54 protein-coding genes, 4 tRNA genes and 3 pseudogenes (2 of these 61 cut by a window edge) are annotated in these 56,160 nt (G+C 73.5%); 41 read left to right on the top strand and 20 right to left on the bottom strand.

Annotated features, from left to right (window positions below):
• The 4 genes and pseudogenes from ABEA53_RS07205 to ABEA53_RS07190 form a co-directional block, all read right to left on the bottom strand.
• A protein-coding gene (locus ABEA53_RS07205; RefSeq protein ID WP_345480368.1) for a 3-hydroxyacyl-CoA dehydrogenase NAD-binding domain-containing protein crosses the window boundary here: on the bottom strand, positions 1-1,500 show its 5' portion. It extends 663 nt beyond the left edge of the window; 1,500 of the gene's 2,163 nt are visible here — the first part of the coding sequence; it begins with the start codon at positions 1,498-1,500; its stop codon lies beyond the left edge, outside the window.
• Positions 1,497-2,738, bottom strand: coding sequence for a thiolase family protein (locus tag ABEA53_RS07200; RefSeq protein ID WP_345480589.1), 1,242 nt, complete (start codon positions 2,736-2,738; stop codon positions 1,497-1,499). Before ABEA53_RS07200 ends, ABEA53_RS07205 begins: the two co-directional genes overlap by 4 nt.
• A 237-nt stretch (positions 2,739-2,975) precedes the next feature.
• Positions 2,976-4,067 (bottom strand): annotated as a pseudogene (locus tag ABEA53_RS07195) (ribonuclease D); the annotation flags it as partial.
• On the bottom strand, positions 4,060-4,656 hold the full coding sequence (locus tag ABEA53_RS07190; protein ID WP_425550604.1) for a DUF3000 domain-containing protein: 597 nt from the start codon (positions 4,654-4,656) through the stop codon (positions 4,060-4,062). The gene ABEA53_RS07190 and the pseudogene ABEA53_RS07195, both read right to left, overlap by 8 nt.
• Before the next feature lie 101 nt (positions 4,657-4,757).
• On the opposite strand from ABEA53_RS07190, the gene ABEA53_RS07185 reads away from it, so the two are divergent.
• On the top strand, positions 4,758-5,993 hold the full coding sequence (locus ABEA53_RS07185; RefSeq protein ID WP_345480366.1) for an alpha/beta hydrolase: 1,236 nt from the start codon (positions 4,758-4,760) through the stop codon (positions 5,991-5,993).
• Here ABEA53_RS07185 and ABEA53_RS07180 read toward each other — a convergent pair.
• The 3 genes from ABEA53_RS07180 to ABEA53_RS07170 are packed head-to-tail and all read right to left on the bottom strand — an operon-like array spanning position 5,902 to position 7,930.
• Entirely contained in the window at positions 5,902-6,612 is a 711-nt protein-coding gene (locus ABEA53_RS07180; RefSeq protein ID WP_345480365.1) for a dihydrofolate reductase family protein, read from the bottom strand. The genes ABEA53_RS07185 and ABEA53_RS07180 overlap by 92 nt on opposite strands.
• A gap of 2 nt (positions 6,613-6,614) precedes the next feature.
• Entirely contained in the window at positions 6,615-7,034 is a 420-nt protein-coding gene (locus ABEA53_RS07175) for a SufE family protein (RefSeq protein WP_345480364.1), read from the bottom strand.
• Positions 7,031-7,930, bottom strand: coding sequence for a sulfurtransferase (locus ABEA53_RS07170; RefSeq protein ID WP_345480362.1), 900 nt, complete (start codon positions 7,928-7,930; stop codon positions 7,031-7,033). Before ABEA53_RS07170 ends, ABEA53_RS07175 begins: the two co-directional genes overlap by 4 nt.
• A gap of 199 nt (positions 7,931-8,129) precedes the next feature.
• Here ABEA53_RS07170 and zapE point away from each other — a divergent pair, with 199 nt between their 5' ends.
• Positions 8,130-9,086 (top strand): cell division protein ZapE, encoded by a 957-nt coding sequence (gene zapE, locus ABEA53_RS07165; protein ID WP_345480588.1) that lies wholly within the window; start codon positions 8,130-8,132, stop codon positions 9,084-9,086.
• Positions 9,087-9,305: 219 nt separating this feature from the next.
• Positions 9,306-10,601, top strand: coding sequence for an ammonium transporter (locus tag ABEA53_RS07160; protein ID WP_345480361.1), 1,296 nt, complete (start codon positions 9,306-9,308; stop codon positions 10,599-10,601).
• A 379-nt stretch (positions 10,602-10,980) separates the two neighbouring features.
• Here ABEA53_RS07160 and ABEA53_RS07155 read toward each other — a convergent pair.
• Positions 10,981-11,053, bottom strand: a tRNA-Val gene (locus ABEA53_RS07155).
• A gap of 130 nt (positions 11,054-11,183) precedes the next feature.
• Here ABEA53_RS07155 and ABEA53_RS07150 point away from each other — a divergent pair.
• The 11 genes from ABEA53_RS07150 (at position 11,184) to ruvC (ending at position 18,933) form a co-directional block, all read left to right on the top strand.
• Positions 11,184-11,255: transfer RNA gene (locus ABEA53_RS07150), tRNA-Gly, on the top strand.
• A 62-nt stretch (positions 11,256-11,317) separates the two neighbouring features.
• Positions 11,318-11,388: transfer RNA gene (locus ABEA53_RS07145), tRNA-Cys, on the top strand.
• Between the two features lie 37 nt (positions 11,389-11,425).
• Positions 11,426-11,500 (top strand) — tRNA-Val (locus tag ABEA53_RS07140).
• A gap of 284 nt (positions 11,501-11,784) precedes the next feature.
• Positions 11,785-12,441 (top strand): hypothetical protein, encoded by a 657-nt coding sequence (locus tag ABEA53_RS07135; protein ID WP_345480360.1) that lies wholly within the window; start codon positions 11,785-11,787, stop codon positions 12,439-12,441.
• An 80-nt stretch (positions 12,442-12,521) separates the two neighbouring features.
• Positions 12,522-14,594 (top strand): threonine--tRNA ligase, encoded by a 2,073-nt coding sequence (gene thrS, locus ABEA53_RS07130; RefSeq protein WP_425550603.1) that lies wholly within the window; start codon positions 12,522-12,524, stop codon positions 14,592-14,594.
• A complete protein-coding gene (locus tag ABEA53_RS07125; protein ID WP_345480359.1) occupies positions 14,591-15,142 on the top strand; it encodes an HIT family protein in 552 nt (183 codons plus the stop codon). The genes thrS and ABEA53_RS07125 overlap by 4 nt, the downstream gene beginning before the upstream one ends.
• 162 nt (positions 15,143-15,304) lie before the next feature.
• Entirely contained in the window at positions 15,305-16,231 is a 927-nt protein-coding gene (gene pdxS, locus ABEA53_RS07120) for a pyridoxal 5'-phosphate synthase lyase subunit PdxS (RefSeq protein WP_345480358.1), read from the top strand.
• The gene (gene pdxT, locus ABEA53_RS07115) at positions 16,228-16,809 is read left to right on the top strand and encodes a pyridoxal 5'-phosphate synthase glutaminase subunit PdxT (RefSeq protein WP_345480357.1); all 582 of its coding nucleotides are present in this window, start codon (positions 16,228-16,230) and stop codon (positions 16,807-16,809) included. The genes pdxS and pdxT overlap by 4 nt, the downstream gene beginning before the upstream one ends.
• 146 nt (positions 16,810-16,955) lie before the next feature.
• Positions 16,956-17,564 (top strand): hypothetical protein, encoded by a 609-nt coding sequence (locus ABEA53_RS07110; RefSeq protein WP_345480356.1) that lies wholly within the window; start codon positions 16,956-16,958, stop codon positions 17,562-17,564.
• 45 nt (positions 17,565-17,609) lie between these two features.
• A complete protein-coding gene (locus ABEA53_RS07105; RefSeq protein ID WP_345480355.1) occupies positions 17,610-18,374 on the top strand; it encodes a YebC/PmpR family DNA-binding transcriptional regulator in 765 nt (254 codons plus the stop codon).
• A gap of 7 nt (positions 18,375-18,381) precedes the next feature.
• A complete protein-coding gene (gene ruvC, locus ABEA53_RS07100; protein ID WP_345480354.1) occupies positions 18,382-18,933 on the top strand; it encodes a crossover junction endodeoxyribonuclease RuvC in 552 nt (183 codons plus the stop codon).
• Positions 18,934-18,957: 24 nt separating this feature from the next.
• Here the strand turns inward: ruvC and ABEA53_RS07095 are convergent, their stop codons facing one another.
• On the bottom strand, positions 18,958-20,055 hold the full coding sequence (locus ABEA53_RS07095; protein WP_345480353.1) for a hypothetical protein: 1,098 nt from the start codon (positions 20,053-20,055) through the stop codon (positions 18,958-18,960).
• Between the two features lie 85 nt (positions 20,056-20,140).
• On the opposite strand from ABEA53_RS07095, the gene ABEA53_RS07090 reads away from it, so the two are divergent.
• From ABEA53_RS07090 to ABEA53_RS07060, 7 genes and pseudogenes are all read left to right on the top strand, one after another.
• Positions 20,141-20,428 carry a hypothetical protein gene (locus ABEA53_RS07090; RefSeq protein ID WP_345480352.1) on the top strand — a complete coding sequence of 96 codons (288 nt, stop codon included), beginning with the start codon at positions 20,141-20,143 and terminating at the stop codon, positions 20,426-20,428.
• A 78-nt stretch (positions 20,429-20,506) separates the two neighbouring features.
• Complete coding sequence (ruvA, locus tag ABEA53_RS07085) at positions 20,507-21,097, top strand: Holliday junction branch migration protein RuvA (protein WP_345480351.1); 591 nt, start codon at positions 20,507-20,509, stop codon at positions 21,095-21,097.
• A complete protein-coding gene (gene ruvB / locus ABEA53_RS07080) occupies positions 21,094-22,128 on the top strand; it encodes a Holliday junction branch migration DNA helicase RuvB (RefSeq protein WP_345480350.1) in 1,035 nt (344 codons plus the stop codon). Before ruvA ends, ruvB begins: the two co-directional genes overlap by 4 nt.
• A 117-nt stretch (positions 22,129-22,245) precedes the next feature.
• Complete coding sequence (gene yajC / locus ABEA53_RS07075) at positions 22,246-22,656, top strand: preprotein translocase subunit YajC (protein WP_345480349.1); 411 nt, start codon at positions 22,246-22,248, stop codon at positions 22,654-22,656.
• Between the two features lie 114 nt (positions 22,657-22,770).
• The gene (secD, locus tag ABEA53_RS07070; RefSeq protein WP_345480348.1) at positions 22,771-24,486 is read left to right on the top strand and encodes a protein translocase subunit SecD; all 1,716 of its coding nucleotides are present in this window, start codon (positions 22,771-22,773) and stop codon (positions 24,484-24,486) included.
• Positions 24,486-25,520, top strand: coding sequence for a protein translocase subunit SecF (secF, locus tag ABEA53_RS07065; protein ID WP_345480347.1), 1,035 nt, complete (start codon positions 24,486-24,488; stop codon positions 25,518-25,520). Before secD ends, secF begins: the two co-directional genes overlap by 1 nt.
• Positions 25,521-25,578: 58 nt before the next feature.
• A pseudogene (locus ABEA53_RS07060) lies at positions 25,579-27,836 on the top strand (RelA/SpoT family protein).
• A gap of 9 nt (positions 27,837-27,845) precedes the next feature.
• On the opposite strand, the gene ABEA53_RS07055 reads toward ABEA53_RS07060, so the two are convergent.
• From ABEA53_RS07055 to ABEA53_RS07045, 3 genes are all read right to left on the bottom strand, one after another.
• Positions 27,846-28,385 (bottom strand): hypothetical protein, encoded by a 540-nt coding sequence (locus ABEA53_RS07055; RefSeq protein ID WP_345480346.1) that lies wholly within the window; start codon positions 28,383-28,385, stop codon positions 27,846-27,848.
• A gap of 80 nt (positions 28,386-28,465) precedes the next feature.
• Entirely contained in the window at positions 28,466-29,641 is a 1,176-nt protein-coding gene (locus tag ABEA53_RS07050) for a DUF349 domain-containing protein (RefSeq protein ID WP_345480586.1), read from the bottom strand.
• A gap of 258 nt (positions 29,642-29,899) precedes the next feature.
• Positions 29,900-30,673, bottom strand: a complete 774-nt coding sequence (locus tag ABEA53_RS07045) for a peptidylprolyl isomerase (protein WP_345480345.1) — start codon at positions 30,671-30,673, stop codon at positions 29,900-29,902.
• A 110-nt stretch (positions 30,674-30,783) separates the two neighbouring features.
• Here ABEA53_RS07045 and ABEA53_RS07040 point away from each other — a divergent pair, with 110 nt between their 5' ends.
• The 14 genes from ABEA53_RS07040 (at position 30,784) to nusB (ending at position 44,027) form a co-directional block, all read left to right on the top strand.
• On the top strand, positions 30,784-32,127 hold the full coding sequence (locus ABEA53_RS07040; protein WP_345480344.1) for a replication-associated recombination protein A: 1,344 nt from the start codon (positions 30,784-30,786) through the stop codon (positions 32,125-32,127).
• Between the two features lie 313 nt (positions 32,128-32,440).
• Complete coding sequence (gene rpsD / locus ABEA53_RS07035) at positions 32,441-33,070, top strand: 30S ribosomal protein S4 (RefSeq protein WP_345480343.1); 630 nt, start codon at positions 32,441-32,443, stop codon at positions 33,068-33,070.
• Between the two features lie 131 nt (positions 33,071-33,201).
• Positions 33,202-33,375 carry a hypothetical protein gene (locus ABEA53_RS07030; protein ID WP_345480342.1) on the top strand — a complete coding sequence of 58 codons (174 nt, stop codon included), beginning with the start codon at positions 33,202-33,204 and terminating at the stop codon, positions 33,373-33,375.
• On the top strand, positions 33,375-36,032 hold the full coding sequence (alaS, locus tag ABEA53_RS07025) for an alanine--tRNA ligase (RefSeq protein WP_345480341.1): 2,658 nt from the start codon (positions 33,375-33,377) through the stop codon (positions 36,030-36,032). The genes ABEA53_RS07030 and alaS overlap by 1 nt, the downstream gene beginning before the upstream one ends.
• Positions 36,033-36,040: 8 nt before the next feature.
• Positions 36,041-36,508 (top strand): Holliday junction resolvase RuvX, encoded by a 468-nt coding sequence (gene ruvX, locus ABEA53_RS07020; RefSeq protein ID WP_345480339.1) that lies wholly within the window; start codon positions 36,041-36,043, stop codon positions 36,506-36,508.
• Positions 36,509-36,512: 4 nt separating this feature from the next.
• A complete protein-coding gene (gene mltG / locus ABEA53_RS07015) occupies positions 36,513-37,688 on the top strand; it encodes an endolytic transglycosylase MltG (RefSeq protein WP_345480338.1) in 1,176 nt (391 codons plus the stop codon).
• A 10-nt stretch (positions 37,689-37,698) separates the two neighbouring features.
• Positions 37,699-38,496, top strand: a complete 798-nt coding sequence (locus ABEA53_RS07010; protein WP_345480337.1) for a shikimate dehydrogenase family protein — start codon at positions 37,699-37,701, stop codon at positions 38,494-38,496.
• A 134-nt stretch (positions 38,497-38,630) separates the two neighbouring features.
• Positions 38,631-39,845 (top strand): chorismate synthase, encoded by a 1,215-nt coding sequence (gene aroC / locus ABEA53_RS07005; RefSeq protein ID WP_345480336.1) that lies wholly within the window; start codon positions 38,631-38,633, stop codon positions 39,843-39,845.
• On the top strand, positions 39,842-40,381 hold the full coding sequence (locus ABEA53_RS07000; protein WP_345480335.1) for a shikimate kinase: 540 nt from the start codon (positions 39,842-39,844) through the stop codon (positions 40,379-40,381). The genes aroC and ABEA53_RS07000 overlap by 4 nt, the downstream gene beginning before the upstream one ends.
• Entirely contained in the window at positions 40,378-41,454 is a 1,077-nt protein-coding gene (gene aroB, locus ABEA53_RS06995; RefSeq protein WP_345480333.1) for a 3-dehydroquinate synthase, read from the top strand. Before ABEA53_RS07000 ends, aroB begins: the two co-directional genes overlap by 4 nt.
• Before the next feature lie 53 nt (positions 41,455-41,507).
• Entirely contained in the window at positions 41,508-42,485 is a 978-nt protein-coding gene (locus ABEA53_RS06990; RefSeq protein ID WP_345480332.1) for a cation diffusion facilitator family transporter, read from the top strand.
• A gap of 11 nt (positions 42,486-42,496) precedes the next feature.
• Positions 42,497-42,973 carry a type II 3-dehydroquinate dehydratase gene (locus ABEA53_RS06985; protein WP_345480331.1) on the top strand — a complete coding sequence of 159 codons (477 nt, stop codon included), beginning with the start codon at positions 42,497-42,499 and terminating at the stop codon, positions 42,971-42,973.
• Positions 42,974-43,037: 64 nt separating this feature from the next.
• Entirely contained in the window at positions 43,038-43,598 is a 561-nt protein-coding gene (gene efp / locus ABEA53_RS06980; RefSeq protein WP_345480330.1) for an elongation factor P, read from the top strand.
• A 3-nt stretch (positions 43,599-43,601) separates the two neighbouring features.
• Positions 43,602-44,027 carry a transcription antitermination factor NusB gene (gene nusB, locus ABEA53_RS06975; protein WP_345480329.1) on the top strand — a complete coding sequence of 142 codons (426 nt, stop codon included), beginning with the start codon at positions 43,602-43,604 and terminating at the stop codon, positions 44,025-44,027.
• Positions 44,028-44,236: 209 nt separating this feature from the next.
• Here the strand turns inward: nusB and ABEA53_RS06970 are convergent, their stop codons facing one another.
• From ABEA53_RS06970 to ABEA53_RS06940, 7 genes are all read right to left on the bottom strand, one after another.
• Complete coding sequence (locus tag ABEA53_RS06970; protein ID WP_345480328.1) at positions 44,237-45,253, bottom strand: glycerophosphodiester phosphodiesterase family protein; 1,017 nt, start codon at positions 45,251-45,253, stop codon at positions 44,237-44,239.
• Between the two features lie 143 nt (positions 45,254-45,396).
• Positions 45,397-46,095, bottom strand: a complete 699-nt coding sequence (locus tag ABEA53_RS06965) for a hypothetical protein (RefSeq protein ID WP_345480327.1) — start codon at positions 46,093-46,095, stop codon at positions 45,397-45,399.
• A 4-nt stretch (positions 46,096-46,099) separates the two neighbouring features.
• Positions 46,100-47,173: an ABC transporter ATP-binding protein gene (locus ABEA53_RS06960; RefSeq protein WP_345480326.1), complete on the bottom strand. Its 1,074-nt coding sequence runs from the start codon at positions 47,171-47,173 to the stop codon at positions 46,100-46,102.
• Positions 47,170-48,045: an ABC transporter permease gene (locus ABEA53_RS06955; protein WP_345480325.1), complete on the bottom strand. Its 876-nt coding sequence runs from the start codon at positions 48,043-48,045 to the stop codon at positions 47,170-47,172. The genes ABEA53_RS06960 and ABEA53_RS06955 overlap by 4 nt, the downstream gene beginning before the upstream one ends.
• Positions 48,042-48,983: an ABC transporter permease gene (locus ABEA53_RS06950; protein ID WP_345480324.1), complete on the bottom strand. Its 942-nt coding sequence runs from the start codon at positions 48,981-48,983 to the stop codon at positions 48,042-48,044. The genes ABEA53_RS06955 and ABEA53_RS06950 overlap by 4 nt, the downstream gene beginning before the upstream one ends.
• Positions 48,984-48,987: 4 nt before the next feature.
• A complete protein-coding gene (locus ABEA53_RS06945; protein WP_345480323.1) occupies positions 48,988-50,154 on the bottom strand; it encodes an ABC transporter substrate-binding protein in 1,167 nt (388 codons plus the stop codon).
• 67 nt (positions 50,155-50,221) lie between these two features.
• Complete coding sequence (locus tag ABEA53_RS06940; RefSeq protein ID WP_345480322.1) at positions 50,222-51,349, bottom strand: TIGR03364 family FAD-dependent oxidoreductase; 1,128 nt, start codon at positions 51,347-51,349, stop codon at positions 50,222-50,224.
• 166 nt (positions 51,350-51,515) lie between these two features.
• Between ABEA53_RS06940 and ABEA53_RS06935 the strand changes: the two genes are divergently transcribed.
• Positions 51,516-52,193 (top strand): phosphonatase-like hydrolase, encoded by a 678-nt coding sequence (locus ABEA53_RS06935; RefSeq protein WP_345480321.1) that lies wholly within the window; start codon positions 51,516-51,518, stop codon positions 52,191-52,193.
• Positions 52,194-52,274: 81 nt separating this feature from the next.
• On the opposite strand, the gene ABEA53_RS06930 is transcribed toward ABEA53_RS06935, so the two are convergent.
• Positions 52,275-52,583 (bottom strand): EthD family reductase, encoded by a 309-nt coding sequence (locus ABEA53_RS06930; RefSeq protein ID WP_345480320.1) that lies wholly within the window; start codon positions 52,581-52,583, stop codon positions 52,275-52,277.
• Between the two features lie 93 nt (positions 52,584-52,676).
• On the opposite strand from ABEA53_RS06930, the gene ABEA53_RS06925 reads away from it, so the two are divergent.
• The 5 genes and pseudogenes from ABEA53_RS06925 to pyrR form a co-directional block, all read left to right on the top strand.
• Positions 52,677-53,576, top strand: a complete 900-nt coding sequence (locus ABEA53_RS06925) for an arginase family protein (protein ID WP_345480319.1) — start codon at positions 52,677-52,679, stop codon at positions 53,574-53,576.
• Between the two features lie 86 nt (positions 53,577-53,662).
• Positions 53,663-54,769, top strand: a pseudogene (locus ABEA53_RS06920) (DUF222 domain-containing protein); the annotation flags it as partial.
• A complete protein-coding gene (locus ABEA53_RS16920; protein ID WP_425550609.1) occupies positions 54,770-55,045 on the top strand; it encodes an HNH endonuclease in 276 nt (91 codons plus the stop codon).
• 251 nt (positions 55,046-55,296) lie between these two features.
• Positions 55,297-55,827, top strand: a complete 531-nt coding sequence (locus ABEA53_RS06910; protein ID WP_345480316.1) for a GNAT family N-acetyltransferase — start codon at positions 55,297-55,299, stop codon at positions 55,825-55,827.
• A 206-nt stretch (positions 55,828-56,033) separates the two neighbouring features.
• Positions 56,034-56,160, top strand: partial view of a bifunctional pyr operon transcriptional regulator/uracil phosphoribosyltransferase PyrR gene (gene pyrR / locus ABEA53_RS06905; RefSeq protein WP_425550602.1) — the beginning only. Its footprint extends 254 nt past the window's final position; only the first 127 of its 381 coding nucleotides appear in the window; its start codon is at positions 56,034-56,036; its stop codon lies off the right edge, out of view.

Raw genomic sequence — 56,160 nt, 5'->3', positions numbered from 1 at the left:
CGCCGCCTTCACGACCTCGACCAGCGGCATCACCGCGACCGGGTTGAAGAAGTGGAAGCCGACCAGCCGCTCCGGGTGCGCCAGGTCGGCCCCGATCGCGTCGACCGACAGGGACGAGGTGTTCGTCGCGAGCACGGCCTCGGGGGAGAGGTGCGGCTCGACGTTCGCGAACACCTGCTGCTTCACGCCGAGGTCCTCGAACACCGCCTCGATCACCCAGTCGCAGTCCGCGAAGTCCGCGATCGCGGTGGTGCCCGTGATGGTCGCCCGCAGCCGGTTCGCCTCGTCGGGGTTCACGCGGCCGCGCTCGGCGAGCTTCGCGATCTCGCCGTGGATGCGGGCGACGCCCGCGTCCACCCGCGCCTGGTCGAGGTCGGTGATCAGCACCGGCACCTTGAGGCGGCGGGCGAACAGCAGCGCGAACTGCCCGGCCATCAGGCCCGCGCCGATGACGCCGACCTTCGTGACCTTCTTCGCCAGCGCCTTGTCGGGCGCGCCCGCCGGCCGCTTGGCCCGACGCTGCACGAGGTCGAACGCGTACAGCGACGCGGCCGCCTGATCGCCGGCGAGCAGGTCGGCCAGCGCCTCGTCCTCGGCGCGGAACCCGGCGAGCACGGCGGCCCGGTTCGTCGCCTTCTTCGCGCCGGCGAGCAGGTCGAGCGCGGCGTACGGCGACTTCGGCACCGTGCCGATCTTCGACTCGAGGCTCTTGCGGGCGACGCGGATCGCGATGTCCCACTTCACCGTGCGCTCGAGGCGGCCCGGCGCGTGCGGGCGCTCGACCTTCGTCCGGCCGGCGATGACGCCGGACGCCCAGGCCACCGACCGCTCGAGGTAGGAGGCGGAGGGGAGGATCGCGTCGGCGATGCCGAGGTCGAACGCCTGCTGCGCCGTGAGGGTGCGGTTCTGCTTCAGCGGGTTCTCGACGATCACCCGCAGCGCGGCCTCGATGCCGATGAGGTTCGGCAGCAGCGTCGACCCGCCCCAGCCGGGGATGATCCCGAGGAACACCTCGGGGAACGCGACGGCGGGCGCCGAGGCGTCGATCGTGCGGTAGTCGGCGTTCACCGCGATCTCGAGGCCCCCGCCGAGCGCCAGCCCGTTGATGAAGCAGAACGTGGGGACGCCGAGCTCGCCGAGGTGCCCGAGCACCCGGTGGCCGAGCTGCGCGAGCTGCAGCGCCGTGGCCCGGTCGGGGATCGAGCCGACCTGGCTGAGGTCCGCGCCCGCGGCGAGGATGAACGGCTTGCCGGTGACGGCGAGACCCGCGATCTCGCCGCGCGCCGCGCGCTCCTTCTGCGCGAGCAGCACGGTCTCGAGCGCGAGCAGGCTGCGCGGGCCGAGCGTGTTCGGCCGCGTGTGGTCCCGGCCGTTGTCGAGCGTGACGAGCGCCAGCACGCCGCCGTCCGGCAGCGGCACGTCCTTCGCGTACGCCTCCGTCACGACCTCGTCGACGCTGAGCGCGACGAGGTCGGCGACCTTCTCCTGCAGATCCGTCACTTGCCCGAGCCCTTCCGTGCCTTCACTGCGCCCGCCTTCTTGGCGGCCTTCCGGTCGAAGTGCGGGTTCTCCCACACGACGCTGCCGCCCTGACCGAGCCCGACGCACATCGCGGTCAGGCCGTACCGGACCTCGGGGTGCTGCTCGAACTGGCGGGCGAGCTGGATCATCAGGCGGACGCCGGAGGAGGCGAGCGGGTGCCCGAAGGCGATCGCGCCGCCCCACGGGTTCACCCGGGGGTCGTCGTCGTCGATGCCGAAGTGGTCGAGCAGGCTGATGACCTGCACGGCGTAGGCCTCGTTCAGCTCGAACAGGCCGATGTCGTCGATCGACAGCCCGGCCTTGCGCAGCGCCTTCTCGGTGCTCGGGATCGGCCCGATGCCCATGATCTCGGGCTCGACGCCCGCGAAGGCGAAGCTGACGAGCTTCATCTTGACGGGCAGCCCCAGCTCCTTCGCGGCGTCCTCGCTCGCGATCAGGGAGGCGGTCGCCCCGTCGTTCAGCCCGGAGGCGTTGCCCGCGGTCACGTACCCGTGCGGGCGGAAGGGGGTGCGCAGCTGCGCGAGCCCCTCCATCGTCGTCTCGGGCCGCATGAGCTCGTCGCGCACGGCGAGGCCCCAGCCGTCCGCGCCGCGCGTGGCAACCGGTACGAGGTCGGGCTGGATGTCGCCGGAGGCGTACGCCGCAGCGGCCTTGTGCTGCGAGCGCATCGCGAAGCGGTCGGAGCGCTCCTTGGTGAGGTGCGGGAAGCGGTCGTGGATGCGCTCCGCGGTGCGGCCCATCACGAGCGCGTCGGAGCCGACGAGCCGCTCGCTGACGAAGCGGGGGTTGGGGTCGGCGTCGAAGCCCATGGGGTGGTGGCCCATGTGCTCCACGCCGCCGGCGATGGCGACGTCGTACGCGCCGAAGGCGATCGCACCGGCGACCGTCGTGACGCTCGTCATCGCGCCGGCGCACATGCGGTCGATCGCGTACCCGGGCACCGTCTGCGGCAGCCCGGCGAGGATCGCGCTGGTGCGGCCCAGGGTCAGGCCCTGGTCGCCCTGCTGGGTCGTCGCGGCGATCGCCACGTCGTCCACGCGGTCCTTCGGCAGCTGCGGGTTCCGCTCGAGCAGCTCGACCATCGTCTTCACGACGAGGTCGTCGGCCCGCGTCCCCCAGTACATGCCCTTCTCGCCGGCTCGTCCGAACGGGGTCCGCACCCCGTCGACGAACACGACCTCACTGCGCTCGGTCACCTGCTCGACTCCTTCGATCGGACCCGGGAAACGGGCCTCCGGGATCATTCCCGCACGGCGCGCGGCGACCGAATCGGCTGCAGGAGACCTACGAGGGCGATCCGGCCGGGTCCACGACCTCTTGTCCAGCACGTACAAAGGCATCGGCGATCGCTTGTGCCGTGGCCACGATCTGCCAGGTCGCGCGCCGTGCGCGGCGAGGCCGTCGGCGATCGTCGCCTCGGACAGCTCGGCCGGCGGCTCCCACGCGACGCGGCGCAGGGCCTCGGGCGGCAGGAGGTTCTCGGCCGGCAGCGACATCGACTCCGCGATCTCGGCGACCACCGGGCGGGCGGCCTTCAGCCGGCGATCCGCCTCCGGGTTGCGGTCGGCCCAGGAGCGGGGCGGCGGCAGCGTCTCGGACGGCACGCGGGTCGCGGGCAGGTCCGCCGCGGCGAGTCCCGCCTCGACCGCGGACCACCATCGGTCGATCTCGGAGCGGCTGGCCCGCCCGCTGAAGCTGCGCATGCCGGCCAGCTCGCGCTTGCTGGCGGGAGGCGTCCGGGCGACGGCGACGAGGGAGGCGTCGGGTACCAGCCGGCCGGGCGCGGAGTCGATCTCCCGCGCGTAGGCGTCGCGGGCCTGCCACAGCGCACGGGCGACGGCGAGGTTGCGGGCGCCGCGCACCGAGTGCACCCCGGACAGTCGGCGCCACGGCTCGGCAGGGGCGGGGCGCGCCTCCTTGGTGCGGACCGACTCGAACTCCTGGTCCGCGATCTCCGTCTTGCCCTGCTCGACCAGGAGCTCCGCCTCGCGGTCCCGCACGTCGAGCAGCAGCTCCACGTCGAGCGCCGCGTAGACGAGCCACGGCGCGGGCAGAGGCCGGGTCGACCAGTCGGCGGCCGAGTGCTCCTTCGCGAGGTGCAGCCCCAGCAGCTTCTCGACGACGGCGCCGAGTCCGACGCGCTCGAAGCCGAGCAGCCGGGCGCCGAGCTCGGTGTCGAAGACGCGGTCGGGCACGAGCCCGACCTCGAGCAGGCAGGGGAGGTCCTGGCTGGCGGCGTGCAGCACCCACTCGGCGCCGCGCATCGCCTCCGCGAGCTCGGAGAGGTCGTCGAACGCGATCGGGTCGAGCACCACCGTGCCCGAGCCGCGGCGGTAGAGCTGGATCAGGTAGGCGCGCTGCGAGTACCGGAAGCCGCTCGCGCGCTCGGCGTCGACGGCGATGGGGCCGGATCCCGCGGCGATGCGGCGGACGGCGTCCTGGTAGGCCTCGAGGTCGTCGACGACCTCGACCGGCTGGGACGGCGTCGCGTCCGGCAGCGGGCGCCCTTCACCCGGGTCAGTCACGCCCTGCTCGTCGTGCGGACAACACGCTCACTCCCTCTGCCGCCGGCGGGAGGCCGGCGAGCATGCACAGCAACTCGCTCCAGCCTTCCACATGCTTGCCGAGGTCCAGGTCGGTCGGCGTCCAGGAGGCGCGCAGCTCGACCTTGGCGCCCGTGCCCTGGTTCGCGAGCTCGCCGAAGCCGGAGGAGACGATCGTGGTGGCGGTGCCGGACGCGGCCGTGTACTCGGCGCCCCGCACCTCGAGCGCGTCCGTCAGCCACGACCACGTGACCTCCGCGAGGAACGGGTCGGTGCCGATGTCGGTCTCGAGCGGCGCCTGCGCGAAGCAGACCACGCGGAAGTCGCCGTCCCACGCGTCCTGGCCCGCCGGGTCGTGCAGCAGGATGAAGCGGCCGGTGCCGAGCTCCGAGTCCTCGCCGTGCACCTTCTGGCGCACGTCGCCGGCGAGGGCGAGCGAGTAGGGGGCGACCTGCGTGGGGGAGGTGATCTCCGACACGATCAGGTCGTTGCGCACCCGGGCGGCCGCGATCGACTCCCGCGCCTGCTCGAAGGGCGCCGACGTTCCGATGGGTCCGCTCGGCACGGGCACAGCCTAGGGCGGCGGCACCGGGAACCCCCTCGGCGCGCGGCGGACGGGGGAGACCGCGGACCTCTACGATGCGCAGACGTCCGGCGGCGGGAGGGGTGGCGATGGCAGCGCGAGTCGACCCCGCCCGCGGCGCCGTCGCGGCCGGCGTGGTCGCCGCGGGGGCGCTGCTGACCGGTGCGCTGACAGCGAGGACCGCCCGGCGCATGACCTCGCCGCGGCCGCAGCGCGCCACGGCGGTGCAGGGCGTCGACCTGGCGGGCGGCACGATCCGGTTCGGCCCGACGCCGGAGGCGCTGCTGCCCGGCCGCTACAGCTTCTGGTTCGCGGAGGGCCGCGGGCACGCGCGGGTCGGCGCGGTGATCGGGCAGGACGGCGACGGGGTGCTCCGCGAGCTGCTCGGCGTCGACACCGGCGACCTCACCGCCGCGCGGGAGGGCCGCTTCAACGGCTGGATGTACCTGACGCCCGACGCCTTCGGGGTGCCGTACCGCGCCGAGCGCATGCAGACGACCCAGGGCGCCGTGCCCGCGTGGGCGGTCCCGGGCGGCGACGGCACCCGCTGGGCCGTGCTCGTGCACGGCCGGTCCAGCGTGCGGCAGGAGGCGCTGCGCGCGGTCCCGGCGTTCCTCGCGGCCGGCTGGTCGGTGCTGCTGCCCGCCTACCGCGGGGACGGCGAGGCGCCGGCCGGCGACCCGACGCCCTACGCGGTGACCGACGGCGAGTGGGTCGACGTGGAGTCCGCGATCCTGCACGCGCTCGACGAGGGCGCGACGGAGGTCGTGCTGTGCGGCTGGTCCTCGGGGGCCTCCATCGTGCTCGCGACCGCGCAGCGCTCGCGGGTGCGGGAGGTCATCCGGGGCGTCGTGCTCGACTCGCCCGTGCTCGACGGGGCGTCCGCGCTGCTCGCCCGCGGGGAGGGCGTGCCCGAGCCCGTGCGGCGCGGCGCGCTGTCGCTGCTCTCCAGCCGATGGGGCGGACTGGTCGGGGCGGGCGGCCTCGACGTGCACCCGGCGGAGCGCGCCGATCCGGCGGCGCTCGAGGTGCCGGTGCTGGTGCTGCAGAGCGAGGACGACGGCGTCGCCCCGCCGGAGGTGGCGCGCCGGTTCGCCGCCGCCCGTCCCGACCTGGTGCGGCTCGTGCCCTTCGTCGGCGCGCGGCACACGCGGCTGTGGAACCTCGACCCGAAGCGGTGGGAGGGCGCGGTCACGGCGTGGCTCGACGACGACCGTGCCGCGCTCGAGCGGTTCAGCGCCGGTGAGGCCGCCACCGCGCGTACAGCCGGTCCGTCTCGTCGTGGAGCAGTCCGGCGAGGGACCAGGGCTCGCCCAGCGCTCTGAGCGACGGGCCGCCGCCGGCGAGCAGGGGAGCGGTGGTGAGGTCGAGCTCGTCGACGACGCCCGCCGTCACGAGCCGGCCGGCCAGCTCCGCGCCGCCCTCGCAGACGATGCGCGGCAGCCCCTCCGCGGCCAGCGCGTCGATCAGCAGCGTCGGCTCCGCGCTGAGGTCGCCGGAGACGGCGACGACGCGCGCGCGGTCGCCGACGCGGTCGCGGAGCGCGTGGACCACCCGGTCCGGACAGAGCACGATCGCCCGGCGGCCGTCCTCCGTCGGCTCCGGCAGCACGTCGACCGCGAGGTCGCCGCGGCGCGTCGCGACGGCGAGCGCGGCGGTGCGGGGCATGCCGAGCCGTTCGGCGCGCAGGGTGCCCGCGCCGACCAGCACGACGTCGGCCGAGCGCCGCAGCACGGCCAGCAGCAGCCGGTCGATCCCGCCCGTCAGCCCGTCGGACGTGCCGTCCGACGCGGTCGTCTGCCCGCCCAGCGCGGCGACGAGGTTCACGCGGACCCACGCGTCGCCCTCGAGCGCGTACCGCTCCCCGAGCCAGGCGCGCATCGCGTCCCGGTCGAGGTCGACCGGGTCGGCGGGCGTCGGGAGGAGGGGCTGGACGACCGGCACGCCTACGCCTCCCGCAGCTGCCGCTTGATGCGGGCGAGCAGCCCGCTCATGCCGCGCAGGCGCAGGGGCGACACCGCGGCGGTGAGGCCGAGCGTGTCCGGGAAGTCGTCGGGCACGGCGAGCGCCTCGTCGCGGCTGAGGCCCTCGAGCCCGTGGGCGAGCACGGAGGCGAACCCGCGGGTCGTCGGCGCCTCCGCCGGTGCGCTGGCGTGCACGTGCACCACGCCGGCGGCGAGCTCCGCCTTCACGAACACGGGCGCCTGGCACTCCGGCACCCGCTCGAGCAGGTCGGTGGAGTCGCCGAAGCGCTCGGGCAGCGGAGGCAGGTCGTCGGAGTACTCGAGGAGGAGCAGCAGGCGCTCCCGCGGCTCGACCGCCAGGAACTCCTCGCGGATCGCCTCCAGCGCGGCAGGGGTGCTCACCGGACCGCCGGGACCTCGCCGGGCTGCTCGCCCTGCACGATGGGGACGCGGACCGCGCTGCCCCACTCGGTCCACGAGCCGTCGTAGTTGCGCACCTTGTCGTAGCCGAGCAGGTGGGTCAGCACGAACCAGGTGTGGCTGGAGCGCTCGCCGATGCGGCAGTAGGCGATCACGTCGTCGCCGGGGCGCAGGCCGGCGCCGTCCTGGTAGATCGCCTCCAGGTCCGCGCGGCCCTTGAAGGTGCCGTCCTCGGCCGCCGCCTTCGCCCAGGGCACGTTCTGCGCCGTGGGGATGTGGCCGCCGCGCAGCGCGGACTCCTCGGGGTACTCGGGCGCCGTCGTGCGGGCGCCGGAGTACTCGAGCGGGCTGCGCACGTCGATGAGGGGCGCGCCGAAGTGGTCGAGCACGTCCTCGCGGAACGCGCGCACCTGCGAGTCGTCGCGCTCGACGACCGGGTACTCGGTCGGGGTGCGCACCGTGGCGTCGCGCGTGACCGGGCGCTCCTCCGCGATCCACTTCGCGCGGCCGCCGTCGAGCAGGCGCACGTCCTCGTGGCCGAACAGCGTGAAGACCCAGAGGGCGTACGCGGCCCACCAGTTGCTCTTGTCGCCGTAGACGACGAGCGTCGCGCCGCGGTCGATGCCGAGGCGGCCGAACAGCGCGGCGAACGCCTCGCCGTCGATGTAGTCGCGGGTGACGGGGTCGTTCAGGTCCGTGTGCCAGTCGACCTTCACGGCGCCCGGGATGTGGCCGGTCTCGTAGAGCAGGACGTCCTCGTCGGACTCGATCACCACGAGGCCCTCGTCGCCGAGGTGCTCCGCGAGCCACTCGGTCGAGACGAGCCGTTCCGGGTGGGCGTACCCCGCGAACCGCGTGCTGTCGTCCTGCTCGGCCATGCCGTCCTCCTCGATCGCGCGTCCACTGGCGCCGGAGGACGTCGGCAGTACGCTGCCACCGCCGTCCTGGCGGCCCCGACGACCCTACGCATCAGGAGTGACCACCCGTGGCGCGAGACCGCTTCTGTGACGTCCGGCGGCGCCCGTGACGGCCCCTCGCCGCCTGGCCGACGTCGTGCCGCAGGTCGACCCCGCGCGGATGGCCGCGTCGCTCGTGCCGCCGCGCCAGTTCGCCGACGCCCGCCTCGAGAACTACCGGCCGGACCCCGACCACCCGTCGCAGGCGGAGGCGGTGGAGGCGGTCCGCACGTTCGCCGCGGGCTGGGGCCCGCGCACCGGCGGCCTGTTCCGCCGCGGTCCGAAGGCGCCCGAGCGTCCCGGCCTCTACCTCGACGGCGGCTTCGGCGTCGGCAAGACGCACCTGCTCGCCGCGCTGTGGCACCTGGCTCCGGGCCGCAAGTACTTCGGCACGTTCATCGAGTACACGGCGCTCGTCGGCGCCCTCGGGTACGCGGACGCGGTGCGGCTGCTGTCCGGCGCCTCCCTGATCGCGATCGACGAGTTCGAGCTCGACGACCCGGGCGACACGATGCTGATGTCGCGGCTGCTCGGCGAGCTGGTGCAGGGCGGCACCCGGATCGGCGCGACGTCGAACACCCCGCCGAACGCGCTGGGGGAGGGCCGCTTCGCCGCCGCCGACTTCCTCCGCGAGATCCAGGGCCTGTCCGACCGGTTCACCACCGTGCGGATCGGCGGCCTGGACTACCGGCGGCGCGACGCCGCCGAGGCCGCGGTCGTCGCGGGGGAGTCGGCCGTGGCCGCGCTGCCCGACGCCGCCGGCACGACCGTCGACGACTTCGGCGCGCTGATCGACCACCTCGCGACCGTGCACCCCGCGCGCTACGTCGGCCTCGTCGACGGGCTGCGCACGGCAGGCCTGCGGGACGTGCGGCCCCTGCCCGGGCAGACGGAGGCGCTGCGCTTCGTCGCGCTCGTCGACCGCCTCTACGACGCGCAGGTCGCGCTCGTCGCCAGCGGCGAACCGCTCGACCGGGTGTTCGGCGAGGACATGCTCGCGGGCGGCTACCGGAAGAAGTATCTCCGGGCGATCTCCCGCCTCGTCGCGATGACGAACGCGGGCGCCAGGGCGTCCTGAGGCCGGACCGATCGGGCGCTCGGAGCGTCGTGTAACACGACGTTCACATCGAGCGCCGTTTCGTAACGCCCGGGAAACACGGGACGTCGGGCGGCGAAACGTGCCTCCTCCACACTCGTCGCGGGTTCCTGTGCTCCCCGTTCCGATGCGGGGGTGCGCCAGCACGCCGGTGCACGGGAAGCCTCCCTCCCGCACGAACAAGAGAGGTCCCCGGTCCCCATGGCCCCGATCCTGCACGCCGCTGCTCCGGCGGCGACCGCGACTGACCTGAACTCGCTGTGGCTGATGGTCGCAGCGGCCCTCGTCCTGCTCATGACGCCCGGTGTGGCGTTCTTCTACGGCGGCATGGTCAAGGCGAAGAGCGTCATCAGCATGATGATGATGAGCTTCGGCGCGATCGCCCTCGTCGCCGTCCTGTTCGTCCTCTACGGCTACTCGATGGCGTTCAGCCAGGGCTCCAGCTGGGCGATCCCCGGCATCGTGGGCAACCCCTTCGCCAGCTTCGCGCTCATCCCGCAGCTGACGTCGGGCGCCGATGGCGCGCCCGACCTCAACGCGCTCGCGTTCGCCGGGTTCCAGGCGACCTTCGCGATCATCACCGTCGCCCTGATCTCCGGCGCGATCGCCGACCGCGCGAAGTTCGGCGCGTGGATGGTCTTCGCCGGCGTGTGGGTGACGCTCGTCTACTTCCCCGTCGCCGCGTGGGTCTTCAACCTCGGCGACGACGGCGGCTGGATCCAGGGCTTCGGCGTGAACGACTTCGCCGGCGGCACCGCGGTGCACATCAACGCCGGTGCGGCGGGCCTGGCGCTCGCGATCGTGCTCGGCCGCCGCGTCGGCTTCGCCAAGGGCATGGTCAAGCCGCACAACGTGCCGCTGACGCTGCTCGGCGCCTCCCTGCTGTGGTTCGGCTGGTTCGGCTTCAACGCCGGCTCCGAGGCCGCGGTCGACGGCGTCGCCGCGCTCGCCTGGATCAACACGCTCGCCGCCCCGGCCGCCGCCACGCTCGGCTGGCTGATCGTCGAGAAGCTCAAGGACGGCAAGGCGACCTCGATCGGCGCCGCCTCCGGTGCGGTCTCCGGCCTCGTCGCCATCACCCCCGCCTGCAACATCCTGACGCCGTTCTGGGGCATGGTCCTCGGCATCATCACCGGTGCCGTCTGCGCCCTCGCGGTGGACCTGAAGTGGCGCCTCGGCTTCGACGACTCGCTCGACGTGGTGGGCATCCACTTCGTCGGCGGCTGGATCGGCACGCTGTTCATCGGCCTCTTCGGCACCGGCCGCGGCCTGTTCTTCGGCTTCGGCCCCGCGTCGCTCGGCCAGCAGTTCGTCGGTGCGGCCGCCGTCACCGTCTTCTCCTTCTTCAGCGCGGCGCTGCTCGGCTGGATCATCCAGAAGACGATCGGCTTCCGCGTCACGAGCGAGGACGAGGTCGCCGGCGTCGACAACACGGTCCACGGCGAGGAGGGCTACCTGCTCGACGACCGCGAGGACGCCTCCGCGATCCGCGTCTGACCCGTTCGCAGCACGAAGGCCCGTCCCGGTACGCCGGGGCGGGCCTTCGGTGCTCATCGCTGCGCCGCCGCCGCTGCGGCGCAGCTGTGCGCTTCGCGGCCCTGAACGGGCCGCGTTCCGCGCGGGCTCGGATCGGGTCGTGCAGGCAGGCGGCAGGCGGCGGTACATCGCCGACGCACTCGGCGCTCCGCGGCGCTGGACGGGCTCAGGAGGGCTGCTCGAGGTGCTGTGCGCTCTCCGGCAGCATCGGTCGTTGCGGCAGCCTCCTGCGGCGGATTCCCCTGCCGCAGGGCGCGGACGCTGCCGGAGGCGGCGGCGCTTCCTGCGCCTGAGAACGGCTAAGGCCCTGCTCCCGTAGGGGAGCAGGGCCTTCTCGCGGTGGGCGATGCCGGACTCGAACCGACGACCTCTTCGGTGTGAACGAAGCGCGCTACCAACTGCGCCAATCGCCCGCGGCTGACCATGATGCCACAGCCGCGGAGTCCCCTCCGATGGCAGCAGGTCACCAGGACGGGGCGTGTCGCTCGGTTCGCGCGGCGTCCCGGGATCGGCTACAGTCATGGACGCCCCGCGAGGGGCGATGCGGATGTGGCGCAGTGGTAGCGCATCACCTTGCCAAGGTGAGGGTCGCGAGTTCGAATCTCGTCATCCGCTCGGTGGGACCAGTCGGATTCCGACAGGCCGCACGGTCCACCCACGTTGGTCTTCACAACACCGGTGGGGTGGCCGAGAGGCGAGGCAACGGCCTGCAAAGCCGTGTACGCGGGTTCGAATCCCGTCCCCACCTCGAACGGAACGCGCTCCTCGCGAGCGCAGGCCGGCTCGGGCGATTGGCGCAGTGGTAGCGCGCTTCCCTGACACGGAAGAGGTCACTGGTTCGAACCCGGTATCGCCCACCAGGACCCCCGCCTCGGCGGGGGTTTCGTCGTCTCCGGGCTCAGGAGGCGACCGCGCTGCCGGTATGACGGTCGCTCCGGTCGCGCAGCCCATGCGCTCGTCCGACCGACTCCCTCTTCGCAGGAGCGTCCTGTCGGCCCACGACTGGATCCATCGACGTCGACCGTGCCCTCGTCCGCCGCACGGACGAGCTGCAGCGCGACCGACGCGCCCGGCGCCCGCGCGATCGGGCGGGCTCGCCGCGCGATCGGTCATCCTGGAGCGGGGGCGACGGGCGGGAGGGACGATGGCGGATCGGACGGCGCCGGAGGACTGGACCGCGCCGGTGCACATCCGGCGCGCGGTCGAGGAGGAGGCCGAGGAGGGCCTGCTGCTCGCGGAGTACGCGACCCGCATGCGCCTGAAGAACCGGATCATCGTCGACACCGTCACCGCCGAGGGCTCGATCGACCCGGAGGCGTGGGCGGACGAGGTGCGGCTCGTGCTGGGCCGGCTGCGCCTCGAGGCGGAGGGCTCCGCGCGCCGGATGGAGCAGGAGCTGCGCATCGCCCCGCTGGCCGACGGCAGCGCCACCCACGAGCACGACTACCGCGCATCCGACGCCGACAACCTCGACCGGCGCCGCCGGGTCTACCGGCTCGTCGCGCGACGGCTGCTGTCCTGGGAGAACGACGCCGGGCAGGTCGCGGCGCTGCTCGAGGCCGCGCGGCGGGACGCGCAGGAGGAGGTCGACGCCGCGCTCACCCGCGCGGTCAGCGGCGACCCCGTCGGCCGGGTCGACGACGAGGCGCACCTGCGCGAACGGCTGCGCCTCATCGCGACCGTGGACCTGCCGGCGCTCGAAGCCGCGGTGCACGGCGGCTCGGCGCCCATCCGCGTGCCGCCGCCCAGTCCGCTGCGTCGCCGGGTCGACCACCTGCTCGCCCGCCTCCGCCGGCGCTGATCGGCGGGTGGCCGCGGGGAGGGCCGCCATCACCGCCGGCGCATACAGTTGAGGGCCTGCGACCGAAAGGGAACCCGCTGTTGAGCGACCTCACTCCGCCTGCCGACTCCGCCGAGCACGGACCGGCGGTGACGACGGGGCGAACCCTCTTCGGCGCGGACCGCGAGGTCGTCGCCGTCCGCGTCGACGGCGCCCTCTGGGACCTCGACCGTCCGCTGCCGGACGGCGTGCACGCCGAGCCGGTGCCGATCGGGTCGCCGGACGGCCTGTCGATCCTGCGCCACTCGACGGCGCACGTGCTCGCCCAGGCGGTGCAGCGCATCAACCCGGAGGCGCGGCTCGGCATCGGCCCGCCCGTCACCGACGGCTTCTACTACGACTTCGACGTGGCGCAGGCCTTCACCCCCGAGGACCTCAAGGCGCTGACGAAGGAGATGGAGCGCATCCAGCGCGCCGGCCAGCGCTTCGAGCGCCGGGTCGTCACGGAGGCGGAGGCGCGCGAGCTGTTCGCCGCCGAGCCGTACAAGCTCGAGCTCATCGGCCTGAAGGGCTCGGTGCAGGAGGGCGGCGCCGCGGAGTCCGACGAGGCCGTCGAGGTCGGCGCCGGCGAGCTGACCGTGTACGCGAACGTCGACCGGCAGACCGGCGAGGTCGTCTGGCAGGACCTCTGCCGCGGCCCGCACGTGCCGAGCACGGGCGTGATCCGGAACGGGTGGGCGCTCACCCGCGTCGCCGCCGCGTACTGGCGCGGCTCGGAGAAGAACCCGCAGCTGCAGCGCATCTACGGCACCGCCTGGCCGTCCAAGGACGAGCTGCGCGCGCACCAGCACCGCCTCGAGGAGGCCGCCAAGCGCGACCACCGCAAGCTCGGCGCGGAGCTCGACCTGTTCAGCTTCCCCGACGAGATCGGCTCCGGCCTCGCGGTCTTCCACCCCAAGGGCGGCGTCATCCGCCGGCAGATGGAGGACTACTCGCGCGAGCGCCACGAGGCGGGCGGGTACTCCTTCGTGTGGTCGCCGCACATCACCAAGGAGAACCTCTTCCAGACCTCCGGCCACCTCCAGTGGTTCTCGGACGGGATGTTCCCGCCGATGCACCTCGACGAGGAGGTCGACGCCGAGGGCAACGTCACCCGGCAGGGCCAGGACTACTACCTGAAGCCCATGAACTGCCCGATGCACAACCTGATCTTCCGGTCGCGCGGGCGCAGCTACCGCGAGCTGCCGCTGCGGCTCTTCGAGTTCGGGTCCGTGTACCGCTACGAGAAGTCCGGAGCGCTCGCGGGCCTCACCCGCGTGCGCGGCATGACGCAGGACGACGCGCACCTGTACGTGGCGCAGCACCAGGTGAAGGAGGAGCTGACCCGCACCCTCAACTTCGTCTTCGACCTGCTGCGCGACTACGGGCTCGACGACTTCTACCTCGAGCTGTCCACCCGCGACGACAGCCCCAAGTTCTCGGGCAACGACGAGATGTGGGACACCGCCACGGCGACCCTCGCGGAGGTCGCCGCGGAGACCGGGCTCGAGCTCGTGCCCGACCCGGGCGGCGCCGCGTTCTACGGCCCGAAGATCAGCGTGCAGGCGCGCGATGCGATCGGCCGCACCTGGCAGCTGTCCACCGTGCAGCTCGACTTCGACCAGCCCAACCGGTTCGACCTCGAGTACACGGCGCCCGACGGCACGAAGCAGCGGCCGGTGATGATCCACCGCGCACTGTTCGGCTCCGTCGAGCGGTTCTTCGCGATCCTGCTCGAGCACTACGCGGGGGCGTTCCCGGTCTGGCTGTCGCCGGTGCAGGCCGTCGGGATCCCCGTCGCCGACGAGTACGCGGACCACCTGCAGGGGGTGCTCGACCGCCTGCGGGCGGCGGGCGTGCGCGTCGAGCTCGACGCCTCCGACGACCGGATGCAGAAGAAGATCCGCAACCACACGCTCGAGCACGTGCCGTTCCTGCTGATCGCGGGGGAGAAGGACCGCGACGCGGACGCGGTCAGCTTCCGGTTCCGCGACGGCACGATGCGCAACGGCGTGCCCGTGGAGGAGGCGGTCGCGCTGATCACGGGCGCGATCCGCTCCCGCCTCCAGGTGTCGACCGCCGACGACCTCGAGCCGGCGAACGGCGCCGGTGCCGCCGCGGTCGGAGCGGTGTGAGCGACGCACCGGAGGTCGTGGACGGCGCGGTCGGGATCCCGGACGCGTACCAGCGCCTGTGGGTCCCGCACCGCATGGCCTACATCTCGTCGAACCACACGGGGCCCAACGCCGGCGGCGGCGAGGGGGAGTGCCCCTTCTGCGAGGCGCCGAAGCGGAGCGACGAGGAGGCGCTGATCGTGCACCGGGGCGAGCACGCCTACGTGCTGCTCAACCTGTTCCCGTACAACTCCGGCCACCTCCTCGTCTGCCCGTACCGGCACGTGCCGCTGTACGACGAGGCGACGACGGAGGAGGCGGCCGAGATCGCGGCGCTGACGCAGACGGCGATGCGGGTGCTCCGCGAGGACGCCCGCTGCGACGGCTTCAACATCGGCATGAACCAGGGCGTGATCGCCGGCGCGGGCGTCGCGGCGCACCTGCACCAGCACGTCGTGCCCCGGTGGGCGGCGGACGCGAACTTCTTCCCCATCATCGGCGCGACGAAGGCCCTGCCCGTGCTGCTCGGGGACACCTGGGCGTCGCTGAAGTCCGCCTGGCCCGCCTGATCGCGGATCCGCAGATCCTCCGCGGAGCCGCGGTTCCCGCCCGACACGCCGCCCGACGCCGCCGCGCCCCCGCGCGTCGCGAAGGAATTGCGGATCCGCGAACCCCGTTGTCCCCACGAGTAGCCTTGCCGTTCGACTTCCACCCCTGATCAGGAACCTGAGATGACCGACACGCTCAACCCCACGACCGCCTCCGCAGCGAACGAGCCCGGCACCGGCACCGCCCGCGTCAAGCGCGGCCTCGCCGAGATGCTGAAGGGCGGCGTGATCATGGACGTCGTCACCGTCGAGCAGGCGAAGATCGCCGAGGACGCCGGGGCCGTCGCCGTGATGGCGCTCGAGCGGGTCCCCGCGGACATCCGCGCGCAGGGCGGCGTCGCCCGCATGAGCGACCCCGACCTGATCGCCGGCATCGTCGAGGCCGTCTCGATCCCGGTCATGGCGAAGGCGCGCATCGGCCACTTCGTCGAGGCGCAGGTGCTGCAGCACCTCGGCGTGGACTACATCGACGAGTCCGAGGTCCTGTCGCCCGCCGACTACGTGAACCACATCGACAAGTGGAAGTTCACGTCGCCGTTCGTCTGCGGCGCCACCAACCTGGGCGAGGCGCTCCGGCGCATCACCGAGGGCGCGGCGATGATCCGCTCGAAGGGCGAGGCCGGCACCGGCGACGTCTCCGAGGCGACCAAGCACATCCGCACCATCAAGGGCGAGATCGCGGCGCTGAAGGCGAAGTCGCCCGACGAGCTCTACGTCGCGGCCAAGGAGCTGCAGGCGCCGTACGACCTCGTGGTCGAGGTGGCGCGCCTCGGTACGCTGCCCGTCGTGCTGTTCACCGCGGGCGGCGTCGCCACCCCGGCCGACGCCGCGATGATGATGCAGCTCGGCGCGGACGGCGTGTTCGTCGGCTCCGGCATCTTCAAGTCGGGCGACCCGGCGCTGCGCGCCAAGGCGATCGTGAAGGCCACGACCTTCTACGACGATCCGGAGGAGATCGCGAACGCCTCCCGCGGGCTCGGCGAGGCACTGGTCGGCATCAACGTCGCCGACGTGCCCGCGCCGCACCGCCTCGCCTCGCGCGGTTGGTGACCGGTCCCCGCGTCGGCGTCCTCGCCCTGCAGGGCGACTTCCGCGAGCACCTCGCCGTCCTGACGGAGCTGGGCGCGGACGCGGTGCCGGTGCGCCGCGCCCGCGAGCTCGAGCAGGTCGCCGGCCTCGTGATCCCCGGCGGCGAGTCGACGGTGATGGACAAGCTGTCGCGCGCCTTCGGCCTGCGCGAGCCGCTGCAGGAGCGGATCGCTGCGGGCATGCCGGTCTACGGCACCTGCGCCGGCCTGATCATGCTGAGCGACCGCGTGCGGGACGCGCTGCCCGACCAGCAGACGCTCGGCGGGCTCGACGTCACGGTCCGCCGAAACGCGTTCGGCACCCAGGTGGACTCCTTCGAGACCGACCTCGACGTGGAGCTGCTCGACGGGCCGCCGGTGCACGCGGCGTTCATCCGGGCGCCGATCGTCGAGGAGGTGGGCCCCTCGGCGGAGGCGGTCGCCACGCTCGACGACGGACGCGTGGTCGCCGTGCGGCAGGGCACCCTGCTCGGCACCTCCTTCCACCCGGAGATCACCGGCGAGACCCGCTTCCACCGCCACTTCCTCGGCCTGCTCTGACCCTTCGGCGGATCCGACCCTTCGGCGGAGCACGACAGCAGGAGAGGACGACGTCAGCAGGACGATTCGGCCGGTCTCCTCCTGCTGAAGCTCCTTCTTCCTGCTGTCGTGCTCGATTCCTCCTGCTGTCGTGCTCGACTTGCCTCGTGAAGCTGTACTCGGACTTCGGCGGGCGCCGGACCTACCAGATCCTCGGCGACCTCGCGGCGGTGGCCGTGATCATCGTCGGCGTGGTGGTCGCGGTGGCCATCCACGACGCGATCGCGGCGTTCAGGAGCATCGGGGCGGACGTGACGAGGTCGGGGAACGACTTCTCGTCGACCATGCAGGACATCGGCCGGCGGCTGAGCGGTGTGCCGCTGATCGGCGGCGGGATCAGCGCGCCCTTCTCGAGCGCGAGCGACGCGGGCGGCACCCTCGCCGACGCCGGCACGAGCTGGCAGGCGGGCGTCGAGCACCTCGCGACCCTCGTCGGCTGGACCGTCGCCGCGCTGGTCGTGCTCGTCGTGCTCGTCGGCTGGGTCCGCCCGCGGCTCGTCGGCGGCGTGCGCCGGGCCGCCGTCGCGCGGCTCGCGACGGCCTCCGCCTCCCTCGACCTGCTCGCCCTGCGCGCGCTCGCGACCCGGCCCGCCCGCGCGGTCACGAAGCTCGACGACGACGTGGTCGCGGCCTGGCGGCGGGGTGACCCGGAGGTGATCCGGCGGCTCGCGGCGCTCGAGCTGCGGTCCTCCGGGGTCCGGCTGCCGGAAGCATGACGCGCGCCCGGTAGCATCGGTCCGGCATTTCGGCAGGAGGCGCACGTGTCCGGACACTCCAAGTGGGCGACCACCAAGCACCAGAAGGCGATCAAGGACCAGCGACGGGCGAAGTCCTTCGCCAAGCTGATCAAGAACATCGAGGTGGCCGCCAAGATGGGCGGCGCCGACCTCTCGGGCAACCCGACCCTGGTCGACGCCGTGCAGAAGGCGAAGAAGACCTCGGTCCCCAACGAGAACATCGACCGCGCGATCAAGCGCGGCGCCGGGCTCACGGGCGAGACCATCAGCTACGACACGATCATGTACGAGGGGTACGGCCCGAACGGCGTCGCCCTCCTCATCGAGTGCCTGACGGACAACCGCAACCGTGCGGCCGCCGAGGTCCGCACGGCCATGAGCCGCAACGGCGGCCAGATGGGCGACCCGGGCAGCGTCGCCTACAACTTCAGCCGCAAGGGCGTCATCCGCGTCGCGAAGACCGACGGCCTGTCCGAGGACGACGTGCTGGGCGCGGTCCTCGACGCGGGCGTCGAGGACGTGGCGGACCACGGCGAGGAGTTCGAGGTCGTCACGGAGCCCGCCGACCTCGTGACCGCGCGCACCGCGCTGCAGAGCGCAGGCATCGACTACGAGTCCGCCGACAGCGAGTTCGTGCCGGGCGTCAGCATCGAGATCGACGACGTCGAGGTCGCGCGGAAGATCCTGCGGCTCGTCGACGCGCTCGAGGAGAGCGACGACGTGCAGAACGTCTTCGCGAACTTCGACCTGTCCGACCAGGTCTCGGCCGCCCTCGACGAGGAGGACTGACCTCCTCGTGCGGGTCCTCGGTGTCGACCCGGGTCTGACCCGCTGCGGCGTCGCCGTCGTCGACGTCGCGCCGAACCGCACCGCGCAGCTCGTGCACGTGGAGGTGCTGCGCACGCCGCCCGACATGGCGCTCGAGCTGCGCCTCCTCGGCATCGCACGGGGCCTCACGGCGGCGTTCGAGCAGCACCTGCCGGAGGCGTTCGCGATCGAGCGCGTGTTCGCGCAGCAGAACGTGCAGAGCGTGATGGGCGTCGCGCAGATCAGCGGGATCGCGCTGCACCTCGCCGCCGAGCGCGGGCTGCCGGTCGGGCTGCACACGCCCAGCGAGGTGAAGGCGGCGGTGACGGGCTACGGCAACGCCGACAAGCGCCAGGTCACGACGATGGTGACGCGCCTGCTCGGGCTCGCGGAGGCGCCGAAGCCCGCGGACGCCGCGGATGCGATCGCCATCGCCGTGTGCCACGCCTGGCGGCAGCCGGCGCCGGCCGCCGCCGCAGGGGCGATGACGCCGGCCCAGCGGGCGTGGCGGGACGCGGAGGCGTCCGCCCGCCGCCGCTGACCCGGGGGAGGACGGGCCCCGGGGTCAGCCCTCGGTGGTCGTGGTCCGCTCGGGCGTCGGTGCCGCGGGGGCGCTGGGCGCCGCCGGAGCGCTCGGTGCGACCTGCGTGGGTGCGGGCGCCGGCTCGGCGGGCTCGCTCGGCGCCGGAGCGGGCGGCGCCGACGGCGTGCCGGTCGGGGGCGTCGACGACGGCGCGGACGGCGCGGGCGCGCTCGTCGGCGTCGCGCTGCCGCCCGACGCGGAGGGCGTGGGCGCCGGCGACGCGGTGCGCCTCGGCGGCGCGGGACGCGCGGCCTGCACCTGCGGCCGGGCCGCGGGCGCGACGGCCTGCACCCGGCGCGGCGCGGGCAGGACGGGTGCGGCGGTGCGGGCCGCGCGCAGCAGCGCGTCGACGGTCGACGGCTCGGCGCCGACCGGCGCGTCCTGCAGCGGGGCGGGGGAGCCGGCGGCCGCCTCCGGTGCGGCGACGATCCGGCCCGCGTCCCGCGGCGCGAGCCCGGTGCTGGCCGGCGCGCCGACCAGCAGCAGCGCGCCGCCGACCAGGGCGATGCCCGCGACGAGCCCCGCCGCGACGCCCGTCGTGCGCCGGGCGCCCGTCGGCACGAGCCGAGCGAGAGGGCGGGCGTCCCACCGGGGTCGCGCGGGGACGGCCGGGGCGATGGGCGGCAGCAGCGACGCGACCAGCGCCGGGTCGCGCTGCAGGCGGCGCAGCGCGAGGGCCAGGGCGGTGGAGGGGGTGCCCGCCGCCTCCGCCCGCGCGAGCAGGTCCTCGACCGGCACGGGCAGGCGGCGGTCCGGCACCGTCCAGCCGAGTCCGAGGGCGAGGATGCGGCCGACGGCCCGGAGGTCCGCGAACACGAGCTCGGGCGGTGCGGCCGGGCCGATGCGGTGCGCGCCCGCGCCGCCCAGCACGACGTCGCCCCGGTCGTCGACGAGGACGGTGTCGGGGTCGAGGTGACCGTGCACCCGTCCGGCGGCGTGCAGCGACGCGACCTCGGCGGCGGTCGCCGCAGCCAGGCCCACCGCCTCCGCGGCGGTCGGCCGGTCGTCGTGCAGCACCTGCGCCACGGACCGCAGTCCCGTCGTCCCGATCCGGTCGGTCCCGTTCTCGTCGCCGCTCATGTCGGACCCCCTCCGCACAGCACGTCCATTGTGCGGTCGCAGAATGGGAGTGCGGCGCGCGGGGCGTCGCAGGGGGAGCGCAGCCATGCCGTCCTATCGGGTCGTCCTCACCGTCGGGCGCGTGCACCCCGGCGGCAACGCGCAGGCCGTGCTGCCCGCGGCGGCGAGCGCGGTCGGCGAGCTCACCGCCGTCGAGGCGAAGTCGGTCGGCGTCCGGCAGGGCAAGGCGGAGGCGACCGTGCGCTTCGAGGCGCCGGACGACGAGATCGCGAAGCAGATCGCGCCCGCCGCCGCGCAAGGTGCGGGGACGCACGCCGAGATCCTCGGCATCGCGCTGCGCCGGCAGAGCGGCACCCGCTGGCCGCTCGTCTGAGGGCCGGAGTCGAACCGGCGTTCGAAGGAGCCGCGTGGGAGCGCGCCGGCGTCGGTGCGCTCGCCTAGCCTCGTCGGCATGATCGCCTCGCTGCGTGGGACCGTGCTCGAGGCCCTCGGCACGACCCTCGTGGTCGACGTGCACGGCGTCGGCTACGCCGTCACCGTCACCCCGGACCACGCGCTGTCGGTGCGCTCGGGCGAGGAGGTGCTCGTGCACACCGCGATGGTGGTGCGCGAGGACGACATGTCGCTCTTCGGCTTCCCCGACCGGGAGCGGCTCGAGGTGTTCGACCTCCTCCGCGGGGTGACCGGCGTCGGACCGAAGTCGGCGATGGGCGTCCTGGCCGCGCTTGCGCCGGAGGAGATCGCCGCCGCCGTCTCGAACGACGACGACGCCGTGTTCCGCCGCGTCTCCGGCATCGGCCCGAAGACGGCGAAGCTCATCGTCGTGTCGCTCACCGGCAAGCTCATCGCCGTCCGCACGAGCGCGCCCCGGCCGACCGCGCGGGGCGCCGACGTGCTGGTCGCCCTCGTCGGGCTCGGCTACCAGGAGCGGGCGGCGCAGGCGGTGCTCGACGACGTGCTCGCCGCGCGGCCGGACGAGCGGCAGACCGCGGTCCTCCTCCGCGCCGCGCTGGCGGCCCTCGGCCCGCAGACCGTCCGATGAGCGCCATCGACCCGGTGCCCCAGTCGGAGGCGGAGCTCGCCTTCGAGGGCGCGCTGCGCCCCAAGAACCTCACCGAGTTCGTCGGGCAGAAGAACGTTCGCAAGCAGCTCGAGGTGCTCCTGAAGGCCGCGGCGATGCAGAACCGGACGCCGGACCACATCCTGCTCGCGGGCCCTCCGGGCCTCGGCAAGACGACGCTCGCGATGATCGTGGCGGAGGAGTCGAACCGGCCGCTGCGCATGTCGAGCGGCCCGGCGATCCAGCACGCGGGCGACCTCGCCGCCGTGCTCTCCTCGCTGACCCCCGGCGAGGTGCTCTTCATCGACGAGATCCACCGCATGGCGCGCTCCGCGGAGGAGATGCTCTACCTCGCGATGGAGGACTTCCGCATCGACATCATGGTCGGCAAGGGCGCCGGTGCGACCTCGATCCCGCTCGACCTCGCGCCCTTCACCCTCGTCGGCGCGACGACGCGCTCGGGGCTGCTGCCGAACCCGCTGCGCGACCGCTTCGGCTTCACCGCGAACCTCGAGTTCTACGAGACCCACGAGCTCGAGCAGGTGCTGCTGCGCGCCGCGACCATGCTCGACCTGCCGGTGCAGCCGCCGGCGCTGCGCGAGATCGCGAGCCGCAGCCGGGGCACGCCGCGCATCGCGAACCGCCTGCTGCGACGGGTGCGCGACTGGGCGCTGGTGCACGGCGGGATCGCCGACGACGCGGCCGTGCAGGCTGCGCTGTCGCTGTACGACGTCGATGAGGACGGCCTGGATCGCCTCGACCGCGCCGTGCTCGACGCGATCCTCGAGCGGTTCGAGGGCGGCCCCGTCGGGCTCAGCACCCTCGCGGCGAGCGTGGGGGAGGAGCAGGACACGATCGCCTCGGTCGTGGAGCCCTTCCTGGTCCGGATGGGGCTGCTGACGCGCACCCCGCGGGGTCGCGTCGCGACCGCCGCGGCCTGGCGTCGCACGGGCCGCACGCCGACCGCGCCGGGGGCCACCGGTCCGCAGGCGCTGTTCGACGAGCCGGTATGATGCGGCGCTGAGCACCGGGCGGGAGAACCCCGTCGCGGCGCCGAGCAGGACCGCCTCGGACGGCGGCGCCACGCCGGACCGCGCACCGCCGGCCGCCCCCTCCCGAAAGGCTTCCGCATGGATCCGAACACCGCTCAGCTGCTCTTCTTCGGCGTCATCATCGTCGTGATCATCGGCCTGATGTTCCGCAACGGCCGCAAGCGCCAGCGCACCGCGCAGGAGATGACGACCGGCCTGCAGCCCGGCGCGGAGATCATGACCTCGTCCGGCATCTTCGGCACGATCACCGCGGTCGACGACGCCGAGAACAAGATCACGCTGCAGACCGGCCCGAACTCCGAGCTGACCGTGCACCGCCAGGCGGTCGGCCGCATCGTGACGCCCGTCGCGCAGGACGGCACGCAGCTGAACGGCGATCCGGTCGTGCTCGATGACGCCGCGGCCGACCCGACCTTCGGGGAGCGGGCGACCGCCGTCGACCCGACGACCGAGGACCCGACCCGACGCTCCGGCGGCGCCGCCTCGTAGGCGGCGGGCGCGAAGCCCGTACCATGGCTCGGCCCGCTTCTTCTGGGAAGCGGCGCCGGCCACCGCGGCCGTGAGCCTGCGGAGCCTCCGAACGACCTGACCCGAAAGGCCTTCGTGCCGAGTCCTGTGACCCCGAAGCACCGCGCCCGGCGGGCGCTGGTCGGCCTCGTCGTCGTGATCCTCGCGACCCTGGCGCTGAACTTCGTCGGCGTCCTGACCGCGCCGGGCAGCACGTTCGCCGACAAGGCGACGTCGCTGCTGCCGAAGCTCGGCCTCGACCTCGAGGGCGGGACGCAGATCATCCTGCACGCGACCACCGAGAACGGGTCGAACCCGACGGCGGACCAGCTGAACCAGTCCGTCGCGATCATCCGCCAGCGCGCGGCCGCCGGCGGCAGCCCCGACGCGCAGGTCGGCACCTCCTCCGGCAACAACATCGTCGTCTCGCTGCCGGGCACGCCGTCGCAGTCGACGATCAACAGCGTGCGCGAGAGCGCCCGGATGGACTTCCGGCCGGTCCTCGTCACCTCGGCGGCCGCGACCGCGTCGGCCGGGGACGGGACCAAGCCCTACACGCCGCCCGCCTCCCTCGCGAACACCCCGAGCGCGAAGCCGACGAACGGCAGCGACCTCGCCCAGGTGACGCCGTACCTGCAGGACCTGTACGAGAACTACAACTGCGCGGCCGAGAACGACCCGGGCAAGGCGCCGTCGAGCAAGCCGCTCGTCACGTGCTCCGACGACGGCAGCGCGAAGTACCTGCTCGGCCCCGTCGAGGTGCCCGGCACCAACATCTCCGACGCGACCGCGGGTCTCGCCACCACCAGCCAGGGCGCGACGACGGGCGAGTGGGTCGTCAACCTGACGTTCAACAGCCGCGGCACCGCCCAGTTCGCGAACATCTCGCAGCGCCTCGTCGGGTTCACCGCGGGAACCGCGCAGAACCAGTTCGCGATCGTCCTCGACGGCAGGGTCATCTCGGCGCCGACGATGAACGCGGCGATCACCAACGGCAAGGCGCAGATCTCGGGCTCCTTCACGGAGGACAGCTCGAAGCAGCTCGCCGACCAGCTGAAGTTCGGCGCGCTGCCCGTCAACTTCGCGGTGCAGAGCCAGCAGACCATCTCCGCCACGCTCGGCTCCTCGCAGCTGATCGCGGGCCTCATCGCCGGCCTGATCGGCCTGATCCTCGTGTTCGTCTACGCGCTGTTCCAGTACCGCGCGCTGGCGTCCGTGGTGCTGGCGAGCCTCGGCGTCTCCGCTGTGCTCACCTTCCTGGTCCTCGACTTCCTGTCCTGGCGCGAGGGCTACCGCCTGTCGCTCGCGGGCGTCACCGGCATCATCGTGTCGATCGGCATCACGGCCGACTCGTTCATCGTCTACTTCGAGCGCATCCGGGACGAGCTGCGGGAGGGGCGGACGCTCGAGGGCGCAGTCGAGACCGGCTGGCGCCGCGCACGGCGCACGGTCCTCGCGTCCGATGCGGTGAACCTGCTCGCCGCCGGCGTGCTGTTCGCGCTCGCGGTCGGCGACGTGCAGGGCTTCGCCCTCACCCTCGGCCTCTCGACGCTCATCGACGTGCTGGTCGTGACCCTGTTCACGCACCCGATCCTGCAGCTGCTCGCCCGCCGGCCGTTCTTCGCCGAGGGCCACGCGTTCTCCGGGCTCGACCCGCGCGCGCTCGGCGCGGTCTACCGCGGTCGCGGTCAGTTCCGCACCCCGGCCGTCGCCGGTCGCGGTGCGCGGGCGACGGGGGAGGCGCAGCGTCGACAGACGATCGCCGAACGGAAAGCGGCCCAGCTCGGGGCCGACGGGAAGGGACGCGACTGATGGCCGGCGGACTCACGCGGTTCGGCAACGACCTGTACACCGGGGCGCGGTCGATCGACTTCATCAAGCGCCGGCGGCTCTGGTACGTCGTGTCCGCCGTCGCGGTGCTCGTCTCGCTGGCGCTGCCGCTGCTCGTGCTTCCCGCCGTCGGGCGCGGATTCCACTTCGGCATCGAGTTCACCGGCGGGTCGCAGTTCGTCGTCAGCGGTTCGACGAAGGACGTGCAGAACACGAACCTCGCCAAGGAGGCCGTGCAGTCCGTGACGGGCAACGACGTCGAGCCGCTGGTGGCCGTCGTCGGCGGCACCGACGTGCGCGTCCAGACGACGCAGCTCGACCCGAAGGGCGGGACCGCGCGCACCGACCGGGTGCAGGCGGCGCTCGCACAGGCCTACGGCGTGCCGAACCCCGCGACCGGGAACGCCGGCGTCTCCTCGTCCTTCATCGGCCCGACCTGGGGCGCCGACATCTCCTCCGGCGCGATCCGGGCGCTCGTCATCTTCCTGGTGCTCGTCGCCGTCGTGATGGCGGTGTACTTCCGGACCTGGAAGATGTCGGTCGCTGGCCTCGTGTCGCTGCTCCACGACCTGATCATCACCGCGGGCATCTACGGCATCGTCGGCTTCGAGATCACGCCCGCGGCGGTGATCGGGTTCCTGACGATCCTCGGCTACTCGCTCTACGACACGGTCGTGGTGTTCGACAAGATCCGTGAGAACACCGCGCGGCTGACCGACGGCTCGGGCCGCACGTTCGCGGAGACGGTGAACCTCGCGGTGAACCAGACCCTGGTGCGGTCGATCAACACCTCGATCGTCGGCCTGCTGCCGATCGCCTCGATCCTCTTCATCGGCACCACGCTGCTCGGGGCGGGCACGCTGCGCGACATCTCGCTGGCGCTGTTCATCGGCATCATCGTCGGCACCTACTCGACGATCTTCGTCGCGGCGCCGCTCTACACCGACCTGCGGGCGAACGAGCCGGCGATCAAGCTGCAGTCCCGTCGTGCGCTGGACGCGAGGGCCCGCGCCTGAGCCGCGGGAACTCCGCCGAGCGGTCGGGTGTTAGCCTCCACGGACCGGGAGGTGGTGCGTGACCGAGACGCGTGACGCTGCGCCGAACACCGCCTCGCTGCGGCGTCGGGTGCCCCGCCTCTTCTCGCGGGCGCAGCCGGTCGACGCGGTCGACACGCTCATCCGCACCGTGCGCGTGCACCACCCGAAGGCCGACACCGCCGTCATCGAGCGGGCGTACGCGGCCGCCGAGAAGGCGCATCGCGGGCAGAAGCGGAAGAGCGGCGAGCCCTACATCACGCATCCGGTGGCGGTCTCGCAGATCCTCGCGGAGCTGGGCATCGGCCCGCGCGGCGTCGCAGCGGCGCTGCTGCACGACACCGTCGAGGACACGGACTACACGCTCGACGAGCTGCGCGCGGACTTCGGCGACGAGGTCGCGCTGCTCGTGGACGGCGTCACCAAGCTCGACAAGCTGAAGTACGGCGACTCGGCGCAGGCCGAGACCGTGCGGAAGATGGTCATCGCGATGTCGAAGGACCTCCGGGTCCTGATCATCAAGCTGGCCGACCGCCTCCACAACGCCCGCACCTGGGGCTTCGTGCCCGCCGAGAGCGCGCAGCGGAAGGCGAAGGAGACCCTCGAGATCTACGCGCCGCTCGCGCACCGCCTGGGCATCCAGACGATCAAGCTCGAGCTCGAGGACCTGTCGTTCGCGGTGCTCTACCCGAAGCTCTACCTCGAGATCGAGTCGCTCGTGCGGCGCCGCACGCCCCAGCGCGAGGAGTTCGTCGCGCAGGTGATCGACCAGGTGACGGACGACCTCAAGTCCTCCCGCATCAAGGGACGGGTCGTCGGCCGGCCGAAGCAGTACTACTCGATCTACCAGAAGATGATCGTGCGCGGTCGCGAGTTCGACGAGATCTACGACCTCACGGGCATCCGCATCCTGGTCGACTCGGTGCGGACTGCTACGCCGTGCTGGGTTCGATCCACGCGCGCTGGACGCCGGTGCCGGGTCGCTTCAAGGACTACATCGCGACGCCGAAGTTCAACCTGTACCAGTCGCTGCACACGACCGTGCTGGGCCCCGAGGGGCGCCCGGTCGAGATCCAGATCCGCACGCACGAGATGCACCAGCGGGCGGAGTTCGGCGTCGCCGCGCACTGGAAGTACAAGGAGCAGGTCGCCGGCCGGTCCACCGGCCCGATGACGACCGGCGACGAGGACATGGCGTGGCTCGCCCACCTGTCCGACTGGGAGAGCGAGACCGCCGACCCGCAGGAGTTCCTCGAGGGCCTGCGGTTCGAGATCGGGGCGAAGGAGGTCTACGTCTTCACCCCGAAGGGGAAGGTCATCGGCCTGCCCTCCGGCGCGACCCCGGTCGACTTCGCGTACGCGGTGCACACCGACGTCGGCCACCGCACGATGGGCGCGAAGGTGAACGGCCGGCTCGTGCCGCTCGAGTCGCAGCTCGCCTCCGGCGACGTCGTCGAGGTCTTCACCTCGAAGAACCCCGACTCCGGCCCCTCCAAGGACTGGCTGCAGTTCGTCCGCAGCCCCCGCGCCCGCACGAAGATCCGCCAGTGGTTCACCAAGGAGCGGCGCGACGAGGCGGTCGAGCAGGGCAAGGACGCCATCGCGCGGGCCATGCGCAAGCAGAACCTGCCGCTCACGAAGCTGATGAGCCAGGACGTGCTCGTGGGCATCGCGACGTCGATGCGGTACGAGGACGTGTCCGCCCTCTACGCCGCGATCGGCGAGGGCCACGTCTCGACGCAGTCCGTGATCGAGCGCGTCCTCGCGCAGGTGCAGGACACGCAGGAGGCGGACGAGCCCGAGTTCGAGGCGCCGACCACCGGTCGGCAGCGGGCGATCCGGTCGAGCGACTCCGGCGTGCTCGTGCGCGGCGCGCCCGACATCCTCGTCAAGCTCGCGAAGTGCTGCACGCCGGTGCCGGGCGACGAGATCCTGGGCTTCGTCACGCGCGGCTCCGGCGTCTCGGTGCACCGCTCCGACTGCAACAACATCGTCGCGCTGAAGCGCGAGCCCGAGCGCATGGTCGAGGTCGAGTGGGCCCCGACCTCGAAGAGCGTGTTCCTGGTGCAGATCCAGGTCGAGGCGCTCGACCGCTCCGGTCTGCTGTCGGACGTCACTCGGGTGCTGTCCGAGCACCACGTGAACATCCTGTCGGCGACGGTCTCCACCTCCTCCGACCGGTTGGCGCTCAGCCGCTTCGTCTTCGAGATGGGCGACACGACGCACCTGGACCGCGTGCTGAACGCGGTGCGGCGCATCGAGGGCGTCTACGACGTCTACCGGGTCAGCGCGGGCTGAGCACCGGCTTCACGGCAGTGCGGCCAGGCGGTCGATGCCCCGCTGCTTGTGCGGGCAGCCCGGCTGAAGGTGCGCCAGCGCGGCGGCGACGGCGGCGGTGAGGCCCGCCTCCCGCAGGAGCGCGGCGGCGAGGGCGTCCAGCGCCGGGTCTGCGTCGTCGTCGAGGCGCAGCAGGTCGAACGCGGTCTTCAGCGGCGTCGTCACGAGCACGCCGCCGAGCCGCAGGAGGTCGTCGTGCCGGAACCGCGCCTCCCGCGGCGGCGGGACGACGAGCTTCGTGCGCCGGGACCGCGACACGTCGACGGCCAGGGTGAGCGGCCGGGGGAGCGCCGGCACCGCGCCGTGCACCCACGCCGCGGTGCGCAGGTCGACGACGAGGTCGAAGCGGGCCACCGCTGCGGCCAGGGACGCGGCGCGCACGGCCGGCCCGACGGGCACGTCGACCGGGATGACGGTCAGGCCGAGCGGCACCGCCTCCCCGTCGAGCAGCAGGACGGAGCGCTCCGCCTCGGGGAACGAGCCGGGGTCGAGCGCAGGGGCGAGTCGCACCGCTCGAGTGTCGTGCAGCCGCGGGCGACGTCGATCGACATCGCCCGCGGCTGTGGAGAACGCGGGGTGGGGAGGAGCGGTCAGCCGATCGCGTCGAGCCAGATGCGGCGGGCGTTCAGCGCGTCCTCCGCGTCCTTGATGCGCTTCCGGTCGCCCGACGCCTGCGCGTCCGCGAGCTCGGTCTCGAGCTTCGCGATCGCGGCGGTGAGCTGCGACGCGAGGCCCTCGGACCGCGCCTTCGTCTCCGGGTTGGTGCGGCGCCAGTGGTCCTGCTCGAGCGAGGCGACGTGCTGCTCGACCTTGCGGATCCGATCCTCGACGTGGCGCACCTGGTCGCGCGGCACCTTGCCCGCGGCGTCCCAGCGGCGCTGGATGGAGGTGAGGCGGCTGCGGGCCGACTGCGCGTCGGTCGCCTGCAGCAGCGGCTCCGCCTCCTCGAGCAGCGCGAGCTTGGCGGTGAGGTTGTCGCCGAACTCGGCGTCCTGCACGGCCTGCTCCTCCGCCTTCGCGGAGTAGATCGCGTCGCCGGCGGCGCGGAACCGGGCCCACAGGGCGTCGTCGACGCGCTTGCCGGCACGGCCGGCCTGCTTCCACTCGTCGAGCAGGCCCCGGTAGGCGCCGATGGCGTCGTTCGAGCCGGACAGCGCCTCGGCGCGGGCGACGATGCGCTCCTTCTGCTCGCGCGCGGCGCCCTGCGTGGCGTCGAGCTCGGCGAAGTACGCGCGGCGCTGGCCGTCGATGGTCGAGCGCGCGTCGCGGAAGCGCTTCCACAGGTCGTTCGCCTCGCCCTTGGGCAGGCGCGCACCGGTGCGCTGCGCCTCCTGCCAGCGGGAGAAGAGGGCATCGACGGCCTGGCCGGTGGCCTTCCACTGCACGGTCGAGGGGTCGCGGCGGGCGAGCACCTCGATCTCCTCGACGATGGCGACGCGATCGGCGCGGGCCTTCTCGACCTCGGCCTTGTGCTCCTCGGAGCGCTGCGCCGTCAGGTCCTCGACGGCACCGCTCAGGGCGCCGACGCGGTCGCGCAGCGCCTGCAGGTCGCCGACCGCGGCCGGGGCCCGCAGCGCCTCCGTCAGCCGCTGCACCGCCCGCGCGACGTCGGCGGGCGGGGCGCCGCGCCGCGCGCGCTGCTCGAGCAGCGCGACCTGGCTCGCCAGGTCCAGGTACTTCCGCTCGTAGTACGCGAGCGCCTCGGCCGGGCTCGCGTCGGGGTACTCCCCGACCTGCCGCTCGGCGTCGCCGTCGCGGACGAACACGGCTCCGTGCTCGTCGACGCGGCCCCAGGCGCTCGTCGGTCCGCTCGTCGTCGACGGTGCGGCCTCGGCGGGCGCGTCGTCGGTCGTCGGCGCGGCCTCGGACGTCGGAGCGTCGTCGGTCGGTGCGTCCTCGTGGTTCGGGACGTCAGGGTTCGTCGGAGCCTCGGCCACCTCGGCGGCCGGTCCGGTCTCGGGCGTGGTCACAGCGCTCACCTCGGTGCCCGAGGGTAGTGCACGCGGTCGAACGGTGAGGGCCGCCTACTGCACCGCGATCGTGCCGAGGGTCGTCGCGACCTTCGGGGCGCCGTCGCCGGAGCCGTCGGCCGTCCCCTTGCTCGTGATCGCCGACTTCAGCCCGGAGAGACCGCCGGTCACCTTCCCGAACACGGTGTAGCCGGGAGCGGGCAGCTTCGAGGCCTTGTAGACGATGAAGAACTGGCTGCCCTGGCTGTCCTCCGCGGCGCCGCGGGCCATCGCGATGGTGCCGGCCGGGTAGACGCCGTCCTCCGGCACGTTCTCCAGCGGGCCGAACGTGTAGCCCGGGCCGCCCGAGCCGTCGCCCGCGGGGTCGCCGCACTGCAGCACGAAGATGCCGGAGGTGGTGAGGCGGTGGCAGGTGAGCCCGGAGTAGAAGCCGGTGCCGGCCAGGTCGACGAAGTTCGCGACGGCCTGCGGGGCCTTCTTCCCGTTCAGCGAGATCGACAGCTTCGTCGTGTTGATCGCCATCGTCCCCTTCCACGTGCGGTCCTCCGACAGCGACTTCGGGGCGACGGTGCGCGCCGTGCTCGGCGTGGGGGAGGCGCTCGCGCTCGCGGACGCCGACGGCTTCGCGGCGCCGGGGCCGGCGGTGAAGAAGCCGACCTGCGAGGCGGTGGCGGCGACGAGCACGACCGCGAGCACGATCCCGGCGGTGACGTCGTCGCGGCGACGGCGGCGACCCCGCTCGAGGTGCACCTCCTGCCGGATCGAGTACGAGCGGGCGCGTTTGCGCGCATCGCGCTCCGCGCGCTCCCTGGGGCTCCGATTCGCCACGCCGCTCCCTCTCCCGCCCGGTCCGGCCGGGCGACACCGATCGTAGGAGAGCCCGGGCAGCCGCTCCGATCCCACCCGCGGTGTCTGTGCCGGTGCATAGGGTGACGCGCATGGAGGCACGGACGGCGCTGCGGCAGGGACCCGTCCCGCTCGCCGTGCGCATGCGGCCCACCTCCCTCGACGACGTCGCGGGGCAGGCCCACCTCCTCCGCCCCGGATCGCCCCTGCGCCGCCTGGCGTCGCCCGACGGCACGAGCGGGGCCGTGTCGGTGATCCTCTGGGGCCCGCCCGGCACGGGCAAGACGACGCTCGCGCAAGCCGTGGCCGGCAGCTCGGGCCGCCGGTTCGTCGAGCTGTCCGCGGTGACGGCGGGCGTGCGCGACGTGCGGAGCGTCATGGAGAAGGCGCGCGAGCAGGCCGACCTCTACGGCGTCTCCACCGTGCTGTTCCTCGACGAGATCCACCGCTTCTCGAAGGCGCAGCAGGACGCCCTGCTGCCCGGCGTCGAGAACGGCTGGGTGACCCTGATCGCGGCCACCACCGAGAACCCGTCGTTCTCCGTCATCGCGCCGCTGCTGTCCCGCTCCCTGCTCCTCACGCTCCAGCCGCTGACGGAGGAGGACCTGGGCCTGCTCGTCGACCGCGCGCTCGAGGACCCGCGCGGGCTCGCCGGCCGGTTCCGGCTCGCCCCCGAGGCCCGCGCCGCCCTCGTGCGGCTCGCGTCGGGCGACGCGCGCCGGGCGCTGACCGCGCTCGAGGCGTCGTCCACGCTCGCGGAGGACGACGGGGCCGGCGAGGAGGCGCCCGAGATCACGGAGGAGCTCGTCGCGACTGCGGTCGACCGCGCGCTGCTGCGCTACGACCGCGACGGCGACGAGCACTACGACGTCATCAGCGCGTTCATCAAGTCGGTGCGCGGCAGCGACGTCGACGCGGCCGTGCACTACCTGGCGCGCATGATCGAGGCGGGGGAGGACCCCCGGTTCATCGCGCGGCGGATCATCGTGCTCGCGTCCGAGGACATCGGCATGGCCGATCCGCAGGCCCTGCCGCTCGCGATCGCCGCGGCCGACGCGGTGCAGTTCATCGGCATGCCCGAGGGGCGGATCCCGCTCGCGGAGGCCGTCGTCTACCTCGCGCTCGCGCCGAAGTCGAACGCCTCGTACCTGGCGATCGACGCGGCCCTGGCGGACGTGCGGGCGGGGCGCATCGGCCGCGTGCCGATGCACCTGCGGGACGCGCACTACCCCGGCGCGAAGCGGCTCGGGCACGGCAAGGGCTACCGGTACGCGCACGACGGCGAGCACGGCGTCGTGGAGCAGCAGTACCCGCCCGACGAGCTGGTCGGCCGCGACTACTACCTGCCGACCGGCAACGGCTTCGAGCGCGACACCGCGGCCCGCGTGGAGCGCCTCCGCACCCGCGTCCGCGGCACCGCGCCCGACGCCTCCTGATCCCGCGGCACCGGCCGCACCTTCCGGCACGCCGGTCGGCTGCGGCAGCCCGATCGGCCGGTGCCCGCTGCCGGAGGCGGCGCGGTGCGCCGGAACCTGCGGGTCCGGGAGGGGGAGCCGAGGGGCGCGCCTCCTGCTATCCTTGTCGGCGGCCCGGAGCGGGTCCGGATCGTCGTGCGGCTGCGACACCGGATGCGCGAGAGGACCTGAGCCTGTAGCCGGCCGGTCCCCGCACGCCGAATCCCTCGAGATGACTTCCGTCCGTGCTGCACGAGCCCGGTCGGCTCCCATTCCGAACTCCTGAAGGAACCGCATGTCCACGAAGGCCCGCACCCGCGGCAAGGTCAAGCTCTCGCGCGCCCTCGGCGTCGCGCTCACCCCGAAGGCCGCCCGCTACCTGGAGAAGCGTCCCTACGCGCCGGGCGAGCACGGCCGCTCCAAGCGCAAGGCCGACAGCGACTACGCCGTCCGCCTGCGCGAGAAGCAGCGTCTGCGCGCCCAGTACGGCCTGCGCGAGAAGCAGCTCCGCATCGTCTTCAACGAGGCGCGCCGCGCCCAGGGCCTGACCGGTGAGAACCTGGTCGAGCTGCTCGAGATGCGCCTCGACGCGCTCGTGCTCCGCGCCGGCTTCGCCCGCACCACGGCCCAGGCCCGCCAGGCCGTCGTGCACCGCCACATCCTCGTCGACGGCAAGCTCGTCGACCGCCCCTCCTTCCGCGTGAAGCCGGGCCAGACCATCCACGTGAAGAGCAAGAGCGAGCAGCTCGAGCCCTTCCAGGTCGCGGCCGCCGGCGGTCACGCCGAGGTCCTGCCGAAGCTGCCCGGCTACGTCGAGGTCCAGCTCGACAAGCTGCAGGCGACGCTGGTCCGCCGCCCGAAGCGCGCCGAGGTGCCGGTCCAGGCCGACGTCCAGCTCGTCGTCGAGTACTACGCGGCCCGCTAGTCCTCCTGCATCGCCCGAGAGGGCCGTCCCGATCCGTCGGGGCGGCCCTTTCCGCGTCCCCGGGCGCGGGCACGCGGGGGAGGGCGCGCCGGAGGCGGCCGGTAGGGTTGTGCGCTGATCTTGGAGGAGCCATGGGCAAGGTGCTCGTCTTTCTCGTCGGCCTGCTCGCAGGCGCGGCGCTCGCTCACGTCGCATCGCGGACGCCGGCGGGCGCCCGCGTGTTCGCCGTGGTGAACGGCGCGGCGGACGAGTTCGCCTCCGCCGTGTCCGACTCGTACCGCGCGCGCCTGGCGGAGGGGAACTGATGGAGACCGCAGAGATCCGACGCCGCTACCTGCAGTTCTTCGCGGACCGCGGCCACACCGTCGTGCCGAGCGCCTCGCTCGTGTCGCCCGACCCCTCGCTGCTGTTCACGGTCGCGGGCATGGTCCCCTTCATCCCGTACCTGAACGGCACCGTCCCCGCGCCGTACCCGCGCGCGGTCGACAGCCAGAAGTGCATCCGCACCCTCGACATCGAGGAGGTCGGCCGCACGCCGCGCCACGGCACGTTCTTCCAGATGATGGGGAACTGGTCGTTCGGCGACTACTTCAAGCAGGACGCCATCACGTGGGCCTGGGAGCTGCTGACGACGTCGGAGGCGGACGGCGGCTTCGGCTTCGACCCGAAGGACCTCTGGGTCACCGTCTTCCAGGACGACGACGAGGCGGAGGCGATCTGGCGGGACGAGATCGGGCTGCCGGCCGATCGCATCCAGCGCCTCGGCTACGCGGACAACTACTGGATGACCGGCCAGCCCGGTCCCGCCGGCCCCGACTCCGAGATCTTCTTCGACCGCGGTCCCGCGTACGGCGCCGACGGCGGCCCGGCGACCGGTGACGACCGGTACGTCGAGATCTGGAACCTCGTGTTCATGCAGTACGAGATCGCGAACATCCGGTCGAAGGAGGACTTCGACGTCGTCCGCGAGCTGCCGAACAAGAACGTCGACACCGGGATGGGCCTCGAGCGCGTCGCCTTCATCAAGCAGGGCGTCGAGAACATCTACGAGATCGACCAGATCCGGCCGGTGATCGACGCCGCGTCCCGCTTGACGGGCAAGGCCTACGGCGCCGACGCCGAGGACGACGTGCGCATGCGCGTCGTCAGCGACCACATCCGGTCGGCGATGATGCTCATGCTCGACGGCGTCACCCCGTCGAACGAGGGTCGCGGCTACGTGCTGCGCCGCCTCCTCCGCCGCTCGGTCCGCGCGATGCGGCTGCTCGGCGTCGAGGGCGCGACCTTCGGCGAGCTGTTCCCGGTGTCCCGCGACGCGATGAGCTCGGCCTACCCCGAGCTGCTGCCCGAGTTCGGCCGCATCCAGCGCCTCGCGAACGCGGAGGAGGAGAGCTTCCTCAAGACGCTGGTCGGCGGCACGAACATCCTCGACACCGCGATCGAGCGCACCCGCGCGGCGGGCGCGGAGCAGGTCGCGGGCGACACCGCGTTCCTGCTGCACGACACGTACGGCTTCCCGATCGACCTCACGCTCGAGGTCGCGGAGGAGGCGGGGCTCACCGTCGACCGCGCGGCGTTCGACCGGCTGATGCAGGAGCAGCGCTCCCGCGCGAAGGCGGACGCGAAGGCGAAGAAGACCGCGCTCGCGGACCTCTCCGTCTACACCGACTTCCGCGCGAAGGGCGAGACCGCGTTCCTCGGCTACTCCGAGCTCGTGGCGGACAGCCGCGTGCTCGGCCTGATCCGCGACGGGGTCGCCGTGTCGTCGATCGCGCTCGGGGACATCGCCGAGGTGATCCTGGCGGAGACGACGCTCTACGCCGAGTCGGGCGGTCAGGACGCGGACCAGGGCGAGATCGTGGGCCCGGGCTACCGGCTCGAGGTGCTCGACGTGCAGCGGCCCGTCGCAGGGCTCGTCAGCCACCGCGTGCAGGTGGTCGAGGGCGAGGCGGCCGTCGGCGACGCGGCGCGCACGGTCGTCGACCCGCTGTACCGCCGCGGCGCGACGCAGGCGCACTCCGCCACCCACCTCGTCCACGCGGCGCTGCGCCAGGTGCTCGGCTCCGACGCGCACCAGGCCGGCTCGTACAACAAGGCCGGCTACATGCGGCTCGACTTCAGCTGGAACGCGCCGCTGAGCCCCGACACCCGCAGCGAGGTCGAGGACATCGCGAACCTGCGGGTGAACGAGGACCTCGAGGTCGTGACGCGGGTGCTGCCGATCGACGAGGCGAAGGCCGCGGGCGCGATGGCGCTGTTCGGCGAGAAGTACGGCGACGTCGTGCGCATGGTCGACATCGGCGGCCCGTGGTCCCGCGAGCTCTGCGGGGGCACGCACGTCGCCCACTCCTCCGAGATCGGTCTGATCAACGTGGTGGGGGAGTCGAGCGTCGGCGCGACGAGCCGTCGCATCGAGTCGCTGGTCGGCCCGGAGGCGTTCCGCCAGTTCGCGGCCGAGCGGGCGCTCGTCACCGAGCTCGGCACGAACCTCAAGGTGCCGCCGACGCAGATCGTGTCCCGCGTGCAGGACCTGGCCGCGAGCCTGAAGGCGGCGGAGAAGCGGATCGCGGAGTTCGAGCGCAAGGCGCTCGGGCAGCGGGTGCCCGCGCTCGCCGAGCAGGCGCGGTCCGTCGGCGGCGTCACCGCAGTGCTGGAGCAGGTCGGCGCCCTCGCGGCGGCCGACGACCTGCGCGCGCTGGTGATCGACGTGCGCGACCGCCTCGGCGCCGTGCCCGCCGTGGTGGCCCTCGCCGCGACCGTGGGCGGGCGGCCCGTCGTGATCGTGGCGACGAACGCCGCGGCGCGCGACGCCGGCGCGAAGGCGGGCGCGCTCGCGAAGCGCGCCGCCGGGGTGCTGGGCGGCGGCGGCGGCGGCCGGGACGACGTCGCGCAGGGCGGCGGCAGCGATGCCGCCCGCACCGGCGACGCGCTCGCCGCGGTGGCCGAGGGGCTCGCCTCCTGACCGAGGCGATGCGGCGCGGCGTCCGGCTGGGCGTCGACGTCGGGAAGGTGCGGGTGGGGCTGGCGCGGTGCGACCGCGACGGCCTGCTCGCGACCCCGTTGGAGACCGTGCAGCGCCGGGGCGACCAGCTCGAACCGGTGCTCGACCGCATCCTCGAGCTGGCGGCGGAGCTGGAGGCGATCGAGCTGGTCGTCGGCCTGCCGATCGCCATGTCCGGGCGCGACACGCCCTCCACCGCAGACGCCCGGGCGGTCGCGCAGCGGCTCGCCGAGGGGCCGGTGCCGGTCCGCATGTTCGACGAGCGGCTGACCACCGTCAGCGCCCAGGCGGCGCTGCACGCGTCGGGCCGGAACACGCGGGGATCGCGGCCCGTGATCGACCAGGTGGCCGCGGTGATACTTTTGCAGCACGCCCTCGACGCCGAGCGTGCTCGGGGCGTGGCGCCCGGCGCCCTCCTCGACCCCGAGCGGAAGTAGCCAGGTGGCCCGAATCCCAGGACCGCAGCCCGATCGGGGCTCCACCGTCGACGAGTTCGAGCGGCTGCTCGGCATGCCGGCGGACGACGACGGCGGCGAGCCCTCCCGGCACGGCCGCGAGCGGCGCAAGCGGCACCGCATCTGGCCGTGGGTGCTCGGCGTGCTCCTCGTGCTGGTCCTCGCGATCGGCGGCGCGGGCTGGTGGGCCTACCAGACGTACCCGGAGCAGGTGAAGACGCTGTTCGGCTGGAGCAACGACTACACCGGGCAGGGCACGGGCAGCGTGCAGGTGCAGATCAAGCCCGGCGCGATCGGGTCCGAGGTCGCCGCGACGCTCGTGGCGGACGACGTGACGAAGACCGAGTCCGCGTTCTACGACCTGCTCGTGAAGACGCAGCCGGAGCCGTCGCTGCTGCCCGGCACGTACCGGCTGAAGCAGCACATGAGCGCGAAGGCGGCGCTCGCGGCGCTGCAGGACCCGGCGAACCGGGTGGAGTCGACCGTCGCGATCCCGGAGGGGTCGACGGCGAAGCAGATCCTGGCGATCACGAGCGAGGCGACCGGCAAGGACCTGTCGGAGCTGAAGGCGCTCGCGAAGGACTGGTCCTCGCTCGGGGTGCCGAAGTCGGCGCCGAACATCGAGGGCTGGCTGTTCCCCGCGACGTACACGTTCCAGCCCGGCGTGACCTCGAAGCAGATGCTGCAGGAGATGGTGAAGCGCACGAAGACCGCGCTCGACGACGCGGGCGTGGCCCCGGCGAAGCGCGAGAAGGTGCTCACCCTCGCCGGCCTCGTGCAGAAGGAGGGGAACGGGAAGGACGACCCGAGGGTGGCCCGCGTCTTCCTGAACCGCATCGCCCAGGGCATGCGCCTGCAGTCCGACGCGACCGTGAGCTACGGCGCGGGCGGCACCACCGTGGTGCCCACGGCCGAGGAGAAGGCCCAGAAGAACGGGTACAACACCTACCTCCGCGACGGGCTGCCCGCCGGCCCGATCTCGAGCCCGGGCGACGTCGCCATCAAGGCCGCGGTCTCGCCCGCGAAGGGCAAGTGGCTGTACTTCGTGACCGTGAACCTGGCGACGGGCGAGACGAAGTTCGCGAACACGTACGCCGAGCACCAGAAGAACGCGGACCAGTTCCTCCGCTGGCTCAAGGCGCACCCCGACTACGCGAAGTGACGACGCGAGCGTGACCTCCCGGCTGGCGGTGCTCGGTTCGCCGATCGCGCACTCCCGGTCGCCGCTGCTGCACGCGGCGGCGGCCGGCGTGCTCGGGCTCGACTGGCGCTACGACCGCGTCGAGGCGACGGAGGAGACCCTGCCGGGGCTGCTCGCGGGACTGGGCGACGAGTGGGTCGGGCTGTCGCTCACCATGCCGCTGAAGCGGTCGGTGCTGCCGCTCGTCGCCGCGCACGATCCGCTGGTCGACCGGCTCGGCCTCGCGAACACGCTGCGGCTCGGCGCCGAGCCGCACCTGGCGAACACCGACGTCGGGGGTGTCGAGGCCGTGCTGCGATCGGAGGCGGGCGCCGCGCGGGCGGTCGTGCTCGGCGGCGGGGCCACGGCGGCGAGCGCCCTCGAAGCGCTCGGGCGGCTCGGCGTGGGGGAGCGGATCGTCGCCGCGCGCCGACCCGAGGTCGCCGCGCAGGACCTGGCCGGCCTCGCGGACGCCGTCGTGCCGCTCGCGGAGGCGGACCTCGCCGGTGCGGACCTGGTGGTCTCCACCTTGCCGGGTCACGCGGACGTCGACGTCGCCCTGCCGGCCGCGGTGCGCGGCACCCCGCTGCTCGACGTCGCCTACTCGCCGTGGCCGACGGCGATCGGCGCCCGGTGGCTCGCCGCCGGCGGCCGGCTGCTGCACGGGCTCGACATGCTGATCGAGCAGGCGGTGCTGCAGGTGCGCGTCTTCACCGACGCCGACCCGGACGCGCCGCTGCCCCGCGAGGACGAGGTGCGCGCCGCCATGCGGGCCGCCGTCGGCCGCTGAGCCCGGCGCGGTGCTCCCGCCGAAGTGCGGGCAGCTCTCCCCGCCGCGCGAGGGTCACGACCACCGCGCCACGTGGAGGTGCCCTTGCAGGACGAGTGGGCGGGAGCGGACGCGGGCCGTGGGAGGCTGGGCCCATGTTGCGTTGGCTGACCGCCGGTGAGTCGCACGGCCCGAGCCTCACCGCCATCATCGAGGGCATGCCCGCCGGCGTGCCCGTGACCGGGGACGCGATCCGTCGCGACCTCGCCCGGCGTCGCCTCGGCGCGGGCCGCGGCTCCCGGCAGAAGTTCGAGCAGGACGAGCTCGGCGTCGTCGGCGGCGTCGTGCACGGGCGCACGATCGGCGCCCCCATCGCGCTCACCATCGGCAACACGGAGTGGCCGAAGTGGAGCGAGGTGATGAACGCGGAGGACGTGCCGCTCACCGACGCGTCCCGCGGCCGCAGCGCGCCGCTGACGCGCCCGCGTCCCGGTCACGCCGACCTGACCGGCATGCAGAAGTACGGGTTCGACGAGGCCCGCCCGGTGCTCGAGCGCGCCAGCGCGCGCGAGACCGCCGCCCGCGTCGCGCTCGGCGCCGTCGCCCGCGCCTTCCTCGCCGAGCTCGGCATCGGCGTCGTGAGCCACGTCGTCGCCATCGGCCCGATCGCCGTGCCGGAGGAGGCGGTCGTGCCGCGGCCCGCCGACGTCGAGACCATCGACGACGACCCGGTGCGCTGCTTCGACCCGGCGACCAGCGCCCTGATGCTCGCCGAGATCGACGACGCGCACCACGCCGGCGACACCCTCGGCGGCGTCGTCGAGGTCGTCGCCGAGGGGCTGCCGCCCGGGCTCGGCTCCTACGTGCACTGGGACCGCCGGCTCGACGCGCGCCTCTCCGCGGCGCTGATGGGCATCCAGGCGATCAAGGGCGTGGAGGTCGGCGACGGCTTCCGCACCGCAGCCCGCCGCGGTTCCGCCGCCCACGACGAGCTGGTGCGCACCGACGGGACCATCGAGCGGCTCACCGACCGCGCGGGCGGCATCGAGGGCGGCATGACCACCGGCGGCACGCTGCGGATCCGCGCCGCGATGAAGCCGATCTCGACGGTGCCGCGCGCGCTGCGCACGATCGACGTGTCGACCGGCGAGGCCGCGTCCGCCCATCACCAGCGCTCCGACGTCTGCGCCGTACCGGCGGCGGGCGTCGTCGCCGAGGCGATGGTGGCGCTCGTGCTCGCCGACGCGGTCGTCGAGAAGTTCGGCGGCGACTCGCTGCCCGAGACCCGCCGGAACCTCGAGGCGTACCTCGCCGCGATGCCCGAGGGCCTGCGCACGGGCACGGGCACGGGCGCCGCGCCCGTCCGGTGACCTCGGGGACCGTCGCGCTCATCGGACCGATGGGCGCCGGCAAGACCTCGGTCGGCCGCCGCGTCGCCAAGCACCTCGGCACCCGCTTCGTCGACACCGACGCCGTGATCGCGGCCGAGCACGGTCCCGTCCCGCACCTGTTCGAGACCGTGGGCGAGGGCGCGTTCCGCACGATCGAGCGGGACGTCGTGCAGCGGGAGCTGCGTGCGGGCGGCGTCGTCGCCCTCGGCGGCGGCGCCGTGCTCGACGCGTCGACGCGGGCCGCGCTCGCGGACTGCACCGTCGTGCTGCTCACGGTGTCGGAGGAGGCGGTGGCCGCGCGGCTCGCGGGCGGCTCACGGCCCCTGCTGACGGAGGGGCTCGACTCCTGGCGCCGCATCGCCGCGGCGCGGGAGGCCGTGTACGCGGCGCTCGCGGACGTGACCGTCGACACCTCCCGCCGCCCGATGACGAAGATCGCCGCCGAGCTCGCGGAGCTGCTGCAGGGCGGCGACGCGCAGCCGGGCACGGACCAGCAGGAAGAATCGACGCCATGACGCAGCCGGTCCGCATCCCCGTCCGCAACGCGGGGGAGTACGAGGTCGTCATCGGCCGCGACCTCGGCGCCGAGATCGAGGCCGCGATCCCGGCCGGTGCCCGCAAGGCGCTGCTCGTGCACCAGCCGGTGCAGACCCGGCGGGCGGAGGCGATCCGCGAGCGGCTCAGAGGCCGCGTCGAGGTGCTGCTCGCCGAGGTGCCCGACGCGGAGGACGCGAAGCGCATCGAGGTCGCCGCGTTCCTGTGGGGGATCCTCGGGCAGGCGTCGTTCACCCGGACCGACGCGGTGATCGGCCTCGGCGGCGGCGCGGTGACCGACCTCGCGGGCTTCGTCGCGGCGACCTGGCTGCGCGGCGTCCCCTTCGTCTGCCTGCCCACGAGCGTGCTCGGGATGGTCGACGCGGCCGTCGGCGGCAAGACCGGCATCAACACGACGGAGGGGAAGAACCTCGTCGGCGCGTTCGCCGCGCCCGTCGCCGTGATCGCGGACCTCGACGTGCTGAGCACGCTGCCGCGCAACGACGTGCTCGCCGGCTTCGCGGAGATCGCGAAGTGCGGCTTCATCACCGACACGGTGATCCTCGACCGGCTCACCGCCGACGTCGACGCCGCGACCGACCCGACGACGCCCGTCTTCGCCGAGCTCGTCGAGCGCGCGGTCCGCGTGAAGGCGGAGGTCGTCAGCGAGGACTTCCGCGAGTCCGGCCGCCGCGAGATTCTGAACTACGGGCACACGCTCGGCCACGCCATCGAGTACGCCGAGCGCTACCGGTGGCGGCACGGCGGCGCGATCGCGGTCGGCATGGTCTTCGCGGCCGAGCTCGCGCGCCTCGTCGGCCGGCTCGACGACGAGGGCGTGCAGCTGCACCGCGACGTGCTCGGCTCGCTGTCGCTGCCCCTCACCTATCCGAGCGGGCGCTGGGAGACGCTCACCGCCGCCATGCGCCGGGACAAGAAGTCCCGGGCCGGGCTGCTGCGCTTCGTGCTGCTCGACGGCATCGGGCGCACGAGCATCCTGAACGGCCCGGAGGACCACCTCCTGTTCACCGCGTACGGCGAGATCGCGGAGTAGCCGCTCGGCCCCCTGTCGGCCGCCGCGCGGCTGCCTGACGGCAGGATGAGCGCATGGCGCAGGGGGAGCAGAAGGGCGGCGAGTCCTTCCTGACGGTGCTCATCGCCTTCGCGGCGAACGTGGCGATCGCGATCGCGAAGTCGGTGGCGGCGCTGCTCACGGGGTCGGCGTCGATGACCGCGGAGGCGGCCCACTCGTGGGCGGACGCCGGCAACGAGGTCTTCCTGCTGATCGCCGACAAGCGCTCGCGGCGGAGCCGCGACGCGACCCATCCGTACGGCTACGGCCGCGACGTCTACGTCTGGTCGCTGTTCGCGGCGTTCGGCCTGTTCACCGTCGGTGCGGTCGTCTCGATCATGCACGGCATCAGCGAGCTCGGCTCCGACGAGCCGAGCAGCGACAACCTGGTCGCCTACCTCGTGATCGGGATCTCGTTCATCCTGGAGGGGGTGTCCTTCCTCCGGTCGATCCAGCAGCTGCGCGGCTCGGCGGCGGAGGCGGACCAGGACGTGCTCGAGCACGTCCTCGCCACGTCCGACCCGACCGTGCGGGCCGTGTTCTTCGAGGACGCCGCGGCGCTGATCGGGCTGGTGCTGGCGGCGCTCGGCATCTTCCTGCACCAGGTCACCGGCTCCGCGGTTTGGGACGCGCTCGGCTCGATCGCGATCGGCGTGCTGCTCGGCGTCGTCGCGGTGATCCTGATCCAGCTGAACCGCCGCTTCCTGATCGGCCAGTCGCCGTCGCCCCGGGTCGTGTCGGCGGTGCTGCAGCTGCTGCTGGAGCACGAGGAGATCGCGTCGGTCTCCTACCTGCACCTCGAGTACGTCGGACCGGCCCGCGTGTACGTCGTCGCCGCCGTCGACCTCACGGGCGACGCCCCGGAGCACGAGATCGCCGGCCGGCTGATCACCGTCGGACGGGCGGTGGAGGAGGACGAGCACGTCGTCGAGGCGGTCCTGACGCTCAGCGCCCCGGGCGCGACGCCGCTGGCCGTGCTGCCCGAGCGGGTGTCGACGCAGCTGCCCCGCTAGCGTCGAGCACCGTGACGCGAGTGCTGGTGCTGAACGGACCGAACCTGCAGCGCCTCGGCACGCCGGAGCCCGACGTCTACGGCGTCGTCGACCCGGCGGAGGTCGCCGCTGCACTCGGCGCGGCGACGGCCGACGGCGTCGAGGTCGACCTGCGGTGGACCGACGACGAGGCGGAGCTGATCGGGTGGCTGCGCGAGGCCGTCGACACCGACTCGCCCGTGATCCTGAACCCGGCCGCCTTCGCGCACTACTCCTACGCCCTGCACGAGGCGGTCCGGCTCGTCACCGCAGGCGGCCTGCCGGTCGTCGAGGTGCACGTCACGAACCCCGCGGCCCGCGAGGCGTTCCGCGGCGAGTCGGTGATCGCCCCCGTCGCGACCGGCGTCGTGGCCGGGCTCGGCGTCGACGGCTACCGGCTCGCGCTCGACTGGGTGGGCCGCCGAGTCCGTGCCGAGGGCGTCGGGGAGCATCCGCGCGCCGCCGGGTAGACTGCCCGGTCGGCTCGGCCGCTGCTCCGCAGCGCCCGGGCCCCGAGACTCCTGGAGGCAGCTCATGGCGAGCACCGCGGACATCCGCAACGGCGTCGTGCTCTCGATCGACGGTCAGCTCTGGAACGTCGTCGAGTTCCAGCACGTGAAGCCCGGCAAGGGCGGTGCGTTCGTGCGCACCAAGCTGAAGAACGTCGTCAGCGGCAAGGTCGTCGACCGCACCTACAACGCGGGCGCGAAGATCGACATCGAGAACGTCGACCGCCGCGACTACCAGTTCCTGTACAAGGACGGCGACGACTTCGTCTTCATGGACGGCGAGACGTACGAGCAGCTGCCGATCCCGGCCGCCACGGTCGGCGGCGCCGCCGACTACCTGCTCGAGAACCAGACGGCCACGGTCGCGATCAACAACGGCAACCCGCTCTACGTCGAGCTGCCCGCCTCCGTCGTGCTGCTCGTCACCTACACGGAGCCCGGCCTGCAGGGCGACCGCTCGAGCGCGGGCACGAAGCCGGCGACGCTCGAGACGGGTGCCGAGATCCAGGTGCCGCTGTTCCTCGAGACCGGCACGAAGGTCAAGGTCGACACCCGCACCGGCGACTACCTCGGCCGGGTGTCCTGAGCGATGTCCGCCCGTACCAAGGCGCGCAAGCGCGCTCTCGACGTGCTGTTCGCGGCCGACGTGCGCGGTGAGACGGCCGAGCAGTCGCTCGAGGCCGAGTCGCTGCGCGCTGCCGCCCGTCCGGAGCGCGCGTCGAGCTGGCCGTACGCCCGCGAGATCGTGCAGGGCGTGATCGACCACGCCACCGAGATCGACTCGGCGATCGCGTCGCACTCCACCTCCTGGCCGATCGACCGGATGCCCGCGGTGGACCGCGGCATCCTGCGGATCGCCGTCTGGGAGGCGCGCTACAACCCCGAGGTGCCGGTCGGCGTCGCCGTCGACGAGGCGGTCGAGCTCGCGAAGGAGCTGTCCACCGACGACAGCCCCAAGTTCGTGAACGGCCTGCTCATGGCCATCGTGCGCGACGAGGACGCCCCGGTCTCCTGACCGTCGCCGCACGACGCGGGCGCAGCGTACGCGAGCGCCCGCTTCCGCGGAACGGGTGGTGCGGACGCGGAGGAGGGCCTACCTTCGGTCGCACCCGCGTCCTGCGAAGGACGCGGCGGCGGCGCTCATCGCCGCCGCGTGCCGGTGCGCGGGTCGGGCGACAACGGCGTCGCCTCGACCCGCACGCCGGCGTCCGCGGCGCTCGGCCGTCAGCGCGACTGCGCCTGGAGCGGCTGCGCCTGCAGCGCCTGAGCGACGGATCGGCGCACCGCGAGCGTCAGGTCCGGGTGGTCGGTGAAGACGCCGTCGACGCCCGCCTCCATGAGGAACGCCCAGTGCGCCTCCCAGAGGCCGAACCCGGCGCGGGGGCCGGTGTCGCGGAAGCGGGTCGGCAGGAAGCGGTTCTCCGGCCGGAGGGTCCACGTCCAGACGGCGAGGCCGAGCTCGTGCAGCTGCGCGACGCGGCGGGGCGTGATGCGGCTGCTCGGCAGGCTGAGGCCGGCGAAGCCCGCGAGCGCGCGAGGGTCCGCCAGCTCCTGCCGGTAGGAGCGGGCGAGCGGCCCCTCCCGCACCTCGTCCGGCGCGGTGCCGGCCCCCTCGAGCAGGTACACCAGCGGGAAGGGCAGGTCGGCGAGGCCGAGCAGCGCGGTCTTCTGGAAGCTCTCGAAGACGATGCGCGGCAGCCGCGGCGCCCGCGCGAGGTCGGCGCGCACCATCGGCACCGGGTCGAGGCCCTTCGCGGCCAGCTCGACGGCGTCCTTGATCTCGATGACGAGCACGACGTCGGCCTCGGCCGCGATCTCGAGGGCCTCGGGCAGCCGCAGCACGCCCTCCTCGCCGTCGTGCGCGGCGCTGCCGGGACGCACCCGCGGCATGCGCTCGCGGGCGCGGAGGGCCGCGACCTCCGCCCAGTCGAGGTCGTCGGCGAACCACGCGCGGCGGCCGTCCGCCCGCTGCCGGTGCCGGTTCCGCAGCGCGGGGCGCCGGGCGACGTCGGTCGTGTCGGCGAGGTCGCGGTCGTGCCGCAGGATCAGGACGCCGTCGCGCGTCGGCACGACGTCGATCTCCAGCGCGTCGGCGCCCTGCGCGATCGCGAGCAGCAGGGAGGCGCGGGTGAGCTCGGGCCGGTAGCCGGGAGCACCGCGGTGCCCGAGGACCAGCGGCCCTCCGGCGGCGGTGCGCAGCGAGGAGGCCGGGCGGGCGGTCGAGCGGGCGGGAGCAGCCACGGTCCGAGGCTCGATCACGCGCGTGACCGCGTCGGGATCGTGGAGTGACGGCCGGGTGAACGGGAGCGCACGACCGGGACGGTAGTTCGGACACGGACGCGTGCAGCGGCGACACCCCGCGGTGCACGCCTCGCCTCACGGGATCAGGACGTGCGGGCCGGAGGCCGCCTCAGCGCGCCCACGGCGAGCGTCCAGCGCGCGCCGGGCTGGGGCCGCACCGCGACCGGGAACCGGTCGAGCGGCGTCGTGCTCTGCAGCATCGCGTAGGCCGGATCGTCGGTGTCGCAGGTCAGGACCGTGGGCTCCTCCCCGGCGATCCGGATCGTGAGGGTGCCCCGGCCCGCGCAGAGCACGCCGATCACGACGACGTGCCCGCCCGCGGCGAAGCGGGAGGTGACCGCCGGGCCACCGGCCATCGTGCCGAGCGGCACGCCCACGGCCGGCGGCACGGGGACCGTCTCGACGACCGCCGGCGCGGGACCGGCCACCGCTGCGACGGTCGAGAGCAGGCGGATCCCGGAGGGCAGCGCCGCCGCGACGGCGACCACGCCGACGATCGCGGCGGTCGCGAGGAGGAGCGTCCGCACGGGGAGTGGCCGGCGCACGCGGCGGCGCCTGCGCAGCCGGGGCACCGCGGGAGCGGGGACGGGCCGCGGCATCGCGGCGACGCGGGCGACCGCGGCGAGGTAGGCCTCCACCGCCCCGACCGGCGGATCCCGGCGGTACAGCCGGCGGCGCAGCTCGGCGAGGTCGCCCCTCCGCCCGCGGTCGTCGTCGTCCACCGCTCGATGCTGCTCCTGCAGGCTGACGGTCGCACGAGCGCCGACGCGCAGGAGCAGCATCGGGTCACCGCAGCGGCGCCACCGCCACGGGCCGGCCCGAGAACGCGACGTGCACGAGGTCGCCGGGCTGCGGGCGCTCGGACGCGGCGTGCTGCACGACGAGCGCGGAGCCCGCCTCCAGCTGCACGACCGTGCGGCGCTGGGCGCCGAGGAAGCTCGTCGAGAGCACGATCGCCGGCAGTCCCTCCTCGGCGAGCAGCACGTCCTCCGGGCGCACGAACGCCGCGACCGGGCCGTCCTGCACGGCGTTCGGCAGCGCGACGAGGTCCTGCCCGGCCACCGCGACGCGGCCGTGCTCCAGGACGCCCTCGAGCCGGTTGCTCAGCCCGACGAAGCCGGCGACGAACTCGGTGGCCGGCCGCAGGTACAGGTCCTCGGGCGTGCCGATCTGCTCGATGACCCCCGCGTTCATGACGGCGACCCGGTCGGCGACGGCGAGCGCCTCCTCCTGGTCGTGCGTGACGAACACGGTGGTGATGCCGGTCTCCTGCTGGATCCTGCGGATCTCGTCGCGCAGCTGCACGCGCACCTTCGCGTCGAGCGCCGACAGCGGCTCGTCGAGCAGCAGCACCCGGGGGCGTGTGACGAGCGCCCGGGCGAGTGCGACGCGCTGCTGCTGACCGCCCGAGAGCTGGTGCGCGAAGCGCTCGCCGAGGGAGCCGAGGCCGACCAGGTCGAGCGCCTCCTGCACGCGCCGCGTGCGGTCCGCGGAGGCGACCCTGCGCATCCGCAGGCCGAACGCGACGTTCTGGGCGACCGTCATGTGCGGGAACAGCGAGTAGGACTGGAAGACCATGCCGATGTCGCGCTTGTGCACGGCGACGGCCTCCACGTCCTGATCGCCGATCCGCACGTGGCCGGAGTCGATCGTCTCGAGTCCGCTGATCGCCCGCAGCGCGGTGGTCTTGCCGCAGCCGGACGGTCCGAGCAGCGCGACGAACTCGCCCGGGTGGACGTCGAGGCTGATCGCGTCGAGCGCCCGCTGGCCGCTGCCGTAGTCCTTGACGACGTCGACGAGGGAGACGGGCGTGCCGCGGACGACGAGCGACTCGGCGGGCGAGGGGGCGGTGGAGGTCATGACTTCTTCCTTCGGGGCCGGCGGATCGAACCGGCCGTGGAGATCAGCACGAGCAGCGCGAAGACGAAGAGCAGCGCGACGACCGCGCAGATGGTCGCGACGTACGGGTCCGTCTGCTGCAGCAGCAGCAGCGCGGTCTGGAAGGTGTTCTGCCCGAGGAAGTTGGCGATCGTGAACTCGCCGAGCACCACGGAGACGGTGAGGAGGCAGGACGACAGCAGCCCGCGGCGGAGGTTCGGCAGCACGACGCGCCACACGGCGACGGGCCAGGAGGCGCCGAGCGAGCGCGCCGCCTCGGTGAGCGTCGTCAGGTTGGTGACGCCGATGTTCGCCTGGATCGGCCGGTACGCGTACGGCAGCACGATGACGCCGATCGCGAAGGCGAGCGTCCACGGGTCGCTGCCGAGCACGCTCTGGACCACCTGGTAGACGGGCACGAACCCGACCACGAGCACGATCGTCGGGACCGTGATCGGGATCAGGCAGACGAACTCCAGCACCCGGTGCACCCGCGGGTAGCGCAGCTCCGCGAGCAGCATCGCCGGCAGGAGCAGCGCCACGATGATCACGACGACGATCACGGCGAGGATCAGGGAGTTGCCGATGCCCGCGAACAGGTCGCTGTAGGTCGAGGCCTGCGCCGGGTCGAGGATCGCCGCCCAGTGCGCGAGCGTGAACGCGCCGGTGCCGACGGTCTGGAACGTGAACCAGGTCATGGCGATCAGCGGGATCGCGAAGAGCACGCCGATCACGACGAGCACGATCGCGCCGGTCGCCTTCGACGGCACGGCGCCGACGCGCGAGCGGCGGGAGCCCCCGCTGCGGCGGGGCCGGACGACGTCGGCGACGGGCGCCGCGGCCGCGGTGGTCATCGCTGCCACCTCCTGGTCCGGCGCTCGAGCGCGGAGTAGAGCGTCATGAGCACGGCCATGACCACGACCATGCCGAGGGCGAGCACGCCGGCGGTGTTGGCGACGCCGACGATGGTCTCGCTGGTGAGCTGCTGCTTGATGGCGAGCGGGATGATGCCGCCCTGCGAGATCAGCGCCGCCGCGGTCGCGTAGGACGAGAACGCGTTCGCGAACAGCAGGATCAGGCTGCCGAAGAAGGCCGGGGCCAGCACGGGCACGCCCACGCGGAGCCAGTAGTGCAGGCGGGTGCCGCCGAGGGTGGCGACCGCCTCGCCCCACTGCGGCCGCAGCCCGTCCATCGCCGGCATGAACGACAGGACCATCAGCGGCAGGCCGAAGTAGACGTAGGGGAACAGCAGCCCGGTGACCGAGTAGAGGATCGAGCCGGAGGCGTTGATGTCGACCCCGGTGAGGGCCTTGATGATCACGGGGACGAGCTGGCCGGTGCCGAGCGTCGCGATCCAGGCGAAGGCGAGCATGACGCCGCCGAACTGCGCGAAGACGCTGCTCGCGGAATCGACGACCGCCCGCACGAACCCGTCCGGCTTCGCGGCGGTCAGCGCCCAGCAGACCAGCACGCCGAGCACGGCGCTGATCAGGGCCGAGACGGCGGAGAGCCAGAGCGAGTTCGCGAAGTTGCTGAGGATCGTCGCGTCGCCGAGCGTCGCGAAGTTCGCCAGCGTGAAGGCGCCGTCGGCGGAGAAGAACCCGCTCGCGATCGCCACGAGCCCGGGGATCGCGAGGAACAGCAGGACGTAGACGCCGAAGGGCGCGAACCCGAGCCAGCCGACGCTGCGGCGCCGGAGGGGGGACCCTCCGGCGCCGCGCGGAACGGCCCGCTCCGACCCGGCGCGCACGGTGGTCGTGCGCGCCGGGGACTTGCGGACGGTGGTCGTCATCGGGTCAGCCGATGGCCTTGGACCAGCCGGACTTCAGGGCGGCGGCGGCCTTCGTGGCCTGGTCCGCGGTGAGCTGCACGAGCTCGGCGGGCGGCTCGCCGACCGACCTGAGCGTGGCCTCGTCGACCGTCTTCGCGTCCGTCATCGCCTTCAGCGTCGCGGGGTAGGCGCCGGCGGCGAGGTACAGGTTCTGCACCTCGGGGGAGTAGATGTACTCCTCCCACAGCCGCGCCGCGGCCGGGTGAGGGGCGTTCTTGTTGATCGACTGGTTGTAGTAGCTGCCGATGGCGGTGCCGGGCAGGACGACGGTCTTCCAGTTCGGGTTGCCGGTGGAGCCGCCCGCGGCGCCCCACGCGACGTTGTTGAACGACCACTGGACGACGACCGGCGTCTGGCCCGAGTTCACCGTGGCCTGCGTCGGCAGGACGGAGATCATGTTGCCGGCCTTCTTCAGCTTGCCGAAGAAGTCGATGCCGGGCTGCACGTCGTCGGCGCTGCCGCCGGACTGCGCCGCCGCGAGGTAGACGGCGCTGGCGGCCTCGTTCGCCTGCGTCGGGTCGCCCTTGATCGCGACCTTGCCCTTGTACTCGGAACCGAGCAGGTCGTTGAGCGACGTGGGGGCCTTGACCTTGGAGGAGTCGTAGCCGATCGACATCAGGCCCGTGTAGTCGTAGTACCAGAGGCCGTCCGCGTCCTTGTAGTCGGCGGGGACGTCGGCCCAGTTCGCGACCTTGTAGGGCGTGAACAGGTCCTTGTTCGCGTCGAGGACGGCGGTGCCGATGTCGACCACGTCGGGCGCGTTCGCGCCGGTGCCCTGCGACTTGATCGCCGCGACCTCATCGGCGGACGAGCCGTTCGGGTTCTGCGAGGTGATCGTGATCTTCGGGTACTTCTTCTTGAACCCGTCGATGATCTTCCCGTAGTTCGCCCACGACGGCGGCAGGGTGATGACGTTCAGCTTGCCCTCCGCGTTCGCGGCGGCGACGAGGCCGTCCATGCCGCCGAAGTCCTTCGCAGAGGTGGCGACGGCCGCGGAAGCCTTCGGCACGGAGCTCGCGCCGGCGGCGCCCGCGGATCCGGAGCAGGCCGCGAGGGACGCGGCGGTGAGGCCGGCCAGCGCGAGGGCCGACGCGGCGCGCACGACGCCGCGCCGGGTGATGGTGAGATGCATGTGGGGAGTTCCTCCTGGTGGGGGACGGTGCCGGCGGGATGCCGGCCCCGGGCTTGCGGGGCGGGCGTCAGGTGGTGACGAGCGCCTGGTCGAGGACGCGCCGGGCGAGCCCGAGCGCGGTCGTCATGCCGATGCCCGTGGTCACGGACGCGACCGTGACGCCGGGGATCGGCTCGGTGACGAGGAAGGGCGCCTTCGCGCTGGAGGCGTAGACGCCCCGCCACCGGCGCCGCACCGTGAGGGGTGCGCCGAGCAGGCGGCCGACGCCGTCGAGCACGACCTGGTCGGACACCTCCTCCTCGAACGGGTCCTCGGTCACGCCGTAGTGGTGGGTGTCGCCGATCACCAGACGGCCGTCCGGCCGCTGCGTGAGCATGAGGTTCGCGCCCTGCTCGAGCAGGAGCGGTTCGTCGGCGGCGATCTCGGCGCGCACCGCGGCCGCCGACGGCTGCTGGGCGAGCCCGTCGTAGCGCAGCATCGAGCTGCCGGTCAGCACCGCGGGCGGCACGGCGCCGCTCGGGCTGTCGACCTCGAGCATGCGGAGGCGGCACCGCACGAGCCCGTGCTCGTCCGCAGCCTCCGGGAAGAAGCGGTCGACGTCGTGGCCGACGGCGAGCACCGTGCGGCCGGCGCGGAGGTCGCCCCGCGTGGTGCGGACGAGGCCGGGCTCGAGGTCCAGCACGTTCGTGCGCCACAGGAACTCGACGCCGAGGCCCTCCAGGTGGGCGGCGATCGCGGCGGCCGCGGTCGTCGGGTCGATGCGCAGGTCGGCGGGCAGGTGCGCGGCGGCGAGGATCCCGGGCGGCGCGAAGCCGAGGAGGGACGCCGCGGCGCCCGCCGTCAGCGGACGGACGGCGTCGCCGCGCTCGGCGGCGAACTCGTCGAGCACCTGCGCCTGCGCCGGCGTGCGGGCGACGACGACGGTGCCGTGCTCGAGCACGGGCAGGCCCGCGTCCCTCCCGAGGCGCAGCCACTCCTCCCGCGCCACGAGCGCGAGCTCGAGCACGTCGCCGGCCTGGGCGGTGGTGCAGACGTGGCCGAAGTTGCGGACGCTGGCGCCGACCGCGCGCTCGTCCCGCTCGACGACGACGACCCGCAGCCCGGCGCGGACGGCGTGCAGGGCGTGCGACAGCCCGACGATCCCGGCGCCCACGACGGCGAGGTCGGCGCTGCGCTCCCCGGTTCCGCGTTCCATCACGAGCCGTGAGTGTGCTGTGCCCGGGTCCTTCTCCGAGGGGATTCCGAGCAGTGCTCACACACCGTTCGCCTGCCGGTCACGGAGAGGGCGTCCAACGAACTCCGGGTGAACAGCGGCCGACTCCGGCCTCCCGGCGGCGGCCCGAACGCCAGGCTTCCCGGTCGTGACGATCCGCCTCGCCTCGCTGGACATGGCCGGTACGACCATCGACGAGGGCGGTGCCGTCTACGCCGTGCTCCGCGACGCCGTCGAGCGCGCCACGGGTGCGACGGTGCCGGACGCGCTGCTCTCCCGGTGGAGCGGCACCGACAAGCGCGAGGCGATCGTCGGGCTGCTCACGGCGCTGCAGGCCGACACCGGCCGCGCGGACGAGGTCTTCGCGGCGTTCTCGGTCGACCTCGCCGCCGCGTACGCCGCCGAGCCGCCCGTGCTGCTGCCCGGGATCGGCGAGGCCGTCGCGCAGCTGCGCGCGGACGGCGTGCGGGTCGCGCTGCAGACCGGTTACGTGCGGGAGGTCGCGGAGGGGTTGCTCGACGCCGTCGGCTGGAAGGTCGGCCGCGAGGTGGACGCGCTCGTCACGGCGGAGGACGTGCCCGCCTCCCGCCCCGCCCCGTACCTGGTCTTCCGCACCATGGAGGCGACGGGCGTCGTCGACGTGCGGGAGGTGCTCGTCGCCGGCGACACGGTGAACGACGTCACCGCGGGCGCCCGGGCGGGGGCGCGCTTCGTGGTCGGCGTGCTGTCCGGCGCGCACACGGTCGCGGAGCTCGGCGCCGCCCGGCACACCCACCTGCTGGCGAGCGTCGCGGACGTGCCGGAGCTGCTCGCCGCCGAGGGCTGACCGCCGCTCCCGGGGCCCTCCGCTGCTATCGGGGCGGTGCGCACCTCCGGTTCTGCAGCGGAAGGCCCCGCCAGCGGAACGTCAGGACTCCTCGACGTCCGTGAACAGCCCGGTCACCTTGCCGTTCGCCGCGCCGAAGAAGGCGGGGAAGAACGCGCCGCCCGCCTCGGACGAGGTCGCGGCCGACGCCTCGTCGTAGCCGTCGAACCAGAGGGTGAGGGAGCGGAACGCCGGCGTCGGCGTGCCGTCCTCCTTCGGCCAGACCTTGCCGGACTCGAGGCGCTGCAGCCCCGGCAGGGCGCGGGCCTTCTGCAGGAGGTCCGGCAGCCGGGCGTCGAACGCCGCGTTGTCGTCCAGGTCGTCGACGATGAGCTCGATTTTCGTGGTCATGCAGGCAGCACAGCACTCTCAGCGCGCGAGCGCATCTCCGACGTCGCACCATGACGCCGCCGCCGCCGCCTCCTGCTGTGCCATGGTCGGACCGTGATCGCTCTGCTGTCCGCGCCGTCGAACCTGGGGCTGCGCCCGCCGCAGCCCGGTTCGGTGCCGGGCACGGCGAAGGCTCCGGAGGCGCTGCGCGAGGCGGGCCTGCACGAGCGCTTCGGGCGCCTCGGCGTGCTCGACGCCGGGGCGGTGCTGCCCGGCCGGTACGTGGACGACGACGCCACCCGGCCCCCGGGGTTCGTGCGGAACGAGGTCGCGCTGGTCGACCACGCCCGGCGCCTCGCCGTCCGGCTCGAGGCGGTGCGCGCCGCCGGGCACGCCCCGCTCGTGCTCGGCGGGGACTGCAGCCTGCTGGTCGGCGTCGGGATCGCGAACGCGCGCTCGTGGCGGGCGGGGCTCGTGCACGTCGACGGGCACACCGACTTCCGGCACCCGGGCGGCGCCGAGCCGGTCGCGAGCGTCGCGGGGGAGGACCTCGCCGCCGCCATCGGTCTGCACACCGCTGCCGTGTCGGACGTCGACGGCCTCGCCCCCTACTTCGACCACCGCCGCACCGTGCACCTCGGCTGCCGCGACGACGACGAGGAGCGGGAGGAGGTCGCGGGTGCGATCGCGGACCTGCTGCCGGTGACCGAGGTGCGCCGGGTGGGACTCGACGCCGCGGTCGCGCGGGTCCGGGCTGGGACGGCGAACCGGCCGTACTGGCTGCAGCTCGACGTGGACGTGCTCGACACGAGCGTGCTGCCGGCGGTCGACAGCCCCGCCCCGGGCGGCCTCGTGCCGGACGAGCTCGTGGCGCTGCTGCAGGCGCTCGCGCCCGGCGCGGTCGGCGCCTCCGTGACCGTGTTCGACCCCGATCTCGGCCTGGACGGGCGATACGCGGCACTGCTCACGAAGGTGCTCGTCGAGGGGTTCGGCGCACTCGGCGCGGTGGTCTGAAAGCTCCCGCCGCGCGGTTCCGCTGAGCGGAAAAAGCCTGGTCAAAGACAGGACTGTGTGTCGGTGGCTCGTACTCGAATACGAGTATGAACCGGAACGCGGCGGCGGTCGTCGAGCAGGCGGAGGCGTACGCCTCGCTGTTCGACCGCGTCTCGGCGAGCGGCCGGTTCGACGACGCCTCGTCCGACGGACCCGTCCGGCTCGCTACCGATCAGGAGCTGCTCGAGGCGACCGCGTCGGTGACCCGGTTGATCCGGCTCGCCGAGGCGGAGCGGGTGAAGCTGGCGGGGGAGATCGCCCGGCGGAGCGAGCTCCCGGACGACGCGTCGTTCGCGAAGCGGATGGGTGCGACGAGTGCGACCGATCTCGTGGCGCAGGTCGCCGGGGTGCCGCGAGAGGAAGCGGGCTCGGTCGTCCGGCTCGCCACCGCGGTGCGGTCGCAGGAGGGGTTGAGCGGCGAGGCGTTGCCGGCGAAGCGGCCCTGCATCGCCGCCGCGCTCGCGGCAGGTCGACTCGATCTGACGGTCGCCTCCGCGATGGTGCGGGTGCTGCACAAGGTGCAGCCGGGCCTCGCTCCGTTCGAGGTCGACGAGCTCGAACGACAGCTCGTGGCGCGCATTCAGGAGGGGTACAGCGCCGACGAGCTGCTGGCCTTCCTGCGACAGGTGCCGTCGTACGCGCACCCGGAGGGGCAGGACTCGCGCGATGAGGACCTCGCCGCAGCGGCGTCCGTGTCGAAGCGGAGGCTGGAGAACGGGCTGACCCGCTGGACCCTCGACCTGGACCCGCTGACGAACGGGTTCTTCGAGTCCGCACTCGACGCGAACACCTCCATCAGGCGGTTCGCGATCGTCGACTCCGACGAAGCGCCCGACCCGACTGACAACGACCGGCGCCCGCTGAACCGCCGTCGAGTCGACGGTGTGCATCTGGTCGCGAAGCGCGCGCTGAGGAGCGACGACGGGTAGCAGGCCGGTACCGGCGTGACGCTCGTGGTGACGATGACCGAGGAGGCGTTGAAGACCGGGCTCGGCGTTGCGACCCTGCCCGGCTGCATGGACACCATCAGCGCCTCGACCGCGCGGATGCTCGCGGCGGAGGCCGAGATCGTCCCGGTCGTGCTGGGCAGCAAGTCGCAGCCCCTGGACCTCGGTACGAGCCGCCGGTTCTTCTCGGAAGCCCAGCGCCGCGCGATGACCGTCCGCAGCGGGGGAGGGTGCGAGGGTCCCTGCTGCAACGCCCCGCTCGCGTGGTGCGACGCCGCCCACCTCCGCCCCGCCGGCTACGGACCGACCTCGGTCGACAACGGACTCCTGCTCTACTGGCGCTGCCACCTCCTGCTCGACAAGCACGGCTGGCAGGTCCGGAGAGAGGACGACCGGTGGTGGTGGACGCCACCGCCGTGGGTCGACCCGGCCGGCCGTGAACGCCCGGGTGGCCGCATCCCTCCGCTCGATCTGACCGCGTGATCGCCTGATCGCGTGATCGCGTGATCGCGTGATCGCGTGACGGCGTGACGGCCTGACCAGAAGTCCGTATCCGCGATGGCGCGCCCGGAGTCGACGCACGCTCCTCGAAGCGCCCGGACGCCGCAGGTGTCCTCGAGCGCTCTGGAGGCGGGCGGTGGCGAGCGAGCAAACGAGCGAGCGGCACGTGGTGATCAACGGCTCGCGCCCATCCCTTCGCTCGACCTGACCGCGCGACCGTGGACGATGGAGGCGTGCCCGCCATCCGCTTCGCGACGGAGGCCGACCTCGAGGTCCTCGCGGCGATCGAGGACGACGCCGACGGGCTGTTCCTCGAGCGCTTCCGCCCGGAGACGTGGTCGCCCGCGCCCTCCGGCCGCTTCCGCGCCGCGCAGCCAGGCTTTCTCCTCGTGGCGGCCGAGCACGAGGACGGGGAGGCCGAGGGCTTCGCGCACGTGCTCGAGGTCGACGGCGGCGCCCACCTCGAGCAGCTCGCGGTCCGTCGCGCCTCCGCCCGCCGCGGGCTCGGGCGCGCGCTCGTGCAGGCGGCGCTCGCCGAGGCGTGCCGTCGCGGGCACGACCGGGTCACCCTCCGCACGTACGCGGACGTGCCCTGGAACGCGCCGTTCTACGCGCGGCTCGGGTTCGTCGAGACCGAGCCGGACACGGACCGCCTCCGCGCGCTGATCGCCGAGGAGGCGCGGTTCGACCTCGAGCGGTACGGCCGCAGGGTGCAGATGGCGGCGAGGACGACCGCGCAGAACGGTGTCCGCCGGCCGCGCTAGTGTCCTTCCCGATCACCTTTAACGGACCGTCCAGAGAGGCGGGGAAGGAGGTCGGAACGCGGTGCGCACTCTCCTGGAGGCGGACGACGTCCGGCGCGCGATCACGCGCATGGCCCACGAGCTCGTCGAGCACGACCCCGATGCCGAACGGCTCGTCCTGCTCGGCATCCCGAGGCACGGTCCTCGCGCAGCGACTCGCCGCGCAGATGACGCGCATCGCCGGCCGCGAGATCCCCGCCGGCGTGCTCGACACCACGCTGTACCGCGACGACCTCGCCGGGCAGCCCACGCGGGCGACCCGGCGCACCGAGATCCCCGTCGACCTCGACGGCG

This window comes from Amnibacterium soli, assembly GCF_039544415.1.
GTDB classification, from domain to species: domain Bacteria; phylum Actinomycetota; class Actinomycetes; order Actinomycetales; family Microbacteriaceae; genus Amnibacterium; species Amnibacterium soli.
This window is presented reverse-complemented; position numbering and strand designations above follow the sequence as displayed.

Excerpts from the sequence above, each read along its gene's own strand:
- ABEA53_RS07160 (WP_345480361.1), top strand. The coding sequence starts at position 9,306 with ATGGCCCCGATCCTGCACGCCGCTGCTCCGGCGGCGACCGCGACTGAC.
- ABEA53_RS06955 (WP_345480325.1), bottom strand. The coding sequence starts at position 48,045 with ATGACCACCGCGGCCGCGGCGCCCGTCGCCGACGTCGTCCGGCCCCGC.
- efp (WP_345480330.1), top strand. The coding sequence starts at position 43,038 with ATGGCGAGCACCGCGGACATCCGCAACGGCGTCGTGCTCTCGATCGAC.
- ABEA53_RS06940 (WP_345480322.1), bottom strand. The coding sequence starts at position 51,349 with ATGGAACGCGGAACCGGGGAGCGCAGCGCCGACCTCGCCGTCGTGGGC.
- ABEA53_RS06965 (WP_345480327.1), bottom strand. The coding sequence starts at position 46,095 with ATGCTGCTCCTGCGCGTCGGCGCTCGTGCGACCGTCAGCCTGCAGGAG.
- alaS (WP_345480341.1), top strand. The coding sequence starts at position 33,375 with ATGGAGACCGCAGAGATCCGACGCCGCTACCTGCAGTTCTTCGCGGAC.
- pdxS (WP_345480358.1), top strand. The coding sequence starts at position 15,305 with ATGACCGACACGCTCAACCCCACGACCGCCTCCGCAGCGAACGAGCCC.
- yajC (WP_345480349.1), top strand. The coding sequence starts at position 22,246 with ATGGATCCGAACACCGCTCAGCTGCTCTTCTTCGGCGTCATCATCGTC.
- ruvA (WP_345480351.1), top strand. The coding sequence starts at position 20,507 with ATGATCGCCTCGCTGCGTGGGACCGTGCTCGAGGCCCTCGGCACGACC.
- nusB (WP_345480329.1), top strand. The coding sequence starts at position 43,602 with ATGTCCGCCCGTACCAAGGCGCGCAAGCGCGCTCTCGACGTGCTGTTC.
- rpsD (WP_345480343.1), top strand. The coding sequence starts at position 32,441 with ATGTCCACGAAGGCCCGCACCCGCGGCAAGGTCAAGCTCTCGCGCGCC.
- ABEA53_RS16920 (WP_425550609.1), top strand. The coding sequence starts at position 54,770 with ATGACCGTCCGCAGCGGGGGAGGGTGCGAGGGTCCCTGCTGCAACGCC.
- ABEA53_RS07170 (WP_345480362.1), bottom strand. The coding sequence starts at position 7,930 with ATGGCCGAGCAGGACGACAGCACGCGGTTCGCGGGGTACGCCCACCCG.
- ruvB (WP_345480350.1), top strand. The coding sequence starts at position 21,094 with ATGAGCGCCATCGACCCGGTGCCCCAGTCGGAGGCGGAGCTCGCCTTC.
- ABEA53_RS06945 (WP_345480323.1), bottom strand. The coding sequence starts at position 50,154 with ATGCATCTCACCATCACCCGGCGCGGCGTCGTGCGCGCCGCGTCGGCC.
- ABEA53_RS07090 (WP_345480352.1), top strand. The coding sequence starts at position 20,141 with ATGCCGTCCTATCGGGTCGTCCTCACCGTCGGGCGCGTGCACCCCGGC.
- aroC (WP_345480336.1), top strand. The coding sequence starts at position 38,631 with ATGTTGCGTTGGCTGACCGCCGGTGAGTCGCACGGCCCGAGCCTCACC.
- ABEA53_RS06960 (WP_345480326.1), bottom strand. The coding sequence starts at position 47,173 with ATGACCTCCACCGCCCCCTCGCCCGCCGAGTCGCTCGTCGTCCGCGGC.
- ABEA53_RS06990 (WP_345480332.1), top strand. The coding sequence starts at position 41,508 with ATGGCGCAGGGGGAGCAGAAGGGCGGCGAGTCCTTCCTGACGGTGCTC.
- ABEA53_RS07030 (WP_345480342.1), top strand. The coding sequence starts at position 33,202 with ATGGGCAAGGTGCTCGTCTTTCTCGTCGGCCTGCTCGCAGGCGCGGCG.
- ABEA53_RS06930 (WP_345480320.1), bottom strand. The coding sequence starts at position 52,583 with ATGACCACGAAAATCGAGCTCATCGTCGACGACCTGGACGACAACGCG.
- zapE (WP_345480588.1), top strand. The coding sequence starts at position 8,130 with ATGGCCGCGTCGCTCGTGCCGCCGCGCCAGTTCGCCGACGCCCGCCTC.
- ABEA53_RS07135 (WP_345480360.1), top strand. The coding sequence starts at position 11,785 with ATGGCGGATCGGACGGCGCCGGAGGACTGGACCGCGCCGGTGCACATC.
- ABEA53_RS07040 (WP_345480344.1), top strand. The coding sequence starts at position 30,784 with ATGGAGGCACGGACGGCGCTGCGGCAGGGACCCGTCCCGCTCGCCGTG.
- ABEA53_RS06950 (WP_345480324.1), bottom strand. The coding sequence starts at position 48,983 with ATGACGACCACCGTCCGCAAGTCCCCGGCGCGCACGACCACCGTGCGC.
- secF (WP_345480347.1), top strand. The coding sequence starts at position 24,486 with ATGGCCGGCGGACTCACGCGGTTCGGCAACGACCTGTACACCGGGGCG.
- aroB (WP_345480333.1), top strand. The coding sequence starts at position 40,378 with ATGACGCAGCCGGTCCGCATCCCCGTCCGCAACGCGGGGGAGTACGAG.
- ABEA53_RS07095 (WP_345480353.1), bottom strand. The coding sequence starts at position 20,055 with ATGAGCGGCGACGAGAACGGGACCGACCGGATCGGGACGACGGGACTG.
- ruvX (WP_345480339.1), top strand. The coding sequence starts at position 36,041 with ATGCGGCGCGGCGTCCGGCTGGGCGTCGACGTCGGGAAGGTGCGGGTG.
- ABEA53_RS07185 (WP_345480366.1), top strand. The coding sequence starts at position 4,758 with ATGGCAGCGCGAGTCGACCCCGCCCGCGGCGCCGTCGCGGCCGGCGTG.